Consider the following 51,835-nt stretch of genomic DNA (forward strand, 5'->3'; position numbering starts at 1 on the left):
GGAACGGTGAGCAGTTCGGCCGGCTTGCCCGGCTCCTCGACCATCGCCAGCACCTGGCCGGCCGCATTCTTTGGAACCGAGACGACTGCGGTCTGCACCGACGGCGTCACGACATCGCCGGTGGTCGCGCGCAGGGCAATCGTATAGTCGCCAGGCTTCAACGGATCGTCGAGCACGATGACAAAGGCGCCGTCGGGACCGGCGACCGTCGAACCGAGCACGGGCGCGCCGTTGAGGATCTCGACCTTCGCGTTGGGCGCTGCGTTGCCGGCAATCACAATGGAGCCATTGCTCTCGACGCGCACGACATCGAAGGACGGTGCGATCGGACCGGCTGCAGCGGGCGCTGCCGGAACCGCTGCACCCGTTGCCGGTGCGGCTGGCGCCGTTGTCTGGGGCACAGCGGCGGGCGCGGCCGGCACAGCCGCTGCTGGAAGCCGCGCTTCCGTGCCGGGGTCAGCCGATTTCGGCGCCGCGGGCGGCGTCAAGGCCGCCACTTGCGCCGGCGGCGTCGGATTAAGATACGGGTCGAGCGCACCCGAAACATAGGCGGTCCCCGCGGCCGCAACGGTCCCACCCGCCACGAACAGGAACGCCTTCAATGGATTAATCACCATATTTCTCTACCCCTTAGCCACCTAACGCCGGTCTAGCCTGTTTTGCCCATGTCGACAAGAAAGAGGGACCGACAAGAAAAAGCCCGAGCTTGTTGACCCTTGGGGCTTGACCGCGCTTTCAGACCCAATCACCAATCATCAGCATGAACACGATTCGATCCGTTTGCGTCTATTGCGGCTCGTCTCCGGGCCGCGATGAAATCTATATCAAGGCCGGGCACCTGCTCGGGCGCTCGATTGCCAAAGCGGGCCTGCGGCTGATCTATGGCGGCGGCACCAAAGGCATCATGGGCGCCGTCGCCGAAGGCGCCTTGCGCGCGGGGGGCAAGGTGACGGGCATCATTCCGCGCTTCCTGATCAATAGGGAGGCAACGGAAACCGCGCTTGACCGGCTCGACGAACTCTTGATCACCGACAACATGCACGAGCGCAAACACAAGATGTTCGAGAAATCCGACGCCTTTGTGGCGCTGCCGGGCGGCATCGGCACGGTCGAGGAGATCGTCGAGGTCATGACCTGGGCGCAGCTCGGTCATCACCGCAAGCCGATCGTCTTCGGCAATGTCGGCGGATTCTGGGATCCGATGCTGGCGTTACTCGATCACATGGCCGCCGAGGGCTTCATCCACACCGCGCAGCGAGTCAGGCCGCTGGTGGTCGACGACCCCGAAGCAATCGTCGCCGCCATCATGGTGGCTGGGTCCTCCGTCGACGCCCCGACCGAGGGCGTGCAGTCGGTGATAGACAAGATGTGAGGCAGTAGAGAATAGGCAGTGTGAATGCCGGGGGACGGCAACCCTACTGCCTACTGCCCAGGGCAACGAACTCGGGTTAACGGGTTCCTTCGGAGCCTTCGCCTGCGCATTGGCTGACGGAGCATCAAACGAAAAACCCGCCTTTGCGGCGGGTCACTGGCGCAAATCAGCACCATGGCCGAATATATACCATAGCTGAGGGCACGGAATCAAGAAAAAATTCCTATTACCAGCACAAAAGCCGACACCGCCGAACTGTCGTCAGGTCTTTGTTAACCTGGGTGCGGAGCCCTAGCCTACTGCCTACTGCCTACTGCAGCTGCCTGCCGCAAGCCGGCGATCACCGCGCGGCGGTCATGACGACGCCAGGCAAGATAGATGGAAACCGTGCGCTCGAACCATGGCAGGTCGCAAAACACGATCCGCGGCGGAGCGGCGGCACGCAGGCTGGCCTGCACCGTCGCCAGGCCGAGACCGGCGCTGACCAGACCGAGCGAGGTCAGCGGGTCCGCCGTCTCATAGGCGATGTCGGGCAGAAAACCGGCTTTGGCGCATGCGACAAGGAATTGCCCGCGGTTGGTGTCGTCGGGCTGGCGCACGACCGTGATCCAGGTGCGGCCGTCGAGGTGATGCGGCCCGATCTCCGATATTTGGACAAGCGGATCATCTTCGGGGATCGCCAGCACCAACGGCTCATGCCGCAGCGCCATGGCGGCGACATCCGGGTCATCGTCGGCTGGCGGCGAATAGACAAAGCCCAGATCGAGCACCCGCTGCCGCAACCCCTCCAGCTGCGCCGCCGAACGCAGGCTTCGCAACTGAAGGTGAAAGTCTGGCCGGTCGCGGCGGAACTGGCGCAGCATGCCTGCGACAAGCCCGGCGTGCACGGCGCCTTCGACGTAGCCGATGGCGAGACGGCCGACGGCGCCGCTGGCCAGGTTGCGGCCGAACTCCTCCAGTCGTCGCGCATTGGACAGCAGCGAACGGGCCTCCGCGAGGAAGGCGCGACCCTCGGCATTGAGATGGACCCGCTGCTTCGACCTCTCAAACAGGGAGACGCCAAGCTGCTCCTCGAGCTGCATGATCTGCCGGCTGAGCGGCGACTGCGAGATATGCAGCATCTCGGCGGCGCGACCGACATTGCCGGCTTCGGCGACGGTGACGAAATACCTGATCTGGCGCAGGTCGAACATTTTTTCTCCGAGGTTCCAAGTCCTCACGGGTCTTAACTATAGCCTAATCAGTCTTGGACAGTCTGACCAGTGGGAGTGATACTCGGCCATCCCAACCAAAGGAGACCGACATGCAGTTCTTTGCCCTTCTCACTCGCAACACCGAAAAGTTTACCGATGCCGATTTCGCGCCGCTGCTGCCCGGTGAGGCCGAACAGCGCCGAACGCTTTACGCCGAAGGCGCGGTCCGCCAGGTATGGAACCGCGGCGATATACCAGGCAGTGGCATGATGTTCGAGGCCCGCAGCGACGCAGACGTGCGCGGCCATCTCGCCACCTTGCCCCTGATCAAGGCCGGCATGATGGATATCTCCGCAATCGTGCCGCTCAATCCTTACCCTGGGTTCGGCCCGAAGCGTTGAGAGGACGCAATCCGGTGGCGGCGAAGGCGTCACCACCGGATTGACGCGGCGATCGACAGGCTGTGATCGGCTGTCAAGAAACCGTCACACGATACCGGCTTCGCACGTGCTAGAAATTGGGATCAGGCGACCGCCACGCGGCGCCATGTTCGAAACCTGAATCTGGCGCCTCGCCCATGGATATCGCTCTCGCCCCGGAAGGCACCGACCTGTCGCCTTACCTGCCTGATGAGCACGGGTTGTTCTTCATCTATCACTTCACCGCAGAGGGCGTGCGAACCAGGGACGCCGCGGCCGCGCACTGGACATGGCGCAGCTACCAGATCACTGACCTGCACGCACGCCAGGAGATCGGCGCCGAAAGGGCTTTGCCGGGGCCGGTGCGCGACGCCTTCCTTGCTCCGAGCCATGGCTGCCACATCGACTTCGAGGATGGCTGGCTCTATGGCGATCTGCCGGATCTCAGGCACGACTTTTCGGAGGCGCGCGGACTCGTCCATTTCCGCTTCGCCTTCAACGACACGATGCTGATCGGCGCTCGCAAGCAGCCGCTGGAATCGGTCGACGCCGTCCGCAAGGCGGTGGAAAATGGATCGCGGAAATTCCGCTCGCCGGCGGAACTGATAGAGGCGGTCACGGGCCAGTCGCTCGACGGCATGTCGGCCGAGCTCCGCAAGCTGGGCGACACGCTCGACGGCATCGAGGACCGTGTCGTGCGCGATGCATGGCACAATGAACGACAAGCGCTGGTCGAGGCGCGCCGACAATTGGTGGTGATCCATCGGCAGATGGCGACGATCACCAATCTGTTCCGGCATCTCGATCATTCGCATCGCAACGAGCTGCCTGACCCGATCAACGACATGGCGGTCAGGCTCTCGCAACGGGCGCATACGCTCTATCACGACGGCGAGCAGTTGCAGGCGCGCACTAGGCTGTTGCAGGACGAGCTGATGGCCAAGCTGACCATGCAGTCGAACCAACTCCTCTATGTCCTCTCTGTCATGACGGCGGTGCTGTTGCCGATGACCATCATCTCAGGCCTGTTCGGCATGAATGTCGGCGGGCTGCCGCTGGTCAACACGCCGATGGGTTTTTGGGTGGTGTCAGCAGTATCGCTCGTTATCGCTGCCGCCACCTATCTGTTCGTCAGGCGGCTCGGCCGGGGGATGTAGCACGGCAGCTTTCACGCCGAGGCGCGAAAATCCTCGAGGACGGTGCCAGCGGCGGCGACTTCCGCTTCATGGTCGGGCTCGCGCCAGGTCTCGGCAAGGCCAGCCGCATACCATTCGCGCATCGCCGGCAAGGCAAGCAATTGCGCCGGATAGGCGACGGCCGCCCCTTCGAAAACGAGCCCGTACGACTGAGCCCGAAATGCCACGGGAGCAAAGACGGCGTCGACGGCAGTAAAATGAGCGCCGGCCAGAAACGGCCCGCCGAAACGGGCGAGACCATCGTTCCAAAGATCGCCGAGGCGAAAGAGATCCTGCTTCAGCGCGTCGGACATCGGAAACGGCTTGACCCGCACGCCGCAACTCATCGGACAGTCACCGCGCAGTGCGGTGAAGCTCGAATGCATTTCGGCGGCGGCCGAGCGTGCCCAGGCGCGTGCCTTGGCTTCGACGGGCCAAACGCCATGATGGCGCTCCGCCAGGTATTCGGCGATGGCGAGCGAATCCCAGACCGCCCAACCATCGTCGATCAGGCACGGCACACGGCCGCTGGGTGAAAACGACCGGTAGAGCTCCCAGCTCGATCCGGTCGGGAATGGCGTCAGCCGCTCCTCGAATGGGATATCCAGCGCTCGCATCAGCACCCATGGCCGCAGCGACCACGAGGAATAGTTCTTGTTGGCCATATGCAGCAGGTACATCCGAAATCTCTTACTGTGCGGGCTTCGGCGCAGCCCTGCGCGCGGTCGTCAACATCGACCAGGAATACATCGCCAGTGCCGTCCAGATCAGCGCAAAGGCGATGGCCTGGGTGGTGCCGAAAGGCTCATCGAAAATCAGCACGGCGATCAGGAACACCATGGTCGGCGCGATGTACTGCATGATGCCAATGGTGGAGAGGCGCAACAGCTTGGCGCCGAAGGCGAACAACAGCAGCGGCACCGACGTGACCGGACCGCAGCCGATCAGCAATGCCGTATCGGCACCACTGCTGGATACGATGTGGTCCTGTCCGGTCACGATGAGATAAGCGATGTAGCCAAGCGCCGGCACCGACAGCAAAAGCACTTCGAGCAGAAAACCCTGGCTCGGGCCGATCGGCAGCGTCTTGCGAAAGAAGCCGTAGGCGGCGAAGGAAAACGCCAAGGCCAGCGACACCCAGGGCAGCTTGCCGCCCTCGATGGTCAGTACCGCGACGGCGACCGCCGCCACTACCACCGCTGCGATCTGAAGCCGGTCAAGCCGCTCGCCAAGCAACAGCGCGCCGACGACGACACTGACCAGCGGATTGATGTAATAGCCGAGCGCGGTTTCGACCGTGCGGTCGACCGCGATCGCCCAGACGTAGACGCCCCAGTTGACCGAGATCAGCGCCGCCGTCAGCGCGGCCATGGCGATGGTGCGGGGTGAGCGAAGTGCTGCCTTGAAATCCGCCGTGCGGCCGGCCCAGACCAGAACGGCGGCGGCGATCGGCACCGACCAGACGATGCGGTGGGCAATGACTTCGGCGAGCGGCAGATGCGCCACGGCCTTCATGTAGAAGGGCAGCATTCCCCATAGCAAATAGGCGCCCAGCGCCAGCAGAAAGCCGCGACGGGCCTTGGAATCAGCGTCCAGGGTGATTGCTTTGGTAGCCATGGGCCAACGCTATGGCCCAGCCACTTTGCCAAGACCATCGCAAAGTTCTGATGGATCAATGGACTTTCGCTGATGGTTCAACCCTATTCGGCAGCCACCAGCCCGGCCATCTCGCGGTTCTTCATCAGCTTGTAGACGATGGAATCCATCAATGCCTGAAATGAGGCGTCGATGATGTTTTCGGAAACACCTACCGTCCACCAGCGCGCGCCGGTGCCGTCATGCGATTCGATCAGGACGCGGGTGATCGCCTCGGTGCCGCCATTGAGGATACGCACCTTGAAGTCGGCAAGCTCCATATCGGCGATCTCGCCCTGGAATTTGCCGAGATCCTTACGCAGTGCGATGTCGAGTGCGTTGACCGGGCCATGCCCCTCGGCCACCGACATCTTCTCCTCGCCGTCGACCAGCACTTTGACGATCGCTTCGGACACCGTCTTCAACTGACCGTTGGCGTCGAAGCGGCGCTCGACCATGCAGCGGAACGAGGTGACCTTGAAGAACTCCGGCAGGCCGTGCAGCATCTTGCGCGCCAGGAGTTCGAAGCTGGCGTCGGCACCCTCATAGGCGTAACCCTCGGCCTCGCGCTCCTTGACCACTGATATCAGCGCATCGAGCCGGTGGTCGTCCTTCGGTACGTCGATGCCGCGCCGCTTCAGTTCGGCGAGGAAATTGGCCTTGCCGCCCTGGTCCGAAACCATGACGCGTCTGCGGTTGCCGACCGTTTCCGGCGGCACATGCTCATAGGTCGCCGGCTCCTTGGCCAGCGCCGAGGCATGGATGCCGGCCTTGGTGGCGAAGGCGGAGGCGCCGACATAGGGCGCCTGCGCTTCCGGAGCGCGATTCAAGAGCTCGTCGAAAGCCCGCGACAGACGCGAAATGCCGGTCAGCGCCTCAGCCGAAATGCCGGTCTCGAAACGATCGGCGAAGGCCGGCTTCAGCGCCAGCGTCGGCGCGATCGAGATCAGGTTGGCGTTGCCGCAACGCTCGCCGATGCCGTTGAGCGTGCCCTGGATCTGGCGCACGCCGGCCTCGACGGCGGCCAGGGAATTGGCCACCGCCTGGCCGGTGTCGTCATGGGCATGGATGCCGAGATGATCGCCTGACATACCGGACGAAATAACCTTCTCGACGATGGAGCGGACTTCCGACGGCTGCGTGCCGCCATTGGTGTCGCACAGCACCACCCAGCGCGCGCCTGCATCATAGGCGGTCCTGGCACACGCCAGCGCATAGCCGGGATTGGCCTTGAAGCCGTCGAAGAAATGCTCGCAGTCGACCAGCGCCTCCTTGCCGGCGGCGATCGCCGCCTCGACGGAGGCCTTGATGGCGTCGAGGTTTTCTTCGTTGGTGCAGCCGAGCGCGACACGGACGTGATAATCCCAGCTCTTGGCGACGAAGCAGATGGCGTCCGACTTCGATTGCACCAGTGAGGCAAGGCCGGGATCGTTGGACGCCGATACCCCTGCCCGCTTGGTCATGCCGAAGGCGACGAATTTGGCACGTGTCGTCCGCTTCTCCTGGAAGAAGGCCGTGTCGGTCGGGTTGGCGCCGGGATAGCCACCCTCGACATAGTCGAGGCCGAAGGCGTCAAGCAGCTTGGCGATGGCGATCTTGTCCTCGACGGAAAAGTCGATGCCCGGCGTCTGCTGGCCATCGCGGAGGGTGGTGTCGAAGAGATAGAGGCGTTGCTTTTTCATAGTCCTGCGGGTGCGCGAGCACCCCCCTCTGGCCTGCCGGCCATCTCCCCCTCAAGGGGGGAGATCGGCAGCTCGAATGCTCCGCCATCCCTTGCTGCGCCGAATATTTGCGAAAGCCGAAATGCAAGCCAATCTCCCCCCTTGAGGGGGAGATGTCCGGCAGGACAGAGGGGGGCGAATGGCACTGTCATTTCTTCCCCGCAAACCCATCCGTCGCGCGGATCAGCCGGTCGAGGATACCCGGCTCCGAATAGGCGTGGCCGGCACCCTCGATCAGGTGGAAATCCGCCGTTGGCCAAGCCTTGTGCAGCGCCCAGGCATAGCGCGCGGGGCACGGCATATCGTAGCGGCCGTGGACGATGGTACCGGGAATATCCGCAAGCTTGTGCGCGTCGCTCAGCAGTTGCCCTTCCTCAAGCCAACCGGCATGGACGAAATAGTGGTTCTCTATACGGGCGAAGGCCACCGCATAGTCATCCTGCCCAAACGGTTCGCTGGTCTCCGGTTCCGGCAACAGCGTGATGGTTTCGCCTTCCCACAGGCTCCACGCGCGCGCTGCCTCGATCTGGGCCTTGTGGTCGCTGCCGACCAGCCGCTTGCGATAGGCGGCCATCATGTCGCCACGCTCGGCCTCGGGGATCGGCGACAGGAACCGCTCCCATTTGTCCGGGAACATCTCCGAGACGCCGAACTGATAGTACCATTCGAGTTCGGCGCGCGTCAGCGTGTAGATACCGCGCACCACCAGTTCGCTGACCCGTTCAGGGTGCGTTTCGGCATAGGCCAACGCCAGCGTCGAGCCCCAGGAGCCGCCGAACACCAGCCATTGGTCGAACCCGGCCATTTCGCGCAGCCGTTCGATATCGGCGACCAGATGCCATGTCGTATTGGCTTCGAGCGAGGCATTGGGCGTCGATTTTCCGCAGCCTCGCTGGTCGAACAGGATGACGTCGTAAAGGCTCGGGTCAAACAGCCGCCGATGTTTTGGCGAGATGGTGCCGCCCGGCCCACCATGCAGAAATACCGCCGGCTTGGCGCCCTTGGTGCCGGAACGCTCCCAGTAGACCTGATGGCCGTCACCGACATCGAGCATGCCGGAATCGAACGCCTCGATTTCGGGGTAGAGGGTACGCAATTGACTGCTCATAGTTGCAAACCTTTGATCGGCCAGTCCGCTGTTTCATGGTCGGGGTGCTGGAAGGAGATGATCTGCTCCTGCCTCGCGTAGTAGTCGGGGTCTTGGTGAACGGGCTGGTCGAAGATCGTCTCCACCCAGGGCAGCCGCGCTGCGTAATTGACCTGGATCTGCGGTGCCAGGTCCGAACGATCGTCGAAGGCGCCGATGGCGATCTCCAGTCCACCAGGCTGCCGATAGGTAAGCGGCGTCCCGCAGCGGGCGCAGAAGCCACGATCGATGTTGACCGACGACTGGAAGTAACTCGGCTCTTCATGGGTCCATTCGACGCCATCCCTGGGCACCGTCACCAGCGCACCGAAGAACGAGCCGAACTGCTTCTGGCACATGCGGCAATGGCAGATCGAGGGACGGCCGAGCGCTCCATGAATGCGGAAACGCACGGCGCCGCACTGGCAACCGCCGGTTCTTACCTGATCGGTCATGACTTCTCCTTTGGCGGCCATTGTTCGGTGTCGTGGTCTGGATGCTGATAGGAGACGAGATCGGCCAGATAGGGGGCCGCCGACATATCGGCCATTGTCTCCTCGCCCGGCAGTTCCGGGATTGTGTCGACATAGGGCAGCTTTGCCTCAGTGCCCCACTGGATCAGCGGCACGATCTCCGCCGGATTGTCGAACGCACCGATCGCCAACCCGACACCATCCGGCGCGGTGAAGGTCAGCGGCGTGCCGCAATTGGCGCAAAAACCACGATCGACATGGTTGGATGAGCGAAAATATTTCGGCTCACCGCGCGTCCAGTCGAGCTTTGCCCCGCGCACTGAAACAAGCGGCGCGTAGAACGAGCCAAACGCCTTCTGGCACATGCGGCAATGGCAGATCGAAGCGTCTCCCAACGCGCCTTCGACGCGAAAGCGCACCGCGCCGCACTGGCAGCCGCCGGTATAGATCGGCCGGTTGTCGAGGCTCATCGCCGCTCACTCCGTGGCATGGCAGACGGCCTCGACATTGTTGCCGTCGGGATCGAGGACAAAGGCGGCGTAGTAGTCCGGGTGATAGTGCGGTCTCAGGCCCGGCCCGCCATTGTCCTTGCCGCCAGCGGCAAGCGCCGCGGCATGGAAGGCTTCGACCTCGGCGCGGCTGCGCGCGGTGAAAGCGACGTGCTGGCGGTCCCTCGGCTTGTCCTTGCCGGTACTCAGCCAGAACACCGGGCGGTCACGGCCGTAGCCACCGACCTTGGCGCCGCCGGTGTATTCGAGCGGCACCATGTAAAGCAGCGAGGCCCCAAGCGGCGCCATCGCCTTGTCATAGAAAGCCTTCGAAGCGTCGAAATCGGCAACAGTGATGCCGAGATGGTCGATCATGAAATTGCCTCCCTTGCTCGTTCGCCCGCCGGCATTTCGGCGCCGGCAAGGCCGGCCTCGATCACGATGTGCTGGCAGACATTGTCGATATCGCGAATGACGTCGTCGTTCCAGAAGCGCAGGATGGTCCAGCCGCTACTCTTCAAATATGCGCTGCGCTCTGAATCGCGCTCTACGTGCTCAGCGTCTGCGTCCTGGCTACCATCAACCTCAATGATCAGCTTTTTGTCCGAGCAGGCAAAATCGACGATATAAGGGCCGATTGGCACCTGCCGGCGGAAGCTTAAGCCCATTAGCCGATGCGCGCGAAGCTCGTTCCAGAGCTTCAGCTCGGCGTCGGTCATCACACGACGCATGGATTTTGCGTTCTTGCGCTGGCGTGATGGGACGAGGTCGTGACCCATCAGGCACCTTCGTACGAGAAGGCTGCTAAACGTTGCAGAACAGGTCTACTCGGTGGAGCTGCCAATCTCCCCCCTTGCGGGGGAGATGCCCGGCAGGGCAGAGGGGNTGGGGGAAGGCAGAAGGCGAGACAGGTTGGTGCGAGGCACCCCCCTCTGTCCTGCCGGACATCTCCCCCGCAAGGGGGGAGATTGGCTGTCGCCAGCGTCTCCGCCAACCTTGCAAAAGAGTTTCGCGCCAACCTCACCGTTTCACCTCCCAGGTTGTCACACGCTCCCCAGTGGCCGGGTCCTTGCCGTCCTTCAACTGTATACCTTGTGCAAGCAGTTCATCGCGGATGCGGTCGGCCTCGGCCCAGTTCTTCGCGGCGATGAATGCCAGGCGCTTGGCGATGGCCTTGGCGATGTAGTCTTCATCGACCTTCGCCGAGGCGACATCGAAGCCGAGGAACAGCAGCGACGCCTTCAGCGACGCAGCGGCATCGTTGCCGTCCGCGGCCTCGCCGGCTAACTGGGTCAACACCTGGAAGGCGGCATAGGTGGCGAGATCGTCGGACAAGGCATCGATGACTTCCACCGGCAACTGCCCCGCCGCCGGCGCCAGATCCGCCGCCCGCTTCCATTTGCGCAGCGTGTTCTCGGCCTCTTCCAGCTTGCGCACGGAAAAGTCGATCGGCTCGCGATAATGCGTCATCAGCATCGCCAGCCGCAGCACCTCGCCCGGCCATTTGCGGCCACCGAAGGTCTCGGTCTCCAGCAATTCATTGATCGAATAGAAATTGCCGAGGCTCTTCGACATCTTCTGGCCTTCGACCTGCAGGAAGCCATTGTGCATCCAGATGTTGGCCATCACATCGGTGCCGTGGGCGCAGCGCGACTGGGCGATCTCGTTTTCATGGTGCGGGAAGATCAGGTCGAGGCCGCCGCCATGAATATCGAAGACTTCGCCAAGATAGGCGGCCGACATTGCCGAGCATTCGATGTGCCAACCCGGCCGGCCTCGGCCCCATGGCGAATTCCAGCCCGGCTCCTCCGGCGACGACAGCTTCCAGAGGACAAAATCGCCGGGATTTTTCTTGTGCGCGTCGACGGCGACGCGGGCGCCGGCCTGCTGCTCGTCGAGATTGCGCTTTGACAATTGACCGTAGTCAGGCATCGACGCCGTGTCGAACAGGACTTCGCCCGCGGCAACATAGGCATGGCCGCGTTCGATCAGGCTTTGGATCAAGGTGATCATGTCCACCTTACCGTCAGCTCGGGGCTCGACGAATTCGGTGGCGCGCGGCTCGACCGTCGGCTCCAGGCAGCCAAGAACCGCCACGTCGCGGTGAAACTGGTCGGCGGTCTTTTCGGTGACCCGCCGGATCGCTTCGTTGAGCGAAAGCGTACCTGAAGCGATCTCGCCGCCAAAATCCCGCAAGGCGCGCGCGTTGATCTTGTCGTCGACGTCGGTGATGTTGCGCACATAGGTGACATGCGCCTGCCCATAGACATGACGCAGCAAGCGGAATAGCACGTCGAAGACGATCACCGGCCTGGCATTGCCGATATGGGCAAAGTCATAGACGGTTGGGCCGCAGACATACATGCGCACATTGCGCGCATCGATCGGGATGAAATCCTCCTTCGTCCGCGTCAGCGTGTTGTAGAGGCGCAGGCCCTTCGATGCGTCAGACATTCGTGCCTTCCCGGTCTGTTGTGTTCAGGAGCCCGCCTAGCGCCGAGGCGCAAGACCGGATTCCAGCCTGCTGGCCGGGGCGTTTGTCCAATCTGGGAAAGATGAGGCGAAAACGTCCGGACCAGCGCGAGGCTAGCCAATAATGCAAATGCCACAAATGGCGAAAGACGTTTTCATGGCCGGCTTTATCGCCTTGGCCAGTGTTGCCGTCAAGTCGCTAGTTTCGGCAAAAACGTCGCTGGATCACAGGTAATGATGCACAGAAACATTTTATTAAACATGTCGGCACAGTCATGAAACATTCGTCGACTAGATCAGCAGGCGTCACGATTTGGTCAGAATCGGCCATCAAACGCAGACACGAAAATGTTATCTGGGAAGAGAGACATGCCTCGCAGCAAGCAAGAATCCAACCGCGCCAAGCAACCGGCGCTGGCCAACCACTATCGCGCAGTCGGTCCTGCCGCGATCGTCGCCGCCCTTCTGCACACCGCGAAGAAGAACAAGCCGGCACAGAAGATCGTGTCGCCCCGCGCCGCCTGAAGCGGTGCGCGATGATGGCGCCGATATGCGCCTCTCAACAACGGCCTCAGGCTAAAACAGCGTCATCTGACTGTCGTTCGCGCCGGGCTTCAGTCGCTTGATCTTCTCGGGCTCCGGCCCGATCTCGCCCCGCTCCTGAATTTCCGGTCCGGTGTTCGTCACCTTGTTGACGAGGTCGGAGACGGGAATCGCCTCGAAGAAGTCCAGCTGCGCCGGCCTTAACAGAGCGGCGACGTCGCGCGGTTCGAGCGTGCGGCAATCCAGCCAACGAGCGAAATCCCGGGGATCGATCACCACCGGCATGCGATCATGGATATGCGCGATATCGGCATTGGCGTTGACTGTCAGGATGGCGCCGGTGTCCATTTCCGAACCGCCCGGCTCGGCATAGGTCTCGATCAATCCGGCAAAGGTGACCAACCCGCCATGCTTGGGTCTGATCCAGTAGGGTTGCCCCTTCCTGCCACCGGTTTGCCGCCATTCGTAGAAGCCGGAGGCCGGCACCAAAGCACGGCGATGGCGCATCGCGGCTTTGAACGAGGCCTTTTCGGCAGCGCTCTCAGAACGCGCGTTGAACAGCAGTGGAAACTCGCTGGTGTCCTTCACCCAGGTCGGGATCAGCCCCCAGCGCACCAGCATCGGCTGGCGGTCCGGCAGATTCGAGCCCGGCGCCCGCGGAGGGCCGGCGATCACCATCAGGACTGGCTGTGTCGGCGCGATGTTGTAGCGCGCCGGGAACTCCTCCAGTTCGGCCAAGCCCAGCACGGCGGCGGTCTGATATGGCGTCGCGGTCAAGGCAAAACGTCCGCACATTGTCTGTTGGCGCCCTCGAATGGTCTGGTTCAAAAGTGGCGATGGAACCAGCGTTGCGCAACCGATAAAGCTCGCCCATGCTGGGCGGTCCACAGCAGACCTACCTCCACGCCTGATTGGGATCCATGAACGAAGCGCGTAAGATACTGCCTGCAGTCTCGGTCGCCATCGTGCGCGCGGATACCGTGCTACTGGTCAAGCGAGCCCGGCAACCCTCGCGAGGACTCTATGCCTTTCCGGGGGGCAAGGTCGAACCCGGCGAAACGCTGGAGCAGGCTGCCGCCCGCGAACTGCTGGAAGAGACCGGCTTGCGGGCCACCGATTACCACCCGCTTCGGGAAATCCATATCGACGGCAGGGACGACAGCCACCCCGTCGATTATCTCCTCACGGTCTTCGGCGCAGCCTATGCCGGCGGTGAGGCGGTGGCCAGCGACGACGCCGAGACGGCTGCGTTCTATACGCTCAGCGAGATGGCGACACTGCCGCTTGCCGGCTCGGTGTTCGCGGTTGCCGAAGACTTGTTGAATCCCGGCGGACACGGCAGGCCCCAGTCCTGAAAATCGCCTTGCAGGCGACAAATTGTTTCGTCACAAAGACTTATGCTGTCTGGCAAAGCCAGAACGGCTTATGCCGTTCGGCAGAGAAGATTCATGAACCGTTCATCCATGCTCCTCGCCATATGCCTGTCCGTCAGCGCAGCCGTTTCGATACGGCCCGCACTTAGCGCCGAGTCGCCATTCGAGCCGGGGCTGATGCGATTGGCGGAGGTTTTGGGGTCGCTGCATTTCCTGCGCAATTTGTGCGGCGAGAAGGGCGACCAGTGGCGTGTCGAGATGGAGAAGCTGCTCGATTCGGAAAATCCGGATGCCGAGCGGCGCGCCCGCTTCATCGCCAGCTTCAATCGCGGCTATCGCTCCTTCGGCGGCACTTATACGCAGTGCACACCTTCGGCGACCGAAGCCATCAGCCGCTATATGAAGGAAGGCGAGACGCTGTCACGCGATATCGCCTCGCGTTACGGCAATTAGGCATGTCGCCCAAAATCGCGCAGCGGTTTTGGATAAGACGGCATAAATTAGAAAGCCTAAAGCGCGTCGCCTGACTCCAACGAAACGCGACGTGCTTTGGGCGTTTCAACTCCTCATCAACAATTATCCGGGCCATTGCCGGTGACAGCCGACATGTCCGGCTTGTGCCGGGCGATATCTTGGTGCAATCCTCATGTGGCGCTTCTGCAACAGTATTAACAAAACCTTATCGCGAGAATGCGGAATTAACTCAAACTGAAGGTTTTCGCCCCGCGTGCCGCGCTAATCGGCTAAGTTTGACTCGGGTCGAACGCAGCTTCGCGCAAGGCAACTGGGCTTTGTAAAAAGCGATCAAAAAAATGTCGTATTTACAAATACTTAATTGCCCCTGCGTGTGAAATGAACAGATCAGGCCTGATCCACATCGATGGATCGCTGCTTGAAAAGGTGGACATTCGCATATGGAACATGGTGTCAACGACATCGACGCGCTGGTCAGGGAAGAAAAACGCCTGACCGCCGTGGAAAGCCACAGCGAGGCCTGGGCGGAAGGTCTCTCCGCCGGCATAGAGCCCGAGATCATTGCCGAAGCAGCGCTCGAAACCGCCTTCGGTGAGATGTTGCGTGCCAATGGCGAGACCTCGGCCCTTGCCCTGCTCGACCGTATGCGTGAAAAGGTGATTGCTGGCGCCTTCGAACCTGAACGGCTGCGGCACTGAACCGACGTCCGGCTCTTTGACGACGGAACGCCGCTCGGGCGTCATGCCCGGAAGCAGGGAGATACGGGCAGTGAGTTTTTCGATGTCAGGCGAGCCGCGTGGCTTGGTCCTTTGCATCTGGTTCGCTGCTTGCTGTGCCGCGATTCCCCTGGTTGTATGTCTCGCAAGCAGCCCCGCTTATGCGCTGAGCGAGATCAAGCGCGAAGAGCTCCCTCCAACTGTCACGCAGCCGGCGGACGACGACATGTCGCCGCCAGGGAGCACCGTGCCGATGCCCAACCCGGTCGGCCAGCCGGCTGCTCCGGGCGAATCCGAGCCCGACAGCCCGGCAGATGGCGGCGTGACCAGGCCGCGCGTCGATCCGGACACGCCCCTGCCGGAGGTTGTCTACGATCTCGGCAAGCTGCCGGAACCGGTGCGGCGCATGCATGATCTGATCGTCGAGGCCTGCAAGGGCGGCGACATCGAAAAACTGCGGCCCTTGATCGGTACGGGCGGCAGCATGACTCAGATATCACTGACCGACATAGACGGCGACGTCATCGCCTTCCTCAAGGGTCTCTCGGGTGATCCGGATGGCCAGGAGATCCTTGCCATCCTTGAGGAGGTGCTCAATGCCGGTTATGTCCACCTCGATGCCGGCAAGCCCGAAGAACTCTATGTGTGGCCGTATTTCTTCGCCATGCCGTTGGACAAGCTGGATGCCAAGCAGCGGGTCGAACTGTTCAAGATCGTCACCGCTGGCGATTTCGACGACATGAAGCAGTTCGGCGCCTACATCTTCTATCGTGTCGGCATTACGCCCACCGGACAATGGACCTTCTTCGTCGCCGGGGATTGAGTTCCGCCAGCTACCGACGTGGTCCCTCGTCGATTCCGGCATCCGGCCATATACGAGCGCCTTCCTCTCGAAGAAGCGAAATAGTATCCGCCGCCACGCTGGAGTCCATTTGCAGGATATCGGCTGCGTTGCGCAGCTCGTCCTTGTCCTGAAGCTTGTTCACCACCCATGCGACCTTGTGCTGAATGTCTGGCCCGTAAGCAGTTTGCGCCTTGCCGAGCGCTTCGATCGGGATTTCGCCATACGCGTCAATCAACATTCCAAGATCGATAGCATCGCGATATGCAGTTGCGCGGTCCTGGCATCGATCGGCATTGGCCAGCAACTTCTCGGCAAACATGTCTGCGGGGACGAGGGTCGATACATTCAGATCGTTGTCGAAATGACCTTGCAGTCTGATGCGGCCTTCGCGGATGACTTCGAATCTGATCGATTGCCCTTTCAATCGTACAATCGTCCTCAAGCCATACTGGTCGATCTGGAAATCCCGAACGGCCTCCACGGGTGCGGGAAAGAACGCCCTAACTCCCCTTTCGGCCGCGCAGGTCCGCAGTTCGCGATAACCGTCAGCGTCGGCACACAGGAAGTCGACATCCAGCGACCGTCGGTATTCGCCGAATTTCATGACGATCGCCGTGCCGCCACCGAACCAGCATTGGTTTGCGGTCAGGAAACGGTGATCCATCAATCCGAGGGTTTCGGCAATGATCCGATGTTCAGGCTTCTTGAATTTCGTCATGATTTCCGCTCGCGGTGTGTCCCGTTGATGTTCCAGCTGCGAGGTAAAGATCAGAAGAGGGAGACGAACTTCAGACAGTGGTCAAAAGGATGCCGTGACCAAACTTGTCTGCCAGAGTCTGGATAAGCATCTTCTCACGCGACGTAAGGCGCTTTTGATCGACAAAACGCCAATTCCGCTCGTATAGCGCAAATGCCTCCTCGGCCGGAATTGGGCGTGCTGCATCGCGGTTCCAAGCAAGCGCTTGGAGTTCCGGGAACTCAGCAGGGACAATCATGGGCGCGAGATCGGCGTTCATATCCCAATTAACTTAGTGGATTGTCCTTAAAAAATCCAACGCCGTAGAAACAGCTACTCCGCCAATGCTTCGGAGAATTCCACCGCTTTGCCCTGGCTCGGCGTGGTAATCTCCCCTTCCCACATCACACGCAGGCCGCGAATAACGGTGCCGACGGGCCAGCCAGTCACTTCCCTGCCGTCGTAGGGCGTCCAGCCGGCTTTCGAGCCGGCCTGCGCGTTGGTGATGGTTTCGCGCCGCTTCATATCGACGATGGTGAAGTCCGCGTCGTAGCCGGCGGCGATGCGGCCCTTTCTCGCCATGCCGAAGATGCGTTGCGGGCCGTGGCTGGACAGGTCGACAAAGCGTTGCAGCGTCAATCGGCCGGCATTGACGTGGTCGAGCATGATCGGCACCAGCGTCTGTACGCCGGTCATCCCCGAGGGCGAGGCCGGATAGGGCTTTGCCTTCTCGGCCAGCGTGTGCGGCGCGTGGTCGGAGCCGAGCACGTCGACGATGCCTTGCGCAATGCCCTGCCAGACGCCGTCGCGATGACGCGCGGCACGCACTGGCGGGTTCATCTGGATCAGCGTGCCGAGCCGCGCATAATCGTCCGCGCTCAGCGTCAAATGATGCGGCGTCGCCTCACAGGTCGCGACATCCTTGTGCTGTTCGAGGAACAGGATCTCCTCGGCCGTCGAGATGTGCAGGACATGGATGCGGGCGCGAACATTGCGCGCGATGCATACAAGCCGTTCGGTGCAGCGCAAGGCGGCGATCTCATCTCGCCAGACCGGGTGCGATGACGGATCGCCATCGATGCGTCCGTTCAGACGCTCGCGCAGCCGGAACTCGTCCTCGGAATGAAAGGCGGCGCGACGGCGCGTGTTTCGGAGGATCGATGCCACGCCCTCGTCGTCCTCGACCAGCAGATCGCCGGTGGACGAGCCCATGAAGACCTTGATCCCGGCCGCGCCCGGCAGCCGCTCGAGTTCGCCGACATCTTTCGCATTCTCGCGCGTGCCGCCGACCCAGAATGCGAAATCGCAGTGCATGCGACCGCTGCCGCGCCGAACCTTGTCGGCAAGCGCTGCCTCGCTGGTGGTCAAAGGATTGGTGTTGGGCATCTCGAACACGGCGGTAACGCCGCCAAGCACCGCCGCGCGCGAACCCGTTTCCAGATCTTCCTTGTGCTCCAGTCCAGGTTCACGAAAATGCACCTGGCTGTCGATGACTCCCGGCAGGATATGCAGGCCGCGGCAGTCGATCGTCTCGCCGGCCGAAGCCTGGCGGAGATCGCCGATGGTGGCGATGCGCCCGTCCTTCACGCCGATATCGCGGACCCCTTCGCCATCATGGTTGACCACTGTGCCGCCTGTCAGGATGAGGTCGTAGATCATGGCCATGCTCTCTTGCGGGGGGAGTGCCAGCGGCTTACGTAAAGGCCGACCATTTTGCAAGATCAGGCTGCTTTTCCGCCCATGCCCTTTGCCCAGCTCAAAGACCGCGCCCTCATTTCCGTCTCGGGTCCCGATGCCGAGCATTTTTTGCAGAACATCCTGACCACCGATCTCGACATATTGGCTCCTGGCGAAGCGAAGCCCGGCGCGCTGCTGACGCCGCAAGGCAAGATCCTTTTCGATTTCCTGATCTCGCGCGCCGGAGAGAATGCATTCCGGCTCGAATGCCGTGCCGATATCTCGGACGATTTCATGCGCCGGCTGACGCTCTACAAACTGCGCGCCAAAGTCGAGATTGCCAAATCCGATCAGGCGCTTGTCACCGTCGCATGGGGACCTGAATCAACGCCCTCACAATCCGATTCAACGGCGGTGACCGACACGCGCTTTCCGAGCGGCGCCGTCACGCGCTCCTATAGCAAAACCGATGATCGAAGCGACCTCGCCGCATGGCACGCCTTCCGTATCGCCGGCGGTGTTGCCGAAAGCGGCAGCGACTACCAACTTGGAGACGCTTTCCCCCATGACGTGCTGTTGGACGAAACCGGCGGTGTCGGTTTCAGAAAGGGCTGCTATGTCGGCCAGGAGGTCGTCTCGCGCATGCAGCATCGCGGCACCGCCCGGCGGCGCGTACTGATTGCATCGGCCGACAGGTCCCTACCCGCATCAGGCACCGAGCTAACCGTCGCGGGACGGTCGGTTGGCACGCTCGGCTCGACTGTCGGCACGACCGGTCTGGCCATTGCCCGCATCGACCGGATCAAGGCGGCGATCGACGCCGGTCAGCCGATCATGGCCGGGGACGCCACCGTTTCACTTGCCATCCCGGCTTGGGCAAAATTCGCCTTCCCGCAGGAAGCCGTCAGCGCGGAGGAGGCCTGATGGCGGCCGACCGTGTCGGCGCGCCGGCACGCGCCTGGCAGCGCATGCTGTCGGGCCGCCGACTCGACCTGCTCGACCCCTCGCCGCTCGATATCGAGATTTCGGACATTGCGCATGGGCTCGCCCGCGTTGCCCGCTGGAACGGCCAGACCAGCGGCGAACATGCCTTCTCGGTTGCCCAGCACTCGCTTCTGGTCGAGGCGCTGTTCTGCGATCTGATGCCTGAGGCTTCGCCCGATGCGCGGCTGGCCGCGCTGCTGCACGACGCCCCCGAATATGTCATCGGCGACATGATCTCACCGTTCAAATCGGTGATGGGCGGAAGCTACAAGGACTGTGAGTTGCGGTTGCAGCGCGCGATCCATCTGCGCTTCTCGCTGCCGCCGGAACCAGCTGCCGCGCTGCGCAAGGAGATCAAGCGCGCCGACCAGATCGCCGCCTATTTCGAGGCGACGCTGCTTGCCGGGTTTTCGACCGCCGAGGCGACCGAATTCTTCGGCCGTCCGCGCGGCTTCAATGCCGACCGCTTCGACCTCACGCCGCGATCGGTGACCTGGGCGCAGAATGCGTTCCTGAAGCGGTTTTCCGCCATCGAGAGGTCGCGGCATCAGGCTTCGGCGTCCGCGGTCGGCTAAAACGCTAAATTAACCGGCGGCGACCACAGTAGCTCGTTCGATGACGATCCGCAGGCGCCTCATGCCCGTCGCTGATGCCAAGGGTGGTTCGGCCGTCCCGGATCGGGAGCCCGAAGGCATGGATCGCTCGCGCCATATGGAAGACGAACTGCGCGAACGGAACGAACGTTTTTCGGCCGCGGTCGAAAACATGTCGCATGGCCTTTGCATGTTCGACGCCGACGAGCGGATGATCATCTGCAACGGCAATTATATCAACATCTTCTGTCTCGACCCCAAGGTGATACGGCCCGGCATCCCGTTCCTCGACATTCTGCGCCATAGCGTCGACATAGGCATCGCCTCGGAAAGCGCCGAACAGCTCTACGCCATCCGCAAGCCCTATATCGACCAGGCAAAACCCTCGACCTATGAGGAGACGTTGTCGGATGGTCGCATCATCAACATCTCGCATCGCCCGCTGGCTCTGGGCGGCTGGGTCTCGATCTACGAGGACATCACCGAACAGCGGCGCGCCGAACAAGAGCTCAAGGAGCAGCACCGCCGCTTCGACGCCGCGCTCGCCAACATGTCGCAGGGCCTGCTGATGTATGACGCCGATGGCAAGATGATCGTGCGCAACGGGCGTTTTCTGGAACTCTACAAAGTCACCGCGGCGGACTTCCCGCTCGGGACGACGCACCGCGACGCACTCGAACGATTGCTGGAACTTGGCATCTATACGAAGATCGACGTCGATAGCGAAGTCGCCAAAACCGAAGCCTGCCTAGTGGCAGGGAAAATGCATTCGGCGTATCGGCATCTTACCGACGGCAGGACGATTCTGGTCACACGCCAGCCGATGAGCGGCGGCTGGGTGGCGACCTTCGACGACGTCACCGAACGCCGCCGCACCGAAGAGCGCATGACACATCTTGCGCATCACGACACGCTGACCGGGTTGCCCAACCGCCAGATGTTTCGCGAACGCCTCGATCTTGCGTTGGAAGATCCGGCGGCTACGCCGCTAGCAATCTTCTCGCTCGATCTGGATCGCTTCAAGGCCATCAACGACAGCTGGGGGCACCCGGCCGGCGACTGGCTGCTGAAGACCGTGGCCGACAGGCTGCAGCGTTGCCTGCGCAGTGAAACGGATGTCGTCGCCCGTTTCGGCGGCGACGAATTCGTCATTATCCAGTTCAATTTCAAGGGTATCGCCGATGCTGAGAAACTGGCGAAGCGGATCGTCGAAACGATCGCAAAACCCTTCCGCGACAAGAGCCGCGATATGCATGTCGGCATCAGCATGGGCATCGCTGTGTTTCCCGACGATGGCAGCGACGCCGATACGCTGCTGAAAAACGCCGATACGGCGCTCTACCGGGCGAAGAGCGAAGGGCGCAATCTGTACCGTTTTTTCGAGCCCGGAATGGACGCCATGGTGCGGGCACGACGCGCACTCGAGACCGACCTCGAGGCAGCGCTGCCTCGACAGGAGTTCGATCTCGATTTCCAGCCCATCATGAACATCGCCTCCGGTGAGATCGTCGGTGCCGAAGCCTTGATGCGCTGGCATTCGCCAGAGCGGGGCACGGTGGCGCCCGACAAGTTCATTCCGGTCGCCGAAGAAATCGGACTGATCGTGCCGCTTGGCGAGTGGGCGCTGAGAAAGGCTTGCACCGCTGCGGCAGGCTGGCCGGCCGGCCTGCGCATCGCGGTCAATGTCTCGGCCGTGCAGCTCAAAAGCGGCGGCTTTGCCCGTAGCGTCATCTCGGCTCTCGCCTTTTCCGGCGTGCCCGCCGACCGGCTGGAACTGGAAATAACCGAAACCGTGCTGATGGATGAGAGTGAAGCCGTGCTGAGGACATTGCGGCAGTTGCGCGGGCTCGGCATTCGCATCGCGCTCGACGATTTCGGCACCGGCTATTCCTCGCTCGGTTATCTCAGGCGTTTTCCCGTCGACAAGATCAAGATCGACCGTTCGTTCATCCACGACCTGGGCAATCGCGACACTGCGGCGATCGTTCGCACCGTCATCGGGCTGGGTGCCGAGCTTGGCATCACCGTCACCGCCGAGGGTGTCGAGACCGAGGCGCAGCTCGACATGCTGAGAGGCAATGGCTGTAACGAGGCGCAGGGCTATCTGATCGGCGTGCCGTCAAAGGCGGCCGATATTCAGCGCCTGTTAGAATCCCGTTCGGTGCATAGCCAAACCGGGTGAGCGGCCGTCATCAGCGTAGCATCTCGATGTATTTGCCGTGAAAGCTGACATAGCTCGGCTCTACCACCTTCAAATGCCCTCCGATCAGCGTATGAAACTGCGGCAGTTGATGAAATGGCACACCGCGTGATGCTCGGCATGCAAGCCTATGCGGTTTATGTCAGCCGCGATGTGATGCACACGGAGCTCGCCCGGTCCCCATCACGAAAGGTGCGGTAAATTTCCTTGCGAATTCAGCCGGCAAAAACCTCGAAGCCCGGTTGACTACCGCCCCGGTCGATCCAGCCGCTCCAGGAACCACTGCGTCAGACGCACCCAGACTTCGTCCTTTTCGCCGGAGTCCTCCCAGCCGTGGTCGAGGTTAGGGTTGTCGTTCACCTCGATGACGAAGACGCCGTCCTTGGTTTCCTTAAGGTCGACGCCATAGAGCCCGTCACCGATGCAGCGCGCCGCCTTTACCGCCGTCTCGACGACATGCGCCGGCGTTTCCTTCAGCGTGAAGGTCTTGATGCCGCCCTGGTCGGGCTTGCCGTTGGCCTTGTGGTTGACGATCTGCCAGTGCTTCTTGGCCATCAGATAATGCACGGCAAACAGTGGCTGGCCGCCGAGCACGCCGACGCGCCAGTCATATTCGGTCGGAATGAACTTCTGCGCGATCAGAAGATCGGAATCCTCCAGCCATTCGGTGGCGAGCGTCTTCAGTTCATCGAAGTTGGCGCACTTCTTGACGCCGCGTGAGAATGACGAATCCGGGATTTTCAGCACCAGCGGAAAGCCCAGTGTCTGTGCCGCCAGTTCGAGGTCCGAGGTACCGGCGATCATCACCGTCGGCGGCACCGGCACCTTGTTGTAGGCCATCAGCTCGTTGAGATAGACCTTGTTGGTGCAGCGGATCATCGACAACGGATCGTCGATGACCGGCATGCCTTCCTGCTGGGCCCGGCGGGCGAAGCGATAGGTGTGGTTGGAGATCGAAGTCGTCTCGCGGATGAACAGCGCGTCGTAGTTCGCGAGCTTGGCGAGGTCCCGCTTGGTGATAGGCTCGATTTCGACGCCCATTTTTTCGGCGATCTTGGCCCAGTAGCGCAGCGACGATATCTCCGACGGCGGCAATTCCTCATGTGGATCGACCAGCGTGGCGAAGGTGTAGCGCGCCGGCGTGCGGCCCTTGGTGTCGCGCCACTCGCGGTTGGTGTAGGTCTCCAGGCACTGGATGAAGTTTTTTTCCTCGTCCTCGGTCATGCGCGCCAGCGGATGGAAGCCGATCTTGCGGATCGAGGCCCATTCGGCGCTGTCCTTGATGTGGACTTCGAGCGCCGGTGCGCGGAACCAGTCGAACAACAGCTTGGCGAAACGGTCCCAGATTTTCGACGGCCCGATGCCGAAGAAGATGCAGACTTTTTGCGGGAAGGCGCCGCCGAGGTCCTTGCGGCATTTGTTGAGCGCCAGCTCCAGTTCCGGCAGCGCGTGCTCATAAAGCTTGCGCTCCGACAGGTCGATCATCGTCTCGACCGTCGGGATCACCTTATGCCCGCGCGAGCTTGCCAGCAGCGAGGCATAGTAGCCTCGGCTCTGGTAGGCGTAGTTGTTCGAGAGGTTGATGACTTTCGGGCGCTGGCCGCGAAACAACGAAGGATGCGCGAGATAGTCGCGATTGGTGATGATCTTATGTGGTGTCGCCACCTGGTCGAGATCGCTCTGCCTGCCTGTAAGAATAACCCAGGTCATTGTTATCAGCGCTTTCCCAGAGTGATGGCGGCACGCAGTCCGTCGCGGCCAAACTGCGCCATGTTCATGAAGATGCCGTAAGGCACGGGAATATTGGCGGCATCAAGGATCGTCTCCTGCCTTTCGTCCTCGACCCAAGGATCGTGGATCAGGATATGGTCGCCGTCATCGCCGATCGCCAGCACCCAATGCGGCACCTTCTTTCCGAACATCAGGAAGCCGCTGATCAGCACCAGCACCAGTTTTCCCCCAGCGATCGCGGCCCTGATATCGTCGATGGTGAACGGACGGTAATTCACCGGGATGCCGTAAAGTTCCGCGCGCCGGCGAAAGTCGACCTGGGCCAGTTCCATCACCCGGCGCTTGTCCTCGCTGCGCACCGATTGCAGGAACAGCGCGCCGTAGAAGGAGACGTAGACCTCCGCCGCAAGCCCGCTTTCGTACCCCGAGACAGCAAGGCCGAAAGGCTCACAGCCGCCCGGCCCCGACATCATGAAGACGGTCGTCGCCTCGCGCCACAGGCGGATTTCCATGACCGGATCCGGCACGAAGCCGCGATCGAAATTGGCCATGGCCATCATCAGGCAGCACGGGCCGCAAGTGAATTCGCAAGTCTGCTGATAGAACGGCACCTTGGTGGCGATCGGAACGTCGCCGCGCAAGGTCTTTTCGTAGCGCAGCGCCGTCTCGCCATCCTCATAGTAGCCTGGTTCGCGGCCGATCTTGCGATAGCCGGCTTGTTCGTAGATGCAGATCGCGCGGCTGTTGTCCTCGCGCACCTCGAGACGCAGCATCATGCGATCGTGTTCGAAGGCGGCCTCTTCGGCGGATCCGAGCAGCATGCGGCCGACACCTAGCCCACCGAAAAACGGACCGGTGGCGATCGAATACAGGCGCGCCACACCGCTTCCCTTGCGAAACAGCACGATCGCGTAGCCGGCCACGCGGCCATCGACTTCGGCGACCAGGGTCTCGGCGGTTTCACGTTCGATGAACAGGCGGAAGGAGCGGCGGGAAATACGGTCGGTCGAGAAAACAGCTTTCTCTATGGCGGCGAGATCATCGACGTCAGACGCGCGGGCCGTGCGGATCTCGGCAGGCATGCGGCTTCAGAGAACCTCGATTGGTGGTGGGAAATGCCCTACTTGAAACGTTCAAGACATCAGTCGAAATACTGACGGCCAGAAAGCGCTATCGCACCTCGAATAGGGCCGAATTGTGACAGATTCGACAGCAGTCGGCGATGTAAAAACGCGTTGAACCAGATCACCAACATAGATCGGTGTTGCCATCAAAAGCGGCGCCTTTCAACTGGCCAGGCCGGCCAGAAGCTGACCATAGGCGCTCTTTGCCACGATGGCCAATTGCTCGCGCGGCAGCGAGCCGACGACGGCGCAGCCATAGCCCTTGTCCAGCCAGTAGACGGCCCGGGGACCGTCCTGCGCCGATGCATAAGTTCCCTTGGCGTTCTCCGCTGATTGTGCCGTCACGAAGAGAGATATGCGCTGGCCCTTGTCGTCCTCGTAGAGCAGCATCGCGGCCTTGCTCTCTCCGGCTGGCAGCAACCGGCCGCCGACCAACTGGAAACCGTTCGCGGTCAGGTCCGGCGCCACCAGCTTCAGCCCTACCCGATTGGACAGCCAGGTCTCCAGATGATCCTTGTCGCTGGCCGGCACTTCGACCGCATGCCGCTTTTCAGCGGCGAAGACGACATGGGCCGCGATTGCCTGCTCGGCCAGCCGATCCTCCGCCGGGTTCTCCAGCCCGATGCCATCGATGCCGGCAAGGTAGCCGCCAAGCCCGCCGGCGACCACAAGCACAGCAGCGGCCGCGGCAAGCCACCAGCGCGAGCGTGGCATCGCGACCTTGACCGGTGCCTCGCCGAGCACGACCTTGCGCAACCGCGCAGGCACGGGTTCGTCCAGCACTCCGGCGAAGGCGGCCTGCAATGCCGTCCGATCGGCGGTGAAGCGGGCACTCTTGGCCTTCATCTCGGGATTGGCGTCGAGCCAGGCTTCGTAGGCGGCGCGCTCGTCGGCGGGCAGTTCGCCGTCGAGCGCCATGTGGATGTCACGTTCGGAAAAGTCGCGGCGGATCATTTCTCGACGATCCTTATCGCGCGGCGACGCGCCGTGTCGTCCAGCAATCCGCGCAATTCCTCACGCCCGCGCGCGATGCGCGACATCAGCGTGCCGGCGGGCACGGCCAGAATGCTGGCGGCTTCGGCATAGGAGAAGCCTTCGATGGCAACCATGACCAGGGCTGCGCGGCGGTCGGGGCTGATCGCCTGCAACGCGTCGATGATCTCGCGCGAGGCGATGCTCTCCATCTGCTCGGACGGCTGGGCGACTGCCTCAGCGGCCGCTAATGGCAGCATCGCCGCCTCGCCGCGGCGGTTCACCTTGCGCATCTGGTCGATGAACAAATGATGCATGATCGTAAACAGCCACCTACGGGGGCTTTCTCCTGTCTGCCAGTTGTCGAGCCGCACAAGCGCCCGCTCGAGGCAATCCTGGACGAGATCGTCGGCAGCGTCGCGGTCGCGCAAAAGCGAGCGTGCGTAGCGGCGCAGGCGCGGTATTTCGCCAAGGATTGCTGCCTTCTTTTCGTCCATGACCGCTGTTTCTGAGGTCACCATTGTTGATAGCGATTGAACGCGCCTTCCGAGCGCGGCGCAAGCGGCCAGCGCGAAGCGGTCCGCCGCCCCGGTCACCCAAGCAATGAGATAACGACATGACCGGCTAAATTATTCCCGGCAGAAAACTGAGAGGGTATCTCGTCTTTCCGCACGATAGACGAAAACGCATCCGGCAGAATTGAAAATCCGCCCGGGAAAATGTATATTCAAAATCGTATATTCTGTATATTCAACTTAAGATATACGTCTGACGAGGAAGCCGAGTATGTCGCTTTACATCCGTGATGACGAGGTCGACGCGCTGGCTCGCCAGTTGCAGTCTGCGATCAAGGCGCCGACAAAGACGGAAGCGGTCCGGATTGCCCTCAAGCGCGAGCTTGAACGGACGAACGCCGTCCTTCCATTGAGCGAGCGCATCAAGAAGTTTCAGGACGCTGCAAGCGCGCTTGGTCCTCGTGACCCGAACTTCGACATGAAAAAATTCATGGACGAAGGATGGGGAGAACCTGATGTTCCTTGATGCTTCGGCTATCATCGCGATCCTCCTGCAGGAGGCAGATGCGGACAGTCTGCTAGAAAAAGCTGAACGTGCCGACAAGCTCTATTTTTCTCCGAGCTCCGCATTCGAAGCGATCATTGGGATAGCCCGCAGTACATCCCTGGCGGAAAACGGCGACCAAGCCCTGACACCAGCAGTCTTAATCGATCGGTGCCAAACGATCGTTGTAGGCTTCCTGGCCGAGCTTAGAGCTGTAGAGATACCAATAGATGCACGCATCCGCGAACTCGCCATCAAAGCCGCTCGCGACTATGGCCGATATGTGGGCCATCCCGCCAAGCTGAATTTCGGAGATTGCTTCAGTTACGCGTGTGCCAAGGCTCACCGGATACCGCTGCTCTACAAGGGCAACGATTTCTCGCAGACCGACCTGGCTTGAGCCCTACCCGACTTCAGATTTGGTCGCCCGCGTCAGCAGCCGCTGATAGAACAGTCCGATGCCGATCAGCACCGCGCCGAGGCCGATGAAGGACAGCGCCCTGAGCACTCCCTCCAACTCCGACATGTCGAAGATGAAAACCTTCAGCACGGCGATCGCGATCAGCGCGGCGGAGGCAATGCGCAGCACCTGCGACTTCAGCCATACGCCGGCGGTGAGCAGTGCGACGCCGATGATCAGCCAGAGCGCCGAATAGGTGTAGGTCTCCAACTGGCCGAGCCCGCTCCACAAGCTGATGAACTCGCCCTTGAACAGCCGCCTGACCGACAGTGTGGCATAGGCCAGGGCAAGCACGGCCGCCACCACGGCCAGCATCTGCGCATACCATTTCGGCCGCTTGTCCCTGGCATAGAGCGCTAGCCCGCCGGCGGCGACCGCCGGCAAGAGATAGGCGAGGAACAACAGGTTGAACACCGGGATCCGGCCTGTTGATTCGTCTGTGAATAAAGGGTTCAGTACCGCGAAATGCCGGACAACGATGAAGGCGACCGAGATCACACCGGCGGCCATCGAACCATAGCGCAGCACCGAGCTTGGCGAACGCATATCGATGGCGACCAGGATGGCGCCAGCGCCGATGGCGATCAGCGTGTAGATCGCCTGTTCAGCCAGCGTCATAGCACCCGTGTCGATGACGCCGCCATGCATGGCATGGCGCACCAGCATGGCGAGCGTGAGCAACGCAAACAGCGCCGCTGCTGCTTCCATCGCCAGGCGCGGCCGGCCATTGGTCATGCGGGCGAGTTGCCAGGCGGCGAAGCCGAAGGCCAACGCCGGCACGCCGTAGCCCGGCAGCAGCCAGTTGAACACCGGTGTCTTGGAGAGGAACTCCGCACCGACAATGGTCGGATCGAAGGCGACGCGGCCAAGCACTGCGATCACCGCGCCGACCGAAATCCAGCCGAGCACCGGATAGGAGCGCCAGCGCGTCGCCAGCGCCGGCACGATGGCCGCCGCACCGAGCAGGATGGTGGTCCAGCCGGAATCGAAAGCCATATGCAGCATCAGGAGACCGGCGACGGCCGCGCCGCCCAAGGCAAACGACACCGCGATACCACCCTTGAGGGGCGGATCCTCGGCCCGCGCGATCCACTCGCCGCCGCCGGCGAAAACGACGACCAGCAGTGCCGCGACGGCGGCATAGACAAAGTCGCGGTCGAGATTGCCGAAGGTGAACCAGAGCGCCACCAAGATGACCAGCGGAACGATGACGCCCCATGCCGCCCATGAGGCGGGGCGGATCTGCGTTCCGGCGGCGAACCTGCGCGCGGCCCAGAAGCCGGCGCCCATGAAGACCAAGCCAAGTGCGATGCCTATGCGCATTGTCAGCGCATTGGACATGGCCACTGGCAGTCCATCGACGCCCAGCGCCCCGCCCGAAAGGTCGGAAACGATCGATGTTGGGGGGATAATGCCGAGGTAGATCAGCACGGTGATCAGTCCGGCGGCATAAAGCAGCGGCAGCGCCAGCGGGCGATAGAGCGCGACGGCCACCAATGCGGCGATCACCACCGCGCCCGGCAAGGCATCGCCGGCGGCGATGAAGACCGGGTCGACCGACAGGCCCAGCGCCGAAAATGCAACGAAAAGGCCAGGCACGATGGACGGCCAGTCGAAAACCCTGGCTTGCACGCTTTCATCGCCACGGCGGCCGAGCCAGACAAGGGCGAGCACGGCCAGCGTGACGGCGTCGATGAACAGGATGGCGGAGAGGTTCGCCTGCGGCGCATCGGTCATGTAGAGGATGGTCCAGGCACCGGTGCCGAAAAAGGCGGCCGCCATCAGCGCCTTCCAGTCGCGCATGCGGGCGATGACGCCGGTGGCGGCAAGCACGATCGCGAGATAACCGAACAGCGCCCAGGGATTGGGCGCCTGCGAGGCGACCAGCACCGGCGTCACCATGGCGCCGACGAGGCCGATGCCGGCCAGCGCCTGACCATGGACAAGGGCGGCGGCGATCGTCGCGACGCCGATGGCGCCGAGCAGCGTGAAGGCGAATGCCGGGCCGATGAAACCATAAATGCCGTACGCGGCATAGACGGTGCCGAACAGGATGAAGGCACCGGCGGCGGTCAGAATCGCTGGAATGTAGGCGCTGGCAACGCCTTGCACCGGCACTCTAAAGCCTGTGCGACGGATGAACTCGCCGCCGGCGACCAGCACCAGGCCGAGCACCGCGGCCATGGTCAGCCTTACGCCGGGGCCGAAAATACCGGCCTCTATGGTGTAGCGGATCAGGAACAGGCCGCCCAGCGCCAGCGCGATGCCGCCTACCCAGACCGCCCAGCGGGTGCCGAGTGCCGTTTCGACATCCGACTGGCGGGCGGCTCTCGCCGGAGCGGCCGGCGCGGAAGGTTCCGCTGCCTTGGGTGCCGTCTTGCTTGGCGCCCATGGCCCGGCCTCATCAATCGGGGCTTCCGCTTCCGTGGCGGGCGGCGCTTGTGCGACCACAGGCTCGCTTATCGCTGGCGAGGAAATGTCGGCCGCGACCGGAGCCACATCGGCACGCGCGCTGTCGGGTGAGGCCTGTTCGGACGGCCTGGCCTTGGACGGCACGACGCCTGAAAGCACGAGGCTGCGCAGCGCGCCAAGCTCGCGCTCGACCAGGCCGATGCGGCTTTGCTGGCGCGAAACGATGACAAACAAGGCGATGATGGCGACAAGGCCGATCAGGCTCTCAAACATGGCGGTTCCCCCAAACCAGGCCGTTTTTCGCTGACAGTCTCAATGACACTCAAATGCGGCGGCCAAACGGCCGCAAAACTCAAACTACCGTCAGATTGGCGGCCGGAAAGATCGAGCATGTTTCGGTGCCGAAAGCCAGCAGCTTGCCGCCGGCATCCTTCAACGTCGCTTCCGATACGGCCAATGTGCGACCTTTGTGAATGACTTTGCCCTCGCAGACCACCTCGCCGGTTTTCGGCGTGATGGGTCGCGTCAAGTTCACCTTGAACTCCGCCGTCGTGTAGGCCTCGCCCTTTTCGAGCAGCGTCTGCACCGCGCAGGCCAGGGCCGAATCGAGCAGAGTCGCCGCCCAGCCGCCATGTACGCCGCCCAGCGGGTTGAGATGGCGCTCATTGGGTACGCCGCGAAACACGGCACGGCCTTCCGACACTTCGGTCAGCGCGAAGCTGAGCTGGAAGGAGATTGGCGGCGCAGGGTACTTGCCGTCGACGATGCGCTGCAGCAATTCCAAGCCGCTGTATTTCAGGATGTCGGCATGCGGAATGGTGCCGAGGCCGAGCAGCGAGACCCGGCCCGGATAAAGCTCGACCTCGCTCATGTGATGATTTCTCTGGCCGCATCCTCGCCGGCTATGGTCTTGCCGCGCGCATGGTGTTTGCGCAATGCGGCGAGGAAGCCGGCGCGAGCGTCGGGCGGCTCTATGCCGCGCGGCTCATAGACGTGGCGGGTGAAGAAGAAACCGGTCAGCCGGAAGGCGTCTTCGACATCAGCCGGATCCGCGCGCAGGCCGGAGCCGCGCTGCAAGAAGGCCGGCAGAGCCAGCATCTTGTCGCGCCATGGTGCGCCTGCTTCACGCGATACAGCGCGACCCGATTTTGGCGAGACATAGGCCAGGTCCTGCCGCGTGCCGGTAGCGGCGCATTGACTGAGATCGAGGCCAAAGCCGAGTTCGTCCAGAACCAGAAGCTCGAAGCGCGCCACCAGTTCGCCGGCGGCATCGGCATCGTCGAGATGGGCGATCATCACGGCAAGCGTTTCGTAGAGACCTTCATGCGCGTCGCGCTCGGGCAACAGCCGCAGATGCGCGGCCATGGTCTGCAGCCCGTAGACGGCTACGGCACTGTCCATCAGGCGGGCCGCGTTCATCTCTATCGCTTCGGCCTGGAACGTGCCGAGATGCTCGTCAAGGCGCGCCCGCCACAACAGGTCGACACGATTGCCCGGTTGGAGGACAGGCTGCTGCTTGCGCGAACGGCCGCCCCGAACGAGGCCGAGGTGACGGCCATGCGTACGCGTCATCACCTCGAGAATGGCGCTGGTTTCGCCATGCTTGCGGGTGCCGAGAATGATTCCCTCGTCGCGCCATTCCATGCCCTAAGCATTTCACCGGTTGGATGGCGAAATCAAGGGTTGGGTTTGGTGCTTGACGCGCTGATGCCGGCACAGCGCATAAAAAAAACCGCCCGCAGCATATCGCTGCGGGCGGGCTGGTAAGGTCAGTCGATCCGTTAGAACGAGCGCTGGAAGCGGAGAATGCCGCCGACGCTGCTCTTCTTGTTAGCCTTGGTCCAGTTGTTGAAGTCGGCGTCCTCGAACTTACCAGCATTGAGGTAGTCGACTTCAGCCGTGACCGTAAAGCCGGGGACAACGGTATAGGCAACGTTAGCGGCGACGCCGAGGTTCTTCCAGTCGTCATAAGAGACCTGGGCGTTGAACGCAGTCTTCTCGTTGAACTTGTAGGTGCCGCCGCCCCAGACTGCCCAGTTGCCACCCCACTGCTTGTAGAAGCCGCGACCACTGGCATCGATGGCGTTGCCCGCATTGTCATTGAGATTGTCGTCCGTGCCGTAGCCGCCCATGATGAACAACGTCAGTTCCTTGCTCACGTTGACGTCCAAACGAACCTTGCCGGCCACTTCCTCGTAATTGCTGTCATAGGCGACGACGCCCGTGACCGCACCCCAGTCGCCCTTGTACTTCAAGCCGCCGACGACATGCGGAACATAGCTGTCGATGGTGCCGATCTTGCCGGCGCCTTCTTCAAGAGAGACCAACCCCGTGAGGCCGTTGCCTCCGTCGAAGTAGTACTGAACGACGTTGCTCTCCTGCCCGCCATACGGAACCAGCGTGTCCTGGATGACGTTGCCGGCGTAGCCGATGAACGTATCGAAAGCAGTATCGTCCTTGCCGACGCGCAGGCCGCCGAGCTGAATCCAAGCGAAACGCAGCGAGAGAGACTTGTTACGGCCTTGCCAGTCGTTCGCGTTGGTGGCGCTTTGATCAGAATAGTCGCCGCTGCTGTTGCCGTAGTTGAAGCGGGTCTCGGTGTAGGTCTTAAGGGTACCGAGCTCGGTCTCCTGACCGGTCCAGGTCTTCAGTGTGAAGCGTGTGTTCTTGTAATAGGTCGAATGAGTGCTGTCGCTCTGATGGTCAGGGACATGGTTGACACCATCAAGCGAGCCGGCATCGCCGACGCCGATGTCATAACGGACATAGCCGCCGATGCGCAGGCAGGTCTCGGTGCCCGGAATGTAGAAGTAGCCGGCGCCGTAGACGTCGCAGATCTTGACGTATTCGGCCGGTTCCGGTTCGGCGACGACGACAGCGTCCGCGGCGCGCGCGCCGCTGACCGCGATCAGTGCCGCGGCTGAGCCGAGAAGGAGGCTCTTGATGTTCATTTTCTGACCTCTCCAGTCATAGTTTCAAAATGGTTTTTTCGGATTTGTGGCTGGCGGCAATGTTTTCCCGCCTCATCCCCACAACGAAAAAGGCTCGCACCGCGCCCCCTTTTCGAGGGCGAACATACCCATCGATCTTCTGCCTTCAATGACGATTTCTGGAATAACGGCAATTCCTTGAAACAGTTTAAGTCCATGTTGCACAAATAACACTTATGCATATCTCGATGGCACAATCGGCACAACGTCATGTATTCAATATATACTCCGATAGTTTCGTGGCTAACCATATATTTCAGGCAGAGACTGCCGAACAATATCGGCCCGTCCTATCGAAATAACGGAATCTTTCAGACACCGATCGGGATTTTTGGCCGCATCGCCCTGGCGCGTCAGGCCCGCTGCACGTGGTCGGCAAGCACTTCGTCGATCACATATCGGGATTTTTCAACCTCGACCGGATTGACGTCTATCTGCCCGGCAACGGTGATCAGCGCCTTCCAAAGCGTCCAGCCACGACCGCGCGCCCACATCGCCTGATCGGCCGGAACGCCGGCGCGGAACGCTTCCCGGCTTTTGCCTTCAAACAGCGTCCATGCGATCGCCAGATCGCAGGCCGGATCGCCGACACCAGAAGTTCCGAAGTCGATCACCGCGCTCAGCCGGCCTTGCCTGACCAGCAGGTTTCCCCAACTGACGTCACCGTGGAACCAGACCGGCTCACCGTGCCATCTCGAGGCAAGCGCCGCCTCCCACACGTCGTTCGCGGCATCCGAATCGATCTTGCCGTCGAGGGCGGCAATCGCTTCCCGGGTTTCGCCATCGTAGACGTTGAGCGGTCCGCCGCGAAAGAAGTTGTGCTGTCCCGGCGCCGGGCCGCCAGTGGGATCGATACGCTGCAAGGCAACCAGGAACGCGGCCAAATCGGTCGCGAATTGCGGCAGGCTGGCGATACGCTCCCGCTTTGCCGTCTCGCCTTCGATCCAGCGGTAGATGGACCAAGGCCAGGGATAATTTTCAGCCGGAACTCCCATCGCCAACGGCACGGGGATCGGCAGCGGCAGCAATGGCGCCAGCCTTGGCAGCCAGCGGTGCTCCTTTTCCACTTGCAGGGAATAGGCCGTGGCGCTGGGCAACCGCACGGTCATCTCGTCGCCAAGATGGAAGGTCCTGTTGTCCCAGCCGCCAAACTCGACCGGCCTGACCGCAAGGTCCTTCCAGCGGGGAAATTGCGTGGCGACCAGTCGGCTGACAAGCGCTGTGTCGATGTTCAGCCTGCTGACCATGGACCGGGAGCGGATTTGTTGAGCATCGTCTTTTCCGGTTCCCGCTTTTCGTTGCGTGGACCTTCGGGTCGGGATCCCGCATTAGCGCGGAAACTCGAGCCCCATCTCGCGGTAGCGTTCGGGGTCGTCGCCCCAGTTCTCGCGCACCTTGACGAACAGGAACAGGTGCACCTTCTGTTCGAGGATGCCGGCTATCTCCATACGCGCCGCTTGGCCAATCGCGCGGATGGTCTCGCCCTTGTGGCCGAGCACGATCTTCTTCTGGCTGTCGCGCTCGACATAGATCGTCTGGTCGATACGCACCGAGCCGTCCGGCTTCTCTTCCCATTTCTCGGTTTCGATATGCGAGGAATAGGGCAGTTCCTGATGCAGCCTGAGATAAAGCTTTTCGCGGGTGATCTCGGCGGCGAGCTGGCGCATCGGCAGATCCGAGATCTGGTCTTCCGGATAGTACCATGGGCCGGCCGGCAGAGCCTCAGCCAGATAATCGAGCACGTCCTTGCAACCGGAGCCGGTGAGCGCCGAAACCATGAAGGTGCGCTTGAACGGCACCCTTTCGTTGGCCGCCGCCGACAAGGCCAGCAGCGCCTCGTGCTTGACGCGGTCGACCTTGTTGAGGATCAGCACCATAGGCTGGCGCACATCTTTCAACCGTTCGAGGATGGCGTCCGCGTCGCCCCGGATACCGCGCTCGGCGTCGATCAAAAGCAGCACGATATCGGCGTCCTTCGCGCCACCCCAGGCGGTAGTCACCATCGCCGTGTCGAGCCGCCGCCTCGGCTTGAAAATGCCGGGCGTGTCGACGAATACAATCTGCGCATTGTCATGAGTGGCAATGCCGCGCACGATGGCACGGGTCGTCTGCACCTTGTGCGTGACGATCGACACCTTGGCGCCGACCAGCTGGTTGACCAGCGTCGACTTGCCCGCATTGGGCGCGCCGATCAGAGCGACGAAGCCGGAATGCGTGGGGGTAGCTTCCGTTGCCGGCTCTTCGGTAGCGGTCATGCCGCGCTCCCTTCTCTAGAGCGCCCCGCGCCCTCCGTTTTTTGAGCCGATGCGGTGTCCCAGACGCCTTCGCGCAAAAGAAACGCCGAAGCCGCTGCTTCTTCGGCGGCCCTGCGTGAGCCGCCGGTGCCGCTTATCGGTGCAAAGCCGCGGACCTGCAAGGACACCGTGAAGACAGGTTGATGGTCCGGGCCTTCGCGCCTTTCGATCACATATTCGGGGCGGGCATCGCTGGTCTTGGCAATCCATTCCTGCAAATCGGATTTCGGATTGAGCGGCTTTGTCACCACCGACCGCGAGCGCGGTTCCCAGTAACGCAGGACAAACCGCCGCGCGGCCTCGATGCCGCCGTCGACGTAAACCGCCGCGATCAGAGCTTCGACCGCATCCGCCAGATAGTTTCCGCCGGAGCCACGCGACCGCATCTTCAAGGCAGCGTCGGCCCGGACCAGATCCTCGAGCTGCATTTCGATGCCGATCTCGGAGCATGTCTTCGCATCGACCAGCGCGTTGAAGCGCGGCGCGATTTCACCCTCCGGGGCGTCAGGGAACTTTTCGAAAAGCATATCGGCGACGACAAGCCCAAGCACGCGATCGCCAAGGAATTCCAGACGCTGATTGTTGCTTGCCGCCTTGACCGCACTGGAATGCGTCAAGGCGGTTTCAAGCAACCGGATATCTTTGAAGACGTGGCCGGTCTTGGCCTTCACCAAACCGGCCAGTGTTTCGCCTGTCGGGCGCTTCAAAGCCATCAATTGACGAAGTGGAACAGGCGCGAAGCACGCATCAGCGACGGCCATTCCCAGATTTCGAGCGGGCTCGCCTTGCCGGCGATAGAGAAGAAAACAAGATTGGCGCGACCAACCAGATTTTCTGCGGGAACGTAGCCGACAGTGAAACGGCTGTCGGCGGAATTGTCCCTGTTATCACCCATCATGAAATAATGGCCGGGCGGCACGTCGAATTCGCGCGTATTGTCGCCGATCGAATTCGAATTCAAGTCGAGCGTGTCATAGCTGACGCCATTGGGCAAGGTCTCGCGATAGACGTCGATAGGGCGCGATTCCTCGGTAATGTCGGGATTGTCGATCTGGCCGGTTTTCACGCGCGGCACGCCTTCGCCGTTGATGAAAAGCTGGCCGTCCTTGACCTGGATCTTGTCGCCGGGCAGGCCGATAACGCGCTTGATGTAGTCGACGGACGGGTCCGGCGGGAACTTGAACACCACCACATCGCCGCGCTTGGGCTCGGAGCCCCAGATGCGACCCGAAAAGATGTCGGGACCGAAAGGAAGCGAATAGCGCGAATAGCCGTAGGACCATTTGGTGACGAACAGATAATCACCTTCCAGAAGCGTCGGCCGCATCGATCCCGATGGGATCGAAAAGGGTTGGAACAAGAGCGTGCGGATGACCAGGGCGAGCAAAAGCGCCTGCACGATGACGCTGACGGTCTCGCCAAGGCCGCCGGATTTCTTCACAGTTTTTTCAGCCACGCTCATGTCGTCCTCGATTGTGCGTTGGATGGTATAGAGTCTCGGCGCGCGCTGGGCAACGTCAATGCCGGTCGTCAGATGCAATCAATGTGGCGCTTCTTCGACGGGCAACGCCTCGATGATCACAAAGGCTTGGGCGAGCGGGAAATCGTCCGTGATTGTGAGATGGATTGCCGCCCGATGACCGTTTGGCAGGATTTTGGCCAGCCGCGCCTGTGCGCCTCCCGTCAGCGCCATGGTCGGCGCGCCGCTGGGCATGTTGACGACACCCATGTCGCGCCAGAACACGCCCTGCGCCAGACCGGTGCCCAGCGCCTTGGCGCAGGCCTCCTTGGCGGCGAAGCGCTTGGCGTAGGACGCCGCACGCGCCCGGCGGTTCTCGGAGCGGGCCTCTTCGACCTCGGTGTAGATTCTCTGGATGAAACGCCGACCGTGACGTTCCAGCGACTTCTCGATGCGTCTGATATCGATCAGGTCGCTGCCGATGCCGATGATCATCGTGCGGCGGAACCGATGCTGGCGCCAGGATGAGACGATTGCTGATGTCGGCGTGCACGCTCGGCCAGGCGCTTGCGCCGCTGCTCGCGGAAAGCGTTCATGCCCCAGCGCGTGACGCCATAGAACAGCAGTCCGAACACCAACCCGAGCGGAACCGCGCCGATCAGCATCGGCTCAAGGATAGGTTTCCACAATTGCGCAAAGGACAGGCTATGCAGCATCTCGCCCAGATGTGCCGGCGGCCCGTGCTGCGGCAGGCGATCATGCAGGATGAGCTTGCCTGTTTCCCAGGAGGCGCCCCACAGCAGAGGAAATGTCAGCGGATTGCCGAAGAACACCGCGCCGAGTGCCGCCGCGACCAGATTGCCGGCAATCACCCAGCAAAGGACGGCGGCGATGATGAAATGGAAGCCGACGGGAAAGAACGAAGCGAAGACGCCGGCAGCGACGCCGGCCGCCACCGCGTGCGGTGTGGCCTTCAGCCGCAGGATGCGTTTGGAAAAATATTGAAGCGAGCGCGAAAACGAGCGGCGCGGCCAAAGGTAGGTGCGCACCCGTTCGAATAGGCCATCAGGCTTGCGGCGTCGAAAAAGCACTCTGTTCCCGTTCCACAGCTTCCGCGCCGGCACTTTCAGCCGGACGTGACAGCCACATCTTGCGCTTGACGATCACCCTATGGCAATCGCAACTTTGATATAGCCACGCGCCGGCGGGAGAACAACCAAACACCTTTCGTGCGCGCTTGTTGCCGCCTTCGCGGTGGCAGTCCTTGCTTCGAACATTGGACAATAGCGGCGAATTTAAGGAACGGACAGTCGGATCGCCGAAAGGCGTAGCCTGGCCTGCGGCTACGGGAGGTATTCGCTGACCTCGATCAGATTGCCGTCCGGGTCGCGAAAATAGACCGATATCATCGGTCCTCGGGCCCCGACACGTTCGACCGGACCTAGTTCCACCACCACATCATTGGCAGCAAGATGGGTGCTGACTTCGCCCAACGGCCGGTCTGTGATCAAGCAGAAGTCGCCCGAGCCCGGCGTCGGCGCCTTGGCTTTCGGCTCGAAGGTGCGGCTAACCTCATGCACATTGATCTTCTGGGTGCCGAAAGCCAGTGCTGTCGGCCGGCCCGGCGTATCGATGCGTTCAAAGCCCAGCACGCGCTGATAAAAGTCACAGGTCACTTCCAGCGAAGCGACCGTCAACACGAAATGATCGATGCCGGCAATCATATCCAATTTGTTTTCATGCATCTCGTTACCCCAAAACCGCTCCACACTTTTGGGCGACATGGATGGTCAGATGTTGCGGCTGCCGGGCTTGATCGCCGGGATGGCGGCCAGCTCCGGCGGCAGCCGGTCGGCCGGATAGGCCGGAACCTCATATTCGGCGAGTGCGATCAGCGGCACGCCGACATCCGTCTTGCCGGCCGAACGGTCGATGATGCAGGCCGCGGCAACCACTTCGGCGCCAAGCTCGCGCAGGCACGCGACGGTCTCGCGGATCGACAGGCCGGTGGTGACGATGTCTTCGACGATGACGACGCGCGCGCCCTTGGTAATCTCGAAGCGGCGCAGGCGGAACTCGCCCCCTTCCCGCTCGACCCAGATCGCCGGCACGCCGAGATGGCGCGAAGTCTCGTAAGCCGGGATCAGCCCGCCGATTGCCGGGCCGACGACGTAGTCGATCTTGCCGGGCACGCCCGCGCGGATCTTCTCGGCCAACGCCGTGCACAGCCGTTCGGTCTTGTCGGCATGCATGAACACGCGCGCCTTCTGCAGGAAGACCGGACTGCGCAGGCCCGAGGTCAAAATGAAATGCCCTTCCAGAACAGCACCGGCCTCGCGGAAAATGTCCAGCACTTCATCAGTGTTCATTGTTTGCTCCATGCGGTGAATGGTGAATGGTAGCGAGCACCTTCTTTCACTATTCACTATTCACTATTCACTATTCACTATTCACCCATTCACACGCCGTGCGTCGCTGACGCTCGTATTGTCCTTGAGCTGCGACAGCAGCCGGTTCAGATGCTTCAGATCCCAGACCTCGAGATCGATCAGCATTTCGGTGAAGTCGGGCGCGGTGCGCACCATCGACAGCGTGTGGATGTTGGCGTCGTTCGACGCCACCACCTGGGCGATATCGGCGAGCGAACCCGGTGCATTGATGGCGGTGACCGAGACGCGCGCCGGAAAGCGTTCCTTGGTGCGCTCGTCAATGTCCCAGCGCACGTCGATCCAGCGTTCTGGCTGATCGTCGAAAGCCTGCAGCGCCGGCGACTGGATCGGATAGATGGTGATGCCGGTGCCCGGCTGGACGATACCGACGATGCGGTCGCCAGGGACCGCACCTTCGGGCGCGAAACGCACTGGCAGGTCGCCGCGCACGCCGCGGATCGGCACGGCGCCATCACGTGGCTGGTCCTTGTCCTTGCGCGCGGCGCGGCCCGGAATCTGGAACAGCATGCCGGCGGCATTGCGGATCTTCGACCAGCCCTCCTCGCGGGGCTTGGGTGCAGCCGTGGTGATGCGCTCGTCCTTGTAGTCGGGGAATACTGCCTTCATGACGTCGGCGGAGGCAAGCTCGCCACGCCCAACTGAGGCCAGCACATCCTCGATGTCCTTGCGCGCCAACCGGTGCAGCACCTGCTTCAGGCTCTCCTTGGTGAAAGTCTTGCCGGCGCGCTCGAAGGCGCGTTCCAGGATGCGGATGCCGAGACCTGAATATTGCTTGCGGATGGCGTTCTTGGTGGCACGGCGGATGGCCGAGCGCGCTTTGCCGGTGACGACGACCGATTCCCACGCCGCCGGCGGCACCTGTGCCTTGGAGCGGATGATCTCGACCTCGTCGCCGTTCTTCAGTTCTGTCATCAGCGGCATGATGCGCCCGTTGACCTTGGCGCCGACGCACGTGTCACCCACATCGGTATGCACCGCATAGGCAAAGTCGATCGGTGTCGCGCCGCGCGGCAGCGCAATCAGCATGCCTTTCGGGGTGAAGCAAAATACCTGGTCCTGGAACAGCTCCAGCTTGGTGTTTTCGAGGAAATCCTCGGGATTGTCACCCTCGGCAAGCTGCTCGATGGTGCGCCGCAGCCAGGCGTATGCGTTGGTCTCTTTCGAGATCGCATGGGCGGCACCGTTCGTCTTGCCGCCGGTATCCTTGTAGATCGAATGGGCCGCAACGCCGTATTCGGCAATCTTGTTCATCTCTCGGGTGCGGATCTGCAGCTCGACGCGCTGACGCGAAGGCCCGACGATCGTGGTGTGGATCGATCGGTAATCATTCTGCTTCGGCGTCGAAATGTAATCCTTGAAGCGGCCCGGCACCATCGACCATGTCGTGTGAATGGCGCCAAGCGCCCGGTAACAGTCCTCGATGGTGTCGACGACGACGCGGAAGCCAAAAATGTCCGACAGCTGCTCGAAGGACAGCGCCTTGGCCTCCATCTTGCGGAACACGGACCACGGCTTCTTCTGACGGCTTTTCACGCTGGCATTGATCGCATGCTTCTCGAACAGCCCTGACAGCGCCTTTTCGATCTCGGACAGCACACCCTTATTGCGCTCGAAGATTTCGGCGAGCCGGGCAGTGACGGCGCGATGGGCCTCCGGATTGATGAAGCGGAAGGCGATCTCCTCGAGCTCTTCGCGCATGCCTTGCATGCCCATGCGGCCGGCCAGCGGCGCATAGATGTCCATCGTCTCCTCGGCGATGCGCAGGCGCTTGGCCTCCGGCATATGGTCGAGGGTTCGCATGTTGTGCAGGCGGTCGGCGAGCTTGACCAGAAGCACGCGGACATCTTCCGAAATCGCCAGCAGAAGCTTGCGCAGGTTTTCCGCCTGCTCGGCCTTCTTCGACACGAGGTCGAGCTTCTTCAGCTTGGTCAGTCCCTCGACCAGCTTGCCCATTTCGGGCCCGAACAGCTCATCGATCTCGGCCCGTGTCGCCGTGGTGTCCTCAATCGTGTCGTGCAGCAGGGCGACCGCGATCGTCGCCTCGTCCATATGCATTTCGGTGAGGATGGCAGCGACTTCGAGCGGATGCGAGAAATAGGGATCGCCGGAAGCGCGTTTCTGATGGCCATGCTTCTGCATGGCGTAGACATAAGCCTTGTTGAGCAACGCCTCGTTGACGTCAGGCTTGTAGCGCTGGACGCGCTCGACAAGCTCATACTGACGCATCATGGGCGGGATCTCGCAGCGGTGAAATGATTGATGCGCCGCACTAGCGTACGGCGCACCTCATAGATAGCCACGGAACTGACTGGACGGAAGTGCCGGAAACGTATTCCAGGCAGGTCCAGAGCGCTCGCTTAGTAGTCGTCACTCTTTTCCGGCGGTACCAGGCCCTCGATGCCGGCCAGGAGATCTTCCTCGGTCATGCGATCGAAGGTGATGTTCTCCTCGGTGTCGTCGGCGTCGGTGGCCGCGACAGCGGCGCCGGTCTGATCGGCAATCGCCTCGCCATCAGCTTCGGGCTCGTCGACCTCGACATGCTTCTGCAGCGAATGGATCAGATCTTCCTTGAGGTCGTCGGGCGACAGGGTCTCGTCGGCGATCTCGCGCAGCGCTACGACCGGGTTCTTGTCGTTGTCACGCGGCACGGTGATCGGTGCGCCCTGGCTGATCTGCCGGGCGCGGTGGCCGGCCAACAGCACCAGCTCGAAGCGGTTGTCGACCTTGTCGATGCAATCTTCAACGGTTACGCGGGCCATGGATGCCCCTTTCATGCGATGGATTTGATGGAAAACAGGCGCGGTCCATAACCCGAACGCCGCCAAAATACAAGCATCATGGCAATGGCGGGGCTGCAGGGCGCTCATTCTCTGGGTCAAACACCCGATTCCGCAAAATCAGCCTGCACGTATGCGTTCGGTGTGCCGATCACAATTGCTTGCTGTGCTGCAACACGCCCTTGGATTGCCGCGAAACTGGCGCTATCTCGGATGGCATAGAGGTCAGCCGGTTTATTATGAGCCTGACCGAACGTCGCTATCGCATTTCGTTAAGACGGCCATTTATTTCGAGAAGGAATAATTTTCCATGTTCGACCCTCGTGAAAAAATCGCCCTATTCATCGACGGCGCCAATCTCTATGCGACGTCGCGCGCGCTAGGCTTCGACATCGACTATCGCAAGCTTCTGGCGAGCTTCCAGAAGCGTGGTTATCTGCTGCGCGCCTATTATTACACGGCGCTGGTCGAGGATCAGGAATACTCCTCGATCCGTCCGCTGATCGACTGGCTCGACTATAACGGCTTCAAGGTGGTTACCAAGCCGGCCAAGGAATTTACCGACTCGACGGGCCGCCGCAAGATCAAGGGCAATATGGACATAGAGCTCACGGTCGATGCGCTGGAACTCGCCGATGTCGTCGACCACTACGTCATCTTTTCCGGCGACGGCGATTTCCGCACACTGGTCGAGGCGCTGCAGCGGCGTGGCCGCAAGGTGTCGATCGTCTCGACCATGGCCTCTCAGCCGCCGATGATCTCCGACGATCTGCGTCGCCAGGCCGACCATTTCATCGACCTGACGACACTGAAGAACGAGGTTGGCCGCGATCCGTCCGAGCGGCCGGTGCGCCGGCCAGAGCCGGCCGAAGTCGACGAGGACGACTATTGAGGCCGGTCGCTTTGACCGCCCGTTCCGCATCCGAACCCGATCGCGATTGCCCGCTCTGCCCACGGCTGCATGATTTCATCGCCGAGTGGCGGCAGCGCGAACCGTCCTGGTTCAATGCGCCGGTGCCGACTTTCCTGCCGCCGGAAGGCGATGCCACGGTTCGGTTGCTTATCGTCGGACTGGCGCCTGGCTTGCGCGGTGCCAACCGTACCGGACGCCCTTTCACCGGCGACTTTGCCGGCGACCTGCTCTACTCGACCCTGATTTTGCACGGCTTTGCACGCGGCGAGTTCAAGGCTCGGCCAGATGACGGACTGGAACTGGTCGGCACGGCGATCACCAATGCGGTGCGCTGCGTCCCGCCGGAGAACAAGCCGGCGGGCGCCGAAATCGCCACATGCCGGACGTTCCTGGTGCCGACAATTGCCCGGTTCCCCAATTTGCGCGCCGTGCTGGCACTGGGATCGATCGCGCACCAGTCGACCGTGCGGGCACTGGGTAGGCGTGTCGCCGCCTATCCGTTCAAGCATGGCGGACAACTGCCGGCCGGGAACATCACGCTGTTTTCGAGCTATCACTGTTCACGCTACAATACCAATACCGGCGTGCTGACCGAGGCGATGTTCGTTGGTGTTTTCAGCCAGATAGCGAAATTCCTGCGGACGTAGCGGATGTTCTGCGGGAACAGAATCTGGCGTCGGCGGACTTGTCAGCGCAGCGGCGCAGACAGCACGTTCAACATCGCAGGCCCACCCTGCAGCACATTCAGGTCGACATCGCCTTCGACGCCGTCGACGCGACCCCTGTTGTGGTATTGCCACAAGATCCAGTCGTCGCGGTCCGGCTCCTGAAGCAATGAGCGAAGCCAGTGCGGGCGCGCAGTGATGCGCCCGGCATAGGTCCGCGCGGCCTCGTCGGTCAGATAGATGATCGCCGGCTTGCCGAACGCCGCCTCGACAGGGGCGAGGAACGCCGCCAGTTCGGCGCTCAGTTGCTCCGGCGTTGGCCGCTGCGGACAGTTGCCGCCGAACTCGATGTCGACGACCGGCGGCAGCAAGGGCCGATCGCGTGGTACCACCGAGATGAAATTCTTCGCCTGGTCGCCACCTGGCCGGCAGAAGGTGAAGAAATGATAGGCGCCGACAGCCAGACCGGCAGCCCGGGCCTCTTCCAGATTCCTCGCGAAGGCATCGTCGATGTGGTCACCACCTTCCGTCGCCTTGATGACGGCAAAGGCGACGTCGTCGGAGGCAACGCGCCGCCAGTCGATCCGGCCCTGATGATGGGAGACGTCGATGCCCCTGACCGGATATCTATTGCGGTCCGGCGAGAATGACCTGAAATAGAGATAGCCGCCCGCTGCGACCAAACATACCACGGCAAGGCTGGCCAAACCCACGAGGACAATCCGGTTCTTCAAACGAATGGCCCCAACCTACCCGCGCTGTTTTACCTACCCGCGCTCTTTCAAGAGCCGACCCTTCTCGCGCGACCAGTCGCGCTGCTTCTCGGATTCGCGCTTGTCGTGCAACTTCTTGCCGCGACCGACCGCGAGCAGCAGCTTTGCGCGGCCCTGATCGTTGAAATAGATTTTCAGCGGCACCAGGGTCATGCCTTCGCGGTCGACGCTTTGCGCCAGTTTCGCCATCTCGCGCTTGTTGAGCAGCAGCTTGCGGCGCCGGCGCGGCTCGTGGTTGAACCGGTTGGCCTGCAGATATTCCGGCAAATACGAGTTGATCAGCCAGATCTCGCCGCCTTCGACCGAGGCATAGCTGTCCTGGATGTTGGCCTGGCCCTGGCGCAGCGACTTGACCTCGGTGCCGGTCAGCACCAAGCCGGCCTCGATCGTGTCGAGCACCTCGTAGGAAAACCGCGCCTTGCGGTTTTCCGAAACGGTCTTGTTGTTGGGATCGGCTTTTCTGACTTGATTCATGATGTGGAGAGGTGGCGCCTCATCGCTAATTAATCAAGCCGGCGTGCTTCATCGCCGCATCGATCTTCTCTGCGGTCGATTGTTCGATCGTGACCAGCGGAGAGCGCAGCACATTCTCGACCTTGCCCAGTTGAGAGAGCGCATATTTCGCGCCGGAAACGCCAGGCTCGACGAAGATCGCCTTGTGCAGCGGCAGCAAACGGTCCTGTAGTTCCAGTGCCTTCGCGCTGTCGCCGGACAGGGTCGCCTCCTGGAATTCGGCACACAGCCGCGGCGCGACGTTCGAGGTCACCGAGATGCAGCCGACGCCGCCATGCGCATTGAAACCAAGCGCCGAAGCGTCCTCGCCCGAAAGCTGGATGAAATCCTTGCCACATGTCGCGCGCTGCTCGGAGACCCGTTCGACCTTGCCGGTTGCATCCTTGACGCCGACGATGTTCTTGAAGTCGTGCGCGAGCCGGCCCATCGTCTCCGGCATCATGTCGATCACCGAGCGCGGCGGGATGTTGTAGATGATGATCGGCAGCTTGGTCGCCCTGGCGACAGCCGCGAAGTGCTCGTACAGGCCGCGTTGTGTCGGCTTGTTGTAATAGGGCGTGACGACCAGGGCGGCATCGGCGCCGGCCTTCTCGGCATATTGTACCAGGCCGACGGCTTCCTCGGTATTGTTGGAACCGGCGCCGGCGACGACCGGAACGCGTCCCTTGGCAACCTCGATGCACACCTTGACGACCTGGCGATGCTCGTCATGCGACAGCGTCGGCGACTCGCCGGTCGTGCCCACGGGAACCAGTCCCGCCGTGCCCTCGGCGAGTTGCCATTCGACGAACGCGCGAAAGGCTTTCTCGTCGAAACGCCCGCTCTTTTCGAACGGTGTCACGAGCGCAGTAAGCGAGCCTCTCAGCATATCGTCCAACTCCTTGGGACTTCATTGTTTATGCAGGCCATCGTCCCAAAACCGGTATCCAGTTCTTGGGCGACATGCATCGGTGTTTTGTCGTGCGCGCCTTCTAGCCGAAAGCGAAGCGGCGCACCATAGTCTCGACATTGTTGCGCGGCAAGCATTGCGATGGTGCCAGCAGCGCAATTCGAACGGCCTCGCTAACTCTTTGTTTACGAGCTCTTCACGACCTAAGTTTAGGCTTCGAGCCTTCTCGGCCTGCTGGTAGAATGCCAGGACAGGGAAAGACGTAAAGATCATGCTGGCCAGTAGGCCTCACCTCTTCGCGCTGCTTGGCGCCACGCTCTCGCTGATGCCGGGCATGGCGATCGGCGGTAGCGTCGATGTACAGCTCACTTCGGCCATTCCGTTGCCAAGCTCGGCCATTCCGATGCCCGATCTGCGGGACAAAGCGCAAGAAGATACCTCGCCCGGCGTCGCCCTTTTGAAGAGCGGGCTGGATGCGCTAGCGGCTGGCGACAGTACCAGCGCCCGTGCGGTGCGCGATGCCCTTCCCGCCCATTCGCTCGACCAGCACATCCTTGCCTGGGCGATCGCGCTTTATGGCGGCGACAAGGTTCCGAGCGGCGACATTGCCGCCGCGGCGAAGATGCTGCCCAACTGGCCGGGCACCGTCGCGCTGCGCAAGAACAGCGAGCGCGCACTTTATCGCGAGAACCCTGCCCCAGACGTCATCATTGCGGCATTCGACGGCAGCCAGCCGCAGACATTCGAAGGTGTGATGTCGCTTGCCCGCGCTTATGTGGCATCGGGCAATGTCAAGGCGGCGCGTTCGGTGCTGTCACCGTTCTGGCGCACCACGATCCTGGAGGCCAAGGATGAGACGGCGCTGATCAAGGAGTTCGGCAGCCTGATCCCGGCTGCCGATCACCGTTTTCGCATGGAGCGCATGTTCTATGCCGACCGCGCAAATTCCGCACTGCGTATCGCCGATCTCGCCGGCGCGCGCCAGCTTGCGGACGCCTGGGCAGCGGTCGGCAGAAGTGACAAGAGCGCTGCCAAACTGCTGAAGGCGGTGCCGGCGGCACAACGTTCGGCCGGCTATTTGTTCGCGCAAGCTGAATATCGGCGCAAGCAACAGGATTTTGCCGGCGCCGCAGCCATTGTGATGCAGGCACCGACCGATCGCGATGCACTGGTCGATCCGGATGCGTGGTGGGTCGAGCGCCGCGTGTTGTCGCGCGAACTGGTCGACCAGGGCGACATGAAGACGGCCTACCGGATCGTCGCAAGCCACGCCGCCGAAAGTGCCACCAATGCGGTGGACGCCGAATTCCATGCCGGCTGGTACGCGCTGCGTGGCCTGAACGACCCCAAGCTCGCGGCAACGCATTTCGAGCGCATCGCCGACCTAGCGCAGGGGCCAATGACGCTGTCGCGTGCCTATTACTGGCTCGGCCGTGCGGCGGAAGTCGGTGGCCCGGGCAACGCCAAGGACTATTTTGCACGCGCCGCTGCCTACGGAACGACATTTTACGGCCAGCTTGCCGCCGAACGTGTCGGCCGGCAGGCGCTGAACATCGTCTATCCCTCGCCAAGTGCCGCCGACCGGCAGACTTTTGCCGGCCGCGAGGCGGTCAGCGCCATCAAGCGGCTGCAAGAAGCAGGCTACGACCGCTACGCCGAGACGCTCTATCGCGACCTTGCCGGGCAGTTGACCAGTCCGGGCGAACTGGCGCTGCTGGCTGTCCTTGCGGAAAAGCAAGGCAACCATTTCATGGCGCTGAAAATCGGCAAGATCGCCGGCGCGCGTGGCATCGATGTCGGCGCGCTGTCGCATCCGCTCGGCGTCATTCCCGATTCGGCCGACATTTCCGGCTCGGGCAAGGCGCTGGCCTATGCGATTGCGCGCCAGGAAAGCGAGTTCAATATCGGCGCCGTGTCGAGCGCAGGCGCGCGCGGGCTGCTGCAGCTGATGCCGGGAACCGCCAAGCAATTGGCGAAGAAGGCCGGATTGCAGTTTTCGCAGATGCGGCTGACCACCGACGCCGGTTACAATGCGACGCTGGGCGCCGCGTTCCTCGGCGAGCAGCTCGAACGCTTCAACGGCTCCTACGTACTGACTTTCGCCGGCTACAATGCCGGCCCAAACCGGGCCAGCCAGTGGGTGGCCCGTTACGGCGACCCGCGCGGCAAGGACATCGATGCCGTCGTCGACTGGATCGAGCGGATTCCCTACACGGAAACAAGAAGTTACGTGCAGCGCGTGATGGAGAATTACGAGGTCTACAAGATGCGTATTTCGGGCAAGTACGACATTGTGGGGGATCTGGTGAACGGGCGGAGTTGAGGCATGATAGGTGTGCCAGCCTTCTTGTTGCGGTATTTGCCCAGCGCTCTACATCTTTGAGTCGAGTCCCTTCACACCCCCTCTGCCTGCCGGGCATCCCTCCCGCAAGTGGCAGGGCTATCGCGTATGAATTCTTGCGAAGAAGAACCCCACCCTAACCCTCCCCACAAGGGGGAGGGAACGCTGCCGCGTGCGTTTAATTCTTCTTGGCGCCGAAAAGACAGGCGATTCTCCTGGGTCAGCGCCAACGGAAGTCTCCCTCCCCCTTGTGGGGAGGGGTTAGGGGTGGGGCTCCGTGCCGGGCAGACATCTCAGGAATTCCATCTCCCTCCTTGCGGGGGAGATGGCCGGCAGGCCAGAGGGGGGTGCTGTCCCGCCAAATTTCAAAATTTCGGGCGCTACTTCCTTCAATTTGACCGTCCGTGCCGCCGCCTGTAGCAGTCGCAGACGATCTACACGACGGAGGAATCCGCATGCCAAACCACGAAGGCTTTTCCGATTTTTTCTATGCCTCAACGGATGGGCTCCAGCTCCATGCCCGGGTCTACGGCGAGACCAAGTCCGGCTCCTGGGCGGTCGTCTGCCTGGCCGGCCTGACCCGCAATGCCCGGGATTTTCATGAGCTGGCGCTCTACCTGTCGACGCGCGCGGCAAATCCGCGAAAGGTCGTTGCCTTCGACTATCGCGGGCGCGGGAAATCCGCCTACGATCCCGACGTCAAAAACTACAATGTCGGCGTCGAGGCTGGCGACGTCCTTGCCGGGTTGGCGGCGCTCGGCGTCAACGAGGGGGCCTTCATCGGCACGTCGCGCGGCGGGTTGATCATCCATGTGCTTGGGATGATGCGGCCGGCTATGCTGAGAGCCATTGTTTTCAACGACATCGGACCGGTGATCGAGGCGGTTGGACTCGCCCACATCCAGTCTTATCTCGAGCGCCACCCGACACCGAAAACCGGCGCACAGGCGACTGCCGCCCAGCGCAGCGTGCATGGCAAGGACTTCCCTGCCCTTGCCGGGGCGGATTGGGATCGAATGGTATGGGCCCTCTACCGCGAAACGGATGGTGGCCTGGTGCCGGATTTCGACCCGAACCTGGTCGACACGGTTGCCAGTCTCGACCTGACGCAGCCGCTGCCTGATCTATGGCCGCAATTCGAGGCGTTGGCCGCGATTCCTCTGCTCACCATACGCGGCGCCAATTCGAAGTTGCTGTCCACAGACACGCTGAAACGGATGAGAGAGCGCCATTCCAAGATGGAAGCGATAACCGTCGCGGGTCAGGGCCATGCACCATTCCTCGAGACCAGCAGCCTGCCCGACGACATTGCAGCTTTTCTCGACCGGGCCGAACAGCAGAATAGCCCTGAATAACGCCCAAGAAGAAACAGCGTCCTGGCAAAGCTACTATAGTATAGGCTGGATCTTCCAGTCGCTATTTGGCTTTTGCACTTTTCCTGGGCGCTTTCGGCAACTCCTTTGCTGCAGCGGCTTCGCCCCTTGGTTTCCGCGCTGCGGTCGGCGACGAAGGCACCGTCACAGGCGATGAAAACACGGAGCCTTGCGCGCAGTTGCCGGCCGGCTGGGCCGATCGAGGCGTTTCCAGCACGATGACACAGCCGTCGAGATCGTTGGTGGCCAGATGCGCGTAGCGCATGGTCATCGACAGCGTCTGGTGGCCTAGCCACATTTGCACGCGCCTGATGTCGATGCCGCCCTGGACAAGACGCGAGGCGCAGGTGTGGCGCAATATGTGCGGCACCACCTGGTCGTCGGCGCCGAGGCCGACTTCGGCCTTTGCATCGTTCCAGATGGCACGGAACTGTGCCTGGCTGAGCTTGGTGAACGGTCCCTTGGGCCGGCGGCCTTCGGCGGGCGGCAGCTTGATGACCTCCTTGACCCGCTCGGTCATCGGAATGGTGCGGCTGCGGCCGGATTTGGTGATCCAGAAACTGACGCGATGCTCCTGGATGTCGTTCCAGATCAACCCGAGTGCTTCGCCGAGACGGCATCCGCTATCGACCAGGAAGACGGAAAGCCTGTAGGCATCCTCGCNATCCTCGCTGCGGCTCTTGATGGCGGCGAACAGCCTGGCTTCTTCGTCCCTCTCGAGGAAACGAATCCGTCCCGCCCGCTCCTTCTGGCGGCGGAACTCGGGCAGGCTGTGGATATCTCCCATTTTATGAGCCTTGCGCAGCAGTTTGCTGAGAGCAGCCATCTTTCGATTGATGGTCGCGTTGCTGTTGCCGCGCTGACGCAAGGTGCCGATAAGGTTGTCCAGGGTACTCTGGTCAAAGGCGCTGAAACGCTCCCCAAGGAGAATTTCATCTATTTCGCCGATGAACGAGCTGACATTGTACTTATGCCGCCCGTCATCCCACAATATATCCCGATATGCTGAAAAAAGATCTCCAACCCTGTGCGACTTTACTTCTCTTATCTTGTTGTACGTGTATTTAAACTTCGAATTTTGAGAAGAGAATACCGCAAAATGATCAGAGGGAACACCCTCTTGAATAGCTTCGTTTGTCATTGTGAGCCACGCCCCCCAGTGGATTAGGTCCAGACCTAGCCGCTCGGAGACGTCCTTTCAAGAGTTTTAAGTCGGACGGTCGATTTCATCCACCCGAGGGGGATCCCACGAAATCACCTTCAGACCTTTTCAGCTACCGATTCCCCCTTTTCCTTCTTCTTGACCAAGTCCAGTCACGAAACAAAAACAGCCCAGGCGTTGAAGCGCCCGGGCTGGATTTCACCTGTAAGGAACCAGCCCTTAGAACGAGCGCTGGAAGCGGAGGATGCCGCCAATGGCGCTATCCTCACCGGCCGGAATGCCAGTCCAGTTGGAGTCGCCTTCATTGACGTAGTCGACTTCGGCCGTGACCGTGAGACCAGGAACGACGTCGTAGGCGATGTTCGCCGCCACGCCGAGGTTCTGGTCCTCGTCATACGAAATCTGGGTGTTGAACGAGGTCTTCTCGTTGAACTTGTAGGTGCCACCGCCCCAGATCGCCCAGTTGCCGCCCCACTGCTTGAAGAAGCCGCGACCGCCAGCCGGAATGGCCCAGGTCGGATCCGAGAGATTGTCATCGGAACCGTAACCGCCCATGACCCACAGCTGTATGGCGTCATTGACGTTCACGTCCAAGCGGACTTTGCCGGCAACTTCTTCGTAGTTGCTGTCATAAGCCACGACACCGGTGATGGCACCCCAGCCCTGCGTGTACTTCACGCCGCCGACGACATGCGGAACGTAGCTGTCGATCGTGCCCTTGAGGCCCGAGCCTTCTTCAAGAGAGACCACGGCCGAGAAGCCGTTGCCAGCGTCGAAGTAGTACTGGACGACGTTGGAGTCGAAATCGCCGTAGGGAACGAGCGTATCCTGGATGACGTTGCCGGCGTAGCCGATGAACGTATTGAAGGCCGATTCATCCTTACCGACGCGGAGACCACCGAGCTGGATCCAGGCGAAGTTCAGCGAAACGGCGTTGTTTACGCCACCGTTGAGGTTGCTGGCGACGCCGCCATCACCATTGCCGAAGTTCCAGCGGGTCTCGGTGAAGGTCTTCAAGGTGCCGAGTTCGGTCTCCTGGCCGGTCCAGGTCTTCAGCGTGAAGCGGGCCTGCTTGTGCCAGGTGTCGTTGACGGTGCCGTCTTCATGGTCGAAGGCGCGAGCACCATTGAAGCTGCCTTCCTCGCCGGCGCTGATGTCATAGCGGATAAAGCCGCCGATGCGCAGGCAGGTTTCGGTGCCGGGGATGTAGAAGTAGCCAGCGCCGTAGACGTCGCAAATCTTGACGTATTCAGCGGGTTCCGGC

The 51,835-nt window shown here is 61.8% G+C and carries 54 protein-coding genes and 1 pseudogene; 17 read left to right on the forward strand and 38 right to left on the reverse strand.

Going from position 1 to position 51,835, the window contains the following annotated elements; translation table 11 throughout:
• Window positions 1-617: pseudogene (locus X744_RS144355) on the reverse strand (peptigoglycan-binding protein LysM); the annotation flags it as partial.
• Between the two features lie 143 nt (window positions 618-760).
• On the opposite strand from X744_RS144355, the gene X744_RS144350 reads away from it, so the two are divergent.
• Window positions 761-1,372, forward strand: a complete 612-nt coding sequence (locus X744_RS144350; protein WP_023762050.1) for a TIGR00730 family Rossman fold protein — start codon at window positions 761-763, stop codon at window positions 1,370-1,372.
• A gap of 296 nt (window positions 1,373-1,668) precedes the next feature.
• Here X744_RS144350 and X744_RS144345 read toward each other — a convergent pair whose 3' ends face one another.
• Window positions 1,669-2,565, reverse strand: a complete 897-nt coding sequence (locus X744_RS144345; protein WP_023762051.1) for a LysR substrate-binding domain-containing protein — start codon at window positions 2,563-2,565, stop codon at window positions 1,669-1,671.
• A gap of 110 nt (window positions 2,566-2,675) precedes the next feature.
• Here X744_RS144345 and X744_RS144340 point away from each other — a divergent pair, with 110 nt between their 5' ends.
• Both X744_RS144340 and X744_RS144335 read left to right on the forward strand, forming a co-directional pair.
• Window positions 2,676-2,966, forward strand: coding sequence for a muconolactone Delta-isomerase family protein (locus X744_RS144340; protein WP_023762052.1), 291 nt, complete (start codon window positions 2,676-2,678; stop codon window positions 2,964-2,966).
• Window positions 2,967-3,142: 176 nt separating this feature from the next.
• Window positions 3,143-4,141 (forward strand): transporter, encoded by a 999-nt coding sequence (locus tag X744_RS144335; RefSeq protein ID WP_023762053.1) that lies wholly within the window; start codon window positions 3,143-3,145, stop codon window positions 4,139-4,141.
• Between the two features lie 11 nt (window positions 4,142-4,152).
• Here X744_RS144335 and X744_RS144330 read toward each other — a convergent pair whose 3' ends face one another.
• The 9 genes from X744_RS144330 to cysS all read right to left on the reverse strand — a co-directional run bounded on the left by X744_RS144330 (window position 4,153) and on the right by cysS (window position 12,056).
• Window positions 4,153-4,839 (reverse strand): glutathione S-transferase family protein, encoded by a 687-nt coding sequence (locus X744_RS144330; protein WP_023762054.1) that lies wholly within the window; start codon window positions 4,837-4,839, stop codon window positions 4,153-4,155.
• Window positions 4,840-4,849: 10 nt separating this feature from the next.
• Window positions 4,850-5,776: an EamA family transporter RarD gene (gene rarD / locus X744_RS144325; protein ID WP_023762055.1), complete on the reverse strand. Its 927-nt coding sequence runs from the start codon at window positions 5,774-5,776 to the stop codon at window positions 4,850-4,852.
• A gap of 83 nt (window positions 5,777-5,859) precedes the next feature.
• Entirely contained in the window at window positions 5,860-7,476 is a 1,617-nt protein-coding gene (cimA, locus tag X744_RS144320) for a citramalate synthase (protein ID WP_023762056.1), read from the reverse strand.
• A gap of 187 nt (window positions 7,477-7,663) precedes the next feature.
• Window positions 7,664-8,623 carry a prolyl aminopeptidase gene (pip, locus tag X744_RS144315; protein ID WP_023762057.1) on the reverse strand — a complete coding sequence of 320 codons (960 nt, stop codon included), beginning with the start codon at window positions 8,621-8,623 and terminating at the stop codon, window positions 7,664-7,666.
• The gene (locus X744_RS144310) at window positions 8,620-9,096 is read right to left on the reverse strand and encodes a GFA family protein (RefSeq protein ID WP_031261007.1); all 477 of its coding nucleotides are present in this window, start codon (window positions 9,094-9,096) and stop codon (window positions 8,620-8,622) included. The genes pip and X744_RS144310 overlap by 4 nt, the downstream gene beginning before the upstream one ends.
• Window positions 9,093-9,584: a GFA family protein gene (locus X744_RS144305; RefSeq protein ID WP_023762059.1), complete on the reverse strand. Its 492-nt coding sequence runs from the start codon at window positions 9,582-9,584 to the stop codon at window positions 9,093-9,095. The genes X744_RS144310 and X744_RS144305 overlap by 4 nt, the downstream gene beginning before the upstream one ends.
• A 6-nt stretch (window positions 9,585-9,590) precedes the next feature.
• Window positions 9,591-9,977 (reverse strand): VOC family protein, encoded by a 387-nt coding sequence (locus X744_RS144300; RefSeq protein ID WP_023762060.1) that lies wholly within the window; start codon window positions 9,975-9,977, stop codon window positions 9,591-9,593.
• Window positions 9,974-10,381: an endonuclease domain-containing protein gene (locus tag X744_RS144295; RefSeq protein ID WP_023762061.1), complete on the reverse strand. Its 408-nt coding sequence runs from the start codon at window positions 10,379-10,381 to the stop codon at window positions 9,974-9,976. The genes X744_RS144300 and X744_RS144295 overlap by 4 nt, the downstream gene beginning before the upstream one ends.
• Before the next feature lie 241 nt (window positions 10,382-10,622).
• Entirely contained in the window at window positions 10,623-12,056 is a 1,434-nt protein-coding gene (gene cysS, locus X744_RS144290) for a cysteine--tRNA ligase (protein WP_023762062.1), read from the reverse strand.
• Between the two features lie 387 nt (window positions 12,057-12,443).
• On the opposite strand from cysS, the gene X744_RS1000000172665 reads away from it, so the two are divergent.
• Window positions 12,444-12,599 carry a hypothetical protein gene (locus X744_RS1000000172665; RefSeq protein WP_023762063.1) on the forward strand — a complete coding sequence of 52 codons (156 nt, stop codon included), beginning with the start codon at window positions 12,444-12,446 and terminating at the stop codon, window positions 12,597-12,599.
• 51 nt (window positions 12,600-12,650) lie between these two features.
• On the opposite strand, the gene X744_RS144285 is transcribed toward X744_RS1000000172665, so the two are convergent.
• Complete coding sequence (locus tag X744_RS144285) at window positions 12,651-13,412, reverse strand: SOS response-associated peptidase (protein ID WP_023762064.1); 762 nt, start codon at window positions 13,410-13,412, stop codon at window positions 12,651-12,653.
• Between the two features lie 125 nt (window positions 13,413-13,537).
• Here X744_RS144285 and X744_RS144280 point away from each other — a divergent pair, with 125 nt between their 5' ends.
• The 4 genes from X744_RS144280 (at window position 13,538) to X744_RS144265 (ending at window position 16,003) form a co-directional block, all read left to right on the forward strand.
• Window positions 13,538-13,972 (forward strand): NUDIX hydrolase, encoded by a 435-nt coding sequence (locus X744_RS144280; protein ID WP_023762065.1) that lies wholly within the window; start codon window positions 13,538-13,540, stop codon window positions 13,970-13,972.
• A gap of 93 nt (window positions 13,973-14,065) precedes the next feature.
• Complete coding sequence (locus tag X744_RS144275) at window positions 14,066-14,443, forward strand: TIGR02301 family protein (RefSeq protein WP_031261008.1); 378 nt, start codon at window positions 14,066-14,068, stop codon at window positions 14,441-14,443.
• A 461-nt stretch (window positions 14,444-14,904) separates the two neighbouring features.
• The gene (locus tag X744_RS144270) at window positions 14,905-15,162 is read left to right on the forward strand and encodes a hypothetical protein (protein ID WP_008874920.1); all 258 of its coding nucleotides are present in this window, start codon (window positions 14,905-14,907) and stop codon (window positions 15,160-15,162) included.
• 70 nt (window positions 15,163-15,232) lie between these two features.
• A complete protein-coding gene (locus X744_RS144265; protein ID WP_031261009.1) occupies window positions 15,233-16,003 on the forward strand; it encodes a hypothetical protein in 771 nt (256 codons plus the stop codon).
• Between the two features lie 10 nt (window positions 16,004-16,013).
• On the opposite strand, the gene X744_RS144260 is transcribed toward X744_RS144265, so the two are convergent.
• The 3 genes from X744_RS144260 to X744_RS144250 form a co-directional block, all read right to left on the reverse strand.
• Entirely contained in the window at window positions 16,014-16,742 is a 729-nt protein-coding gene (locus tag X744_RS144260; RefSeq protein ID WP_023762068.1) for a nucleotidyl transferase AbiEii/AbiGii toxin family protein, read from the reverse strand.
• 70 nt (window positions 16,743-16,812) lie between these two features.
• Complete coding sequence (locus X744_RS144255) at window positions 16,813-17,040, reverse strand: hypothetical protein (RefSeq protein WP_023762069.1); 228 nt, start codon at window positions 17,038-17,040, stop codon at window positions 16,813-16,815.
• Window positions 17,041-17,093: 53 nt separating this feature from the next.
• The gene (locus X744_RS144250; protein WP_023762070.1) at window positions 17,094-18,425 is read right to left on the reverse strand and encodes a dihydroorotase; all 1,332 of its coding nucleotides are present in this window, start codon (window positions 18,423-18,425) and stop codon (window positions 17,094-17,096) included.
• Between the two features lie 75 nt (window positions 18,426-18,500).
• Here X744_RS144250 and X744_RS144245 point away from each other — a divergent pair, with 75 nt between their 5' ends.
• The 3 genes from X744_RS144245 (at window position 18,501) to X744_RS144235 (ending at window position 22,196) form a co-directional block, all read left to right on the forward strand.
• Window positions 18,501-19,361 carry a folate-binding protein YgfZ gene (locus X744_RS144245; protein ID WP_023762071.1) on the forward strand — a complete coding sequence of 287 codons (861 nt, stop codon included), beginning with the start codon at window positions 18,501-18,503 and terminating at the stop codon, window positions 19,359-19,361.
• Complete coding sequence (locus tag X744_RS144240) at window positions 19,361-19,996, forward strand: HD family hydrolase (RefSeq protein WP_023762072.1); 636 nt, start codon at window positions 19,361-19,363, stop codon at window positions 19,994-19,996. Before X744_RS144245 ends, X744_RS144240 begins: the two co-directional genes overlap by 1 nt.
• A gap of 61 nt (window positions 19,997-20,057) precedes the next feature.
• A complete protein-coding gene (locus X744_RS144235) occupies window positions 20,058-22,196 on the forward strand; it encodes an EAL domain-containing protein (RefSeq protein ID WP_031261011.1) in 2,139 nt (712 codons plus the stop codon).
• Between the two features lie 264 nt (window positions 22,197-22,460).
• Here X744_RS144235 and X744_RS144230 read toward each other — a convergent pair whose 3' ends face one another.
• From X744_RS144230 to X744_RS144215, 4 genes are all read right to left on the reverse strand, one after another.
• Complete coding sequence (locus X744_RS144230) at window positions 22,461-23,924, reverse strand: RimK family protein (protein ID WP_023762074.1); 1,464 nt, start codon at window positions 23,922-23,924, stop codon at window positions 22,461-22,463.
• Window positions 23,925-23,929: 5 nt separating this feature from the next.
• Window positions 23,930-25,027 (reverse strand): peptidase C39 family protein, encoded by a 1,098-nt coding sequence (locus tag X744_RS144225; protein ID WP_023762075.1) that lies wholly within the window; start codon window positions 25,025-25,027, stop codon window positions 23,930-23,932.
• Between the two features lie 204 nt (window positions 25,028-25,231).
• A complete protein-coding gene (locus X744_RS144220; RefSeq protein ID WP_023762076.1) occupies window positions 25,232-26,023 on the reverse strand; it encodes an anti-sigma factor in 792 nt (263 codons plus the stop codon).
• Window positions 26,020-26,538, reverse strand: coding sequence for an RNA polymerase sigma factor (locus X744_RS144215; protein WP_023762077.1), 519 nt, complete (start codon window positions 26,536-26,538; stop codon window positions 26,020-26,022). Before X744_RS144215 ends, X744_RS144220 begins: the two co-directional genes overlap by 4 nt.
• Window positions 26,539-26,827: 289 nt before the next feature.
• On the opposite strand from X744_RS144215, the gene X744_RS144210 reads away from it, so the two are divergent.
• Window positions 26,828-27,082 carry a type II toxin-antitoxin system VapB family antitoxin gene (locus tag X744_RS144210; protein ID WP_023762078.1) on the forward strand — a complete coding sequence of 85 codons (255 nt, stop codon included), beginning with the start codon at window positions 26,828-26,830 and terminating at the stop codon, window positions 27,080-27,082.
• Entirely contained in the window at window positions 27,072-27,500 is a 429-nt protein-coding gene (locus tag X744_RS144205; RefSeq protein WP_023762079.1) for a type II toxin-antitoxin system VapC family toxin, read from the forward strand. The genes X744_RS144210 and X744_RS144205 overlap by 11 nt, the downstream gene beginning before the upstream one ends.
• A 3-nt stretch (window positions 27,501-27,503) precedes the next feature.
• Here the strand turns inward: X744_RS144205 and X744_RS144200 are convergent, their stop codons facing one another.
• The 14 genes from X744_RS144200 to rpoZ all read right to left on the reverse strand — a co-directional run bounded on the left by X744_RS144200 (window position 27,504) and on the right by rpoZ (window position 41,924).
• Window positions 27,504-30,245 (reverse strand): DUF2339 domain-containing protein, encoded by a 2,742-nt coding sequence (locus tag X744_RS144200; protein ID WP_023762080.1) that lies wholly within the window; start codon window positions 30,243-30,245, stop codon window positions 27,504-27,506.
• Window positions 30,246-30,324: 79 nt separating this feature from the next.
• A complete protein-coding gene (locus tag X744_RS144195) occupies window positions 30,325-30,843 on the reverse strand; it encodes a PaaI family thioesterase (protein WP_023762081.1) in 519 nt (172 codons plus the stop codon).
• Window positions 30,840-31,616 carry a DNA repair protein RecO gene (gene recO / locus X744_RS144190; protein WP_023762082.1) on the reverse strand — a complete coding sequence of 259 codons (777 nt, stop codon included), beginning with the start codon at window positions 31,614-31,616 and terminating at the stop codon, window positions 30,840-30,842. The genes X744_RS144195 and recO overlap by 4 nt, the downstream gene beginning before the upstream one ends.
• 137 nt (window positions 31,617-31,753) lie before the next feature.
• Window positions 31,754-32,923: a porin gene (locus tag X744_RS144185; RefSeq protein ID WP_023762083.1), complete on the reverse strand. Its 1,170-nt coding sequence runs from the start codon at window positions 32,921-32,923 to the stop codon at window positions 31,754-31,756.
• Between the two features lie 392 nt (window positions 32,924-33,315).
• Complete coding sequence (locus tag X744_RS144180; protein WP_023762084.1) at window positions 33,316-34,209, reverse strand: aminoglycoside phosphotransferase family protein; 894 nt, start codon at window positions 34,207-34,209, stop codon at window positions 33,316-33,318.
• Between the two features lie 81 nt (window positions 34,210-34,290).
• Window positions 34,291-35,217: a GTPase Era gene (gene era / locus X744_RS144175; protein WP_023762085.1), complete on the reverse strand. Its 927-nt coding sequence runs from the start codon at window positions 35,215-35,217 to the stop codon at window positions 34,291-34,293.
• A complete protein-coding gene (gene rnc / locus X744_RS144170; RefSeq protein ID WP_023762086.1) occupies window positions 35,214-35,969 on the reverse strand; it encodes a ribonuclease III in 756 nt (251 codons plus the stop codon). Before rnc ends, era begins: the two co-directional genes overlap by 4 nt.
• On the reverse strand, window positions 35,969-36,718 hold the full coding sequence (gene lepB, locus X744_RS144165) for a signal peptidase I (protein ID WP_031261013.1): 750 nt from the start codon (window positions 36,716-36,718) through the stop codon (window positions 35,969-35,971). Before lepB ends, rnc begins: the two co-directional genes overlap by 1 nt.
• Window positions 36,719-36,796: 78 nt before the next feature.
• On the reverse strand, window positions 36,797-37,210 hold the full coding sequence (gene acpS, locus X744_RS144160) for a holo-ACP synthase (RefSeq protein ID WP_023762088.1): 414 nt from the start codon (window positions 37,208-37,210) through the stop codon (window positions 36,797-36,799).
• Window positions 37,207-37,806 (reverse strand): DUF2062 domain-containing protein, encoded by a 600-nt coding sequence (locus X744_RS144155; protein WP_031261014.1) that lies wholly within the window; start codon window positions 37,804-37,806, stop codon window positions 37,207-37,209. The genes acpS and X744_RS144155 overlap by 4 nt, the downstream gene beginning before the upstream one ends.
• A 252-nt stretch (window positions 37,807-38,058) precedes the next feature.
• Window positions 38,059-38,439: a VOC family protein gene (locus tag X744_RS144150; protein ID WP_031261016.1), complete on the reverse strand. Its 381-nt coding sequence runs from the start codon at window positions 38,437-38,439 to the stop codon at window positions 38,059-38,061.
• A gap of 66 nt (window positions 38,440-38,505) precedes the next feature.
• On the reverse strand, window positions 38,506-39,084 hold the full coding sequence (gene pyrE / locus X744_RS144145) for an orotate phosphoribosyltransferase (protein ID WP_023762092.1): 579 nt from the start codon (window positions 39,082-39,084) through the stop codon (window positions 38,506-38,508).
• Between the two features lie 81 nt (window positions 39,085-39,165).
• Window positions 39,166-41,394 carry a bifunctional (p)ppGpp synthetase/guanosine-3',5'-bis(diphosphate) 3'-pyrophosphohydrolase gene (locus X744_RS144140; protein WP_023762093.1) on the reverse strand — a complete coding sequence of 743 codons (2,229 nt, stop codon included), beginning with the start codon at window positions 41,392-41,394 and terminating at the stop codon, window positions 39,166-39,168.
• Window positions 41,395-41,522: 128 nt separating this feature from the next.
• The gene (gene rpoZ / locus X744_RS144135; RefSeq protein ID WP_023762094.1) at window positions 41,523-41,924 is read right to left on the reverse strand and encodes a DNA-directed RNA polymerase subunit omega; all 402 of its coding nucleotides are present in this window, start codon (window positions 41,922-41,924) and stop codon (window positions 41,523-41,525) included.
• Window positions 41,925-42,252: 328 nt separating this feature from the next.
• Here rpoZ and X744_RS144130 point away from each other — a divergent pair, with 328 nt between their 5' ends.
• Both X744_RS144130 and X744_RS144125 read left to right on the forward strand, forming a co-directional pair.
• Window positions 42,253-42,834 carry an NYN domain-containing protein gene (locus X744_RS144130; RefSeq protein WP_023762095.1) on the forward strand — a complete coding sequence of 194 codons (582 nt, stop codon included), beginning with the start codon at window positions 42,253-42,255 and terminating at the stop codon, window positions 42,832-42,834.
• An 11-nt stretch (window positions 42,835-42,845) separates the two neighbouring features.
• Window positions 42,846-43,502, forward strand: a complete 657-nt coding sequence (locus tag X744_RS144125) for a uracil-DNA glycosylase (RefSeq protein WP_023762096.1) — start codon at window positions 42,846-42,848, stop codon at window positions 43,500-43,502.
• A 41-nt stretch (window positions 43,503-43,543) separates the two neighbouring features.
• On the opposite strand, the gene X744_RS144120 is transcribed toward X744_RS144125, so the two are convergent.
• From X744_RS144120 to dapA, 3 genes are read right to left on the reverse strand one after another with little or no spacing between them, the layout of a single operon-like run.
• The gene (locus tag X744_RS144120; RefSeq protein WP_031261018.1) at window positions 43,544-44,254 is read right to left on the reverse strand and encodes a GH25 family lysozyme; all 711 of its coding nucleotides are present in this window, start codon (window positions 44,252-44,254) and stop codon (window positions 43,544-43,546) included.
• A gap of 33 nt (window positions 44,255-44,287) precedes the next feature.
• Complete coding sequence (smpB, locus tag X744_RS144115) at window positions 44,288-44,767, reverse strand: SsrA-binding protein SmpB (RefSeq protein WP_023762098.1); 480 nt, start codon at window positions 44,765-44,767, stop codon at window positions 44,288-44,290.
• Between the two features lie 25 nt (window positions 44,768-44,792).
• Window positions 44,793-45,674, reverse strand: coding sequence for a 4-hydroxy-tetrahydrodipicolinate synthase (gene dapA, locus X744_RS144110; protein WP_031261019.1), 882 nt, complete (start codon window positions 45,672-45,674; stop codon window positions 44,793-44,795).
• Between the two features lie 292 nt (window positions 45,675-45,966).
• Between dapA and X744_RS144105 the strand changes: the two genes are divergently transcribed.
• Together X744_RS144105 and X744_RS144100 are read left to right on the forward strand one after the other, a co-directional pair.
• Window positions 45,967-48,018, forward strand: coding sequence for a lytic transglycosylase domain-containing protein (locus tag X744_RS144105; protein WP_023762100.1), 2,052 nt, complete (start codon window positions 45,967-45,969; stop codon window positions 48,016-48,018).
• 473 nt (window positions 48,019-48,491) lie between these two features.
• A complete protein-coding gene (locus tag X744_RS144100) occupies window positions 48,492-49,391 on the forward strand; it encodes an alpha/beta hydrolase (protein WP_023762101.1) in 900 nt (299 codons plus the stop codon).
• A gap of 61 nt (window positions 49,392-49,452) precedes the next feature.
• Here X744_RS144100 and X744_RS144095 read toward each other — a convergent pair whose 3' ends face one another.
• Both X744_RS144095 and X744_RS144090 read right to left on the reverse strand, forming a co-directional pair.
• Entirely contained in the window at window positions 49,453-50,550 is a 1,098-nt protein-coding gene (locus X744_RS144095) for a site-specific integrase (protein ID WP_031261021.1), read from the reverse strand.
• A gap of 240 nt (window positions 50,551-50,790) precedes the next feature.
• A partial coding sequence (locus X744_RS144090; RefSeq protein WP_023762103.1) for a porin occupies window positions 50,791-51,835 on the reverse strand: 1,045 nt, incomplete at its 5' end.

This window comes from Mesorhizobium sp. LNHC252B00 (assembly GCF_000502955.1).
GTDB lineage: Bacteria > Pseudomonadota > Alphaproteobacteria > Rhizobiales > Rhizobiaceae > Mesorhizobium.

What these genes read in the sequence shown, in the direction of transcription:
- X744_RS144350 (WP_023762050.1), top strand. Translation starts at nt 761, where the DNA reads ATGAACACGATTCGATCCGTTTGCGTCTATTGCGGCTCGTCTCCGGGC.
- X744_RS144345 (WP_023762051.1), bottom strand. Translation starts at nt 2,565, where the DNA reads ATGTTCGACCTGCGCCAGATCAGGTATTTCGTCACCGTCGCCGAAGCC.
- X744_RS144340 (WP_023762052.1), top strand. Translation starts at nt 2,676, where the DNA reads ATGCAGTTCTTTGCCCTTCTCACTCGCAACACCGAAAAGTTTACCGAT.
- X744_RS144335 (WP_023762053.1), top strand. Translation starts at nt 3,143, where the DNA reads ATGGATATCGCTCTCGCCCCGGAAGGCACCGACCTGTCGCCTTACCTG.
- X744_RS144330 (WP_023762054.1), bottom strand. Translation starts at nt 4,839, where the DNA reads ATGTACCTGCTGCATATGGCCAACAAGAACTATTCCTCGTGGTCGCTG.
- rarD (WP_023762055.1), bottom strand. Translation starts at nt 5,776, where the DNA reads ATGGCTACCAAAGCAATCACCCTGGACGCTGATTCCAAGGCCCGTCGC.
- cimA (WP_023762056.1), bottom strand. Translation starts at nt 7,476, where the DNA reads ATGAAAAAGCAACGCCTCTATCTCTTCGACACCACCCTCCGCGATGGC.
- pip (WP_023762057.1), bottom strand. Translation starts at nt 8,623, where the DNA reads ATGAGCAGTCAATTGCGTACCCTCTACCCCGAAATCGAGGCGTTCGAT.
- X744_RS144310 (WP_031261007.1), bottom strand. Translation starts at nt 9,096, where the DNA reads ATGACCGATCAGGTAAGAACCGGCGGTTGCCAGTGCGGCGCCGTGCGT.
- X744_RS144305 (WP_023762059.1), bottom strand. Translation starts at nt 9,584, where the DNA reads ATGAGCCTCGACAACCGGCCGATCTATACCGGCGGCTGCCAGTGCGGC.
- X744_RS144300 (WP_023762060.1), bottom strand. Translation starts at nt 9,977, where the DNA reads ATGATCGACCATCTCGGCATCACTGTTGCCGATTTCGACGCTTCGAAG.
- X744_RS144295 (WP_023762061.1), bottom strand. Translation starts at nt 10,381, where the DNA reads ATGGGTCACGACCTCGTCCCATCACGCCAGCGCAAGAACGCAAAATCC.
- cysS (WP_023762062.1), bottom strand. Translation starts at nt 12,056, where the DNA reads ATGTCTGACGCATCGAAGGGCCTGCGCCTCTACAACACGCTGACGCGG.
- X744_RS1000000172665 (WP_023762063.1), top strand. Translation starts at nt 12,444, where the DNA reads ATGCCTCGCAGCAAGCAAGAATCCAACCGCGCCAAGCAACCGGCGCTG.
- X744_RS144285 (WP_023762064.1), bottom strand. Translation starts at nt 13,412, where the DNA reads ATGTGCGGACGTTTTGCCTTGACCGCGACGCCATATCAGACCGCCGCC.
- X744_RS144280 (WP_023762065.1), top strand. Translation starts at nt 13,538, where the DNA reads ATGAACGAAGCGCGTAAGATACTGCCTGCAGTCTCGGTCGCCATCGTG.
- X744_RS144275 (WP_031261008.1), top strand. Translation starts at nt 14,066, where the DNA reads ATGAACCGTTCATCCATGCTCCTCGCCATATGCCTGTCCGTCAGCGCA.
- X744_RS144270 (WP_008874920.1), top strand. Translation starts at nt 14,905, where the DNA reads ATGGAACATGGTGTCAACGACATCGACGCGCTGGTCAGGGAAGAAAAA.
- X744_RS144260 (WP_023762068.1), bottom strand. Translation starts at nt 16,742, where the DNA reads ATGACGAAATTCAAGAAGCCTGAACATCGGATCATTGCCGAAACCCTC.
- X744_RS144255 (WP_023762069.1), bottom strand. Translation starts at nt 17,040, where the DNA reads ATGAACGCCGATCTCGCGCCCATGATTGTCCCTGCTGAGTTCCCGGAA.
- X744_RS144250 (WP_023762070.1), bottom strand. Translation starts at nt 18,425, where the DNA reads ATGGCCATGATCTACGACCTCATCCTGACAGGCGGCACAGTGGTCAAC.
- X744_RS144245 (WP_023762071.1), top strand. Translation starts at nt 18,501, where the DNA reads ATGCCCTTTGCCCAGCTCAAAGACCGCGCCCTCATTTCCGTCTCGGGT.
- X744_RS144240 (WP_023762072.1), top strand. Translation starts at nt 19,361, where the DNA reads ATGGCGGCCGACCGTGTCGGCGCGCCGGCACGCGCCTGGCAGCGCATG.
- X744_RS144235 (WP_031261011.1), top strand. Translation starts at nt 20,058, where the DNA reads ATGCCCGTCGCTGATGCCAAGGGTGGTTCGGCCGTCCCGGATCGGGAG.
- X744_RS144230 (WP_023762074.1), bottom strand. Translation starts at nt 23,924, where the DNA reads ATGACCTGGGTTATTCTTACAGGCAGGCAGAGCGATCTCGACCAGGTG.
- X744_RS144225 (WP_023762075.1), bottom strand. Translation starts at nt 25,027, where the DNA reads ATGCCTGCCGAGATCCGCACGGCCCGCGCGTCTGACGTCGATGATCTC.
- X744_RS144220 (WP_023762076.1), bottom strand. Translation starts at nt 26,023, where the DNA reads ATGATCCGCCGCGACTTTTCCGAACGTGACATCCACATGGCGCTCGAC.
- X744_RS144215 (WP_023762077.1), bottom strand. Translation starts at nt 26,538, where the DNA reads ATGGACGAAAAGAAGGCAGCAATCCTTGGCGAAATACCGCGCCTGCGC.
- X744_RS144210 (WP_023762078.1), top strand. Translation starts at nt 26,828, where the DNA reads ATGTCGCTTTACATCCGTGATGACGAGGTCGACGCGCTGGCTCGCCAG.
- X744_RS144205 (WP_023762079.1), top strand. Translation starts at nt 27,072, where the DNA reads ATGTTCCTTGATGCTTCGGCTATCATCGCGATCCTCCTGCAGGAGGCA.
- X744_RS144200 (WP_023762080.1), bottom strand. Translation starts at nt 30,245, where the DNA reads ATGTTTGAGAGCCTGATCGGCCTTGTCGCCATCATCGCCTTGTTTGTC.
- X744_RS144195 (WP_023762081.1), bottom strand. Translation starts at nt 30,843, where the DNA reads ATGAGCGAGGTCGAGCTTTATCCGGGCCGGGTCTCGCTGCTCGGCCTC.
- recO (WP_023762082.1), bottom strand. Translation starts at nt 31,616, where the DNA reads ATGGAATGGCGCGACGAGGGAATCATTCTCGGCACCCGCAAGCATGGC.
- X744_RS144185 (WP_023762083.1), bottom strand. Translation starts at nt 32,923, where the DNA reads ATGAACATCAAGAGCCTCCTTCTCGGCTCAGCCGCGGCACTGATCGCG.
- X744_RS144180 (WP_023762084.1), bottom strand. Translation starts at nt 34,209, where the DNA reads ATGGTCAGCAGGCTGAACATCGACACAGCGCTTGTCAGCCGACTGGTC.
- era (WP_023762085.1), bottom strand. Translation starts at nt 35,217, where the DNA reads ATGACCGCTACCGAAGAGCCGGCAACGGAAGCTACCCCCACGCATTCC.
- rnc (WP_023762086.1), bottom strand. Translation starts at nt 35,969, where the DNA reads ATGGCTTTGAAGCGCCCGACAGGCGAAACACTGGCCGGTTTGGTGAAG.
- lepB (WP_031261013.1), bottom strand. Translation starts at nt 36,718, where the DNA reads ATGAGCGTGGCTGAAAAAACTGTGAAGAAATCCGGCGGCCTTGGCGAG.
- acpS (WP_023762088.1), bottom strand. Translation starts at nt 37,210, where the DNA reads ATGATCATCGGCATCGGCAGCGACCTGATCGATATCAGACGCATCGAG.
- X744_RS144150 (WP_031261016.1), bottom strand. Translation starts at nt 38,439, where the DNA reads ATGATTGCCGGCATCGATCATTTCGTGTTGACGGTCGCTTCGCTGGAA.
- pyrE (WP_023762092.1), bottom strand. Translation starts at nt 39,084, where the DNA reads ATGAACACTGATGAAGTGCTGGACATTTTCCGCGAGGCCGGTGCTGTT.
- X744_RS144140 (WP_023762093.1), bottom strand. Translation starts at nt 41,394, where the DNA reads ATGATGCGTCAGTATGAGCTTGTCGAGCGCGTCCAGCGCTACAAGCCT.
- rpoZ (WP_023762094.1), bottom strand. Translation starts at nt 41,924, where the DNA reads ATGGCCCGCGTAACCGTTGAAGATTGCATCGACAAGGTCGACAACCGC.
- X744_RS144130 (WP_023762095.1), top strand. Translation starts at nt 42,253, where the DNA reads ATGTTCGACCCTCGTGAAAAAATCGCCCTATTCATCGACGGCGCCAAT.
- smpB (WP_023762098.1), bottom strand. Translation starts at nt 44,767, where the DNA reads ATGAATCAAGTCAGAAAAGCCGATCCCAACAACAAGACCGTTTCGGAA.
- dapA (WP_031261019.1), bottom strand. Translation starts at nt 45,674, where the DNA reads ATGCTGAGAGGCTCGCTTACTGCGCTCGTGACACCGTTCGAAAAGAGC.
- X744_RS144105 (WP_023762100.1), top strand. Translation starts at nt 45,967, where the DNA reads ATGCTGGCCAGTAGGCCTCACCTCTTCGCGCTGCTTGGCGCCACGCTC.
- X744_RS144100 (WP_023762101.1), top strand. Translation starts at nt 48,492, where the DNA reads ATGCCAAACCACGAAGGCTTTTCCGATTTTTTCTATGCCTCAACGGAT.